The sequence below is a fragment of the Arthrobacter sp. lap29 genome, assembly GCF_032458965.1.
In the GTDB taxonomy this organism is placed as follows: Bacteria; Actinomycetota; Actinomycetes; order Actinomycetales; family Micrococcaceae; genus Specibacter; species Specibacter psychrochitiniphilus.
In genome coordinates, this window is sequence record NZ_JAUCEK010000002.1 from 461,373 (window position 1) to 518,545 (window position 57,173).

Sequence of the window (57,173 nt, forward strand, 5' to 3'; positions counted from 1 at the left end):
TAGGCAACGCAACAGACATCATCTTTGACGGCGTTGTGGGCAAGATGCTCCAACAATTTCCGGCCGGCACCACCAAGGCCCAAGCTGTGGAGCAACTACGGGCCAGCGGACAAGGGCAACTAGCTGACATGCTCAGCGCCATGAACGTTGTCCCAGGACAAGGCATGGACCTAGCCGCACTCGGCGCCATTCTCATGGTTGTCCTCTCCCTCTACGTAGCGGCGTTCTTCTTCAATTGGTCCCAGGGCTACATGACCACGGGCATTGTCCAACGTGCCATGTACCGTCTCCGGCGAGACATCGAGGACAAGCTGGACCGCCTCCCCATGTCACACTTCCAACAAGAATCCCGAGGAGACGTGCTCTCCCGCGTCACCAATGACATTGACAACTTCGCCCAAACCCTCAACCAGACGCTGACCCAGATCCTCATAGCCGTCCTGACGGTCTTTGGGGTACTGGGCATGATGTTCTCCATCTCCCCGATCCTGGCCGGCATCTCCTTACTGACGGTGCCCATCATCGCCATCCTGACCGTGGTGATCGCCAAGCGCTCGCAGGTACAGTTCGCCGCACAGTGGAAAAGTACGGGCGATTTGAACGGCCACGTTGAGGAGATGTTTACCGGCCACGAGATTGTCAAGGCCTTCGGCCAGCAGGAAGCGGCGATTGAAAAGTTCCGGGTTACTAATGACTACCTCTACGAGTCCAGCGCCAAGGCGCAGTTCATTTCCGGAATCATCATGCCCAGCACCAACTTTGTGGCCAACCTGAACTATGTGGTGGTGGCCGTGCTTGGCGGTATTCAGGTTGCTCAGGGAACGCTGACCATTGGCAGTGTTCAGGCATTCATCCAGTACTCACGCCAGTTCAGTCAGCCCATGGCCCAACTTGCCAGCATGATCAACCTCCTACAATCCGGGGTGGCCTCTGCCGAACGCGTCTTTGAGCTGCTGGATGCGAAGGAGCAACGCCCGGACCACAGCCCGGCCGCCAAGCTCGGCAACGCAGCCGGCCGCGTCGTCTTCGAGCATGTCAACTTCGCCTACAACCCGCAGGAGCCCTTGATTAAGGATCTTTCCCTGGTGGCTGAGCCGGGCGAGACTGTGGCAATAGTGGGTCCCACAGGTGCTGGAAAAACCACGCTGGTGAACCTGCTCATGCGTTTCTATGAAATTGATTCAGGCGCTATCACCGTGGACGGGGTCAACACCGCCCACTTGACGCGCGATGACCTGCGCAGCCAATTCGGCATGGTCTTGCAAGACGCGTGGCTGTTTGGCGGAACCATCAGGGACAACCTGGCCTACGGCAAGCTCGACGCCACTGACGCAGAGATCCAGGAAGCTGCCGAGGCCACCCATGTTGACCATTTTGTGCGATCTTTGCCCGATGGCTATGACACGGTGTTGACCGACGATGGCGGTGGGCTCAGTCAGGGTCAACGCCAGCTCATGACCATAGCCCGTGCCTGGATCGCCAATCCGGGAATTTTGATTCTGGACGAGGCCACGAGCTCGGTTGATACCCGCACCGAGGTCATGATCCGCCAAGCCATGAACAGGCTTCGCGCCAACCGGACGAGTTTTGTCATTGCCCACCGGCTCTCCACGATTCGCGACGCGGATCTGATCTTGGTCATGAACCACGGAGAAATCATTGAACAAGGCAGCCATGAACAGCTTTTGGCGGGCCAAGGATTCTACTACGATCTATACATGAGCCAATTTGGTGAACCGTTGGTCGAAGAGGTGAGTCAGACGTGAATTCCATGGATATTTTGATGCACCGGTGGCGCCTGGATACGGAATCGACGGTGCCGCCCTTTGAACAGGTTCGGCTCCGGATTCTGGACCTGGCGTCCTCGGGTGACCTCGCGGTTGGGACCAAGCTCCCCTCGGTGCGGGCACTGGCAACAGATCTGGGTGTAGCAGCGAACACCGTGGCCCGTGCCTACCGAGAACTTGAGCAGGCCGGCATTGTTCTCACGGCTGGACGCAGTGGCACAGCCATCGCCTCCGGCGGGGACAAGATTGCCGCCCAGGTGGCGGAAGCCGCGGAGGCCTTCGCCGCCGTCGTGCGTGAGCTGGGCGTCTCTCACGCCAAGGCGCTGCGTATTGTCACGGCTGCCCTGGAGCGCAGCTAGCCCACCAAAACTCTCGAAGCGGGCGGAAACCGGGCCGGACCCGGGCGCGCGTTCGAACGAACTTTCGATTATACTAATGAGTGAAAGCAACGTGCGCCGGACTCGCGGCCCTGTTGTGAGCGCACTGCGGACGGCCAAGCGTGAGAGGCGGCCGCTGACGGTGTGGCAGCCAGTGATGTGAAGGAAACAATGGCCCAGTCTGTAACCCCAGAAACCCCAGTAACCCCTGTAAGTACTGAAGCCCCTGGCGGCCCAGCTAAGGTAGCTGCGCCCAAGCGGCCGGATCTCTCGCGCCTGATCGTGAAAGGCGCCAGGGAGAACAACCTGCGCAACATTGACGTGGATCTGCCCCGCGACGCCATGATCGTCTTCACGGGCCTTTCCGGTTCGGGTAAATCCTCACTGGCTTTCGACACCATTTTTGCTGAAGGTCAGCGCCGCTACGTTGAGTCACTTTCAGCCTATGCCCGGCAGTTCCTGGGGCAGGTGGATAAACCCGATGTTGACTTCATTGAAGGCCTTTCCCCGGCCGTGTCCATTGACCAAAAGTCCACCTCGAAAAACCCGCGGTCCACCGTGGGCACCATTACCGAGATCTATGACTACATGCGTCTGCTCTGGGCGCGTGTGGGTACCCCGCACTGCCCCGTCTGTGGGGAACCCATTGCGAAGCAGACACCGCAGCAGATTGTTGACCAACTCCTTGAGATGGCAGAAGGCACCCGCTTTCAGGTTCTGGCCCCCGTGGTGCGGGACCGCAAGGGCGAGTTCGTGGAGTTGTTCCGGGAGCTCACCGCCAAGGGATACTCCCGGGCCAAGGTGGACGGTGAGCAAATTCAGCTCAGCGAGCCGCCCAAACTGAAGAAGACCTTCAAACACACCATTGAGGTGGTAGTGGACCGTCTGGTGGTTAAGGATGGCATCCAGCAGCGCCTCACGGACTCTGTGGAAACTGCGCTGGGGCTGGCTGACGGCCGGGTCTTGGTGGAACTTGTGGATCTAGAGGAAGGCGACGCCGGACGGATCCGTTCCTTCTCCGAGAACCTGGCCTGCCCCAACGAACACCCGCTGGCCATCGACGAGATTGAACCACGATCCTTCTCCTTCAACAACCCCTTTGGTGCCTGCAGCGCGTGTAGCGGTATTGGTACCAAGCTGGAGGTGGACGAGGAACTGGTGGTTCCCAACCCGTTCCTGTCCTTGCGCGAAGGCGCCATTGCGCCGTGGTCGCTGGGTACTGCCACCACCGAATACTGGAACAGACTCCTTGAAGGTCTGGCCACGGAGCTGGATTTCAAGATGGAGACCCCGTGGAACAAGCTCGATACCGCCTCACGCACAGCCATCCTGTACGGCAAGGACCACAAGGTGGTGGTTCAGTACAAGAACCGCTTTGGCCGCGAACGCAAATACAGCACCGGCTTTGAAGGTGCCGTCCAGTATATTCAGCGCAAACACATGGAGACCGAATCGGATTCGGCCCGTGACCGCTACGAAGAGTACATGCGCCAAATCCCGTGCCCTGCCTGCGGTGGTGCGCGCCTTAACCCGGCTTCCCTCTCTGTGCTGATCAACGAGAAGAACATTGCCGAAGTCTGCGCCCTGTCCATGCGCGACTGCTTTGACTTCCTCTCCAACCTGGTCTTGACTGGTCGCGAAGCGCAGATCGCCAGCCAGGTGCTGAAGGAAATCCAGGCCCGGCTGAAGTTCCTGCTGGATGTGGGTTTGGAATACCTGAACCTGGAACGCGCCTCAGCCACCCTCTCCGGCGGCGAAGCCCAGCGCATCCGCCTAGCCACCCAGATCGGCTCCGGACTGGTGGGTGTGCTCTACGTTTTGGATGAGCCCTCCATTGGACTGCACCAGCGCGATAACCGCCGCCTCATTGAAACGCTCACCAGGTTGCGCGACCTCGGGAATACGCTCATTGTTGTGGAACACGATGAGGACACCATCAAGGAAGCCGACTGGATCGTGGACATTGGCCCCGGCGCCGGTGAGCACGGTGGCGAAGTGGTGCATTCAGGGTCCCTGCCCGATCTTCTCGCGAACACCCGCTCCCTGACCGGTGACTACCTGTCTGGGCGCAAGTCCATTGCCTTGCCCGCCAAGCGGCGCAAGTATGACAAATCACGGGAACTTGCCGTGGTGGGTGCACGGGAGAACAACCTGCTCAACATTGATGTGAAGTTCCCGCTGGGTGTGCTGACGGCTGTCACCGGTGTCAGTGGCTCCGGCAAGTCAACGCTGGTCAACGAGATCCTGTACAAGGTGCTGGCCACCAAGCTCAACGGCGCCAAGCAGGTTGCCGGGCGGCACCTGCGCATCGATGGCCTGGAACACCTCGATAAGGTGGTCCATGTTGACCAGAGCCCCATCGGGCGCACGCCGCGCTCCAACCCTGCCACTTACACAGGCGTATTTGATAACATTCGCAAGCTTTTCGCTGAGACCAACGAATCCAAGATGCGCGGCTACCAGCCCGGCCGGTTCTCCTTCAACGTCAAAGGCGGGCGCTGCGAGGCCTGCACGGGTGACGGCACGTTGAAGATTGAAATGAACTTCCTGCCGGATGTGTACGTTCCTTGCGAAGTGTGCCACGGCGCCCGCTACAACCGCGAAACTCTCGAGGTGCACTACAAGGGCAAGTCCATTGCCGATGTGCTGAACATGCCCATCGAGGAGGGTGCAGAGTTCTTTGCCGCATTCACGCCCATCGCCCGGCACCTGCGTACCCTGGTCGACGTCGGCCTGGGTTATGTGCGGCTGGGGCAGGCCTCCACTACGCTTTCCGGCGGTGAAGCGCAGCGAGTGAAGCTGGCGGCAGAGTTGCAGAAGCGCTCCAACGGGCGCAGTATTTATGTGCTGGACGAGCCCACCACTGGCCTGCACTTTGAGGACATCCGCAAACTCTTGCTCGTGCTGCAGGGGCTGGTGGACAAGGGCAACACCGTCATTGTCATTGAACACAACTTGGATGTTATTAAAAGCGCTGACTGGATTGTGGATCTGGGCCCCGACGGCGGCACCGGTGGCGGCAAGGTGGTGGCCACGGGCAGCCCTGAAAAGGTTGCCAAGAGTGAGACCAGTTACACGGCAACCTTCCTGCGCGAAGTTCTCTAAGGCGGGCGCCCGCACCTGAAGATATGCCCGCAGGTGCATGGATGCGGCCCTGCGGGGTGGGGTCGTGAGAAACTATGGACGTGAGTACAGTAACCCCTGCCATAAATATGGTCATCCAACGTCAACGCCTGCCCTCGGTGGTCCTCTTTGACCTTGACGGAACCCTTGTGGACCCCGCAGGAGGCATCACCGGCGGCTTGGAATATGCTCTGGCAGCAAAGGGGTTGCCGGTTCCTGGCCCCGACGTGCTCAAGTCGATGATCGGGCCCAAACTTGCTGACGGGCTCATCAATTTTCTGGGTGTTCCTCACGAGCACGTTGACGAGGTCATTGCCGTCTACCGCGGTTGGTACATGGAACACGGTATGGCCATGTCCGTGGTGTATGCGGGCATCGAGAACCTTCTGGCGCAACTAAAAGACGCTGGCGTCTACCTCGCCGTAGCCACGCAAAAACCCGAGCCGCTGGCCAAGGAACTGCTGGCCCTCCACGGACTCGACACATATTTTCACATCATCCGCGGGTCCCATAGTGACGAAAACCTGAGGCCGGGAGACCCCGACTACCGGGCGGGCAAGGCAGAAATCATTGCCGCAGCGCTGGCGGACAGCGCCACTTTCGCTGCGCTGGATGCCATCCCCGGCACAGACTTGAATACCGGCACTGACTTGAATACCAGCGCTGTTGTGGACGCCATCATGGTGGGGGACAGGCACCAGGACGTGCACGGTGCCAGCAGTAACGGCATTAACTGCATTGGCGTCGCCTGGGGGTTTGCCGCTGAAGGCGAGCTGGAAGCGGCAGGAGTTGCCGCCGTCGTACATTCCGCAGAGGAACTAGCCGCCCAACTGTCCGGCACAAATGCAGCCAAGGAGGCCGGCCATGGCGCTGTATGACGCAACCCGTCTTCTGACGCGCGGCACCATCGCCACCCTGTGCCGCCCCACGGTTGAAGGCCTGGACAATGTGCCCAAGGACGGGCCTTTCATTGTGGCACCCAACCACCTCTCCTTCTTCGACTCGGTCATTGTGCAGGCACTGACCCCGCGTCCCGTATCTTTCTTCGCCAAGGCTGAATATTTCACGGGCAAGGGCGTCAAGGGCAAACTCATGAAGTCCTTCTTCGAGTCAGTGAATTCCATCCCTGTGGAACGCGGGGAACAAGCTGCGAGCGTGCAGGCGCTCAAAACACTTCTGGAAATCCTGGGTCGCAATGAAGGTGTGGGCATCTACCCCGAGGGCACCCGCTCACGTGACGGCATTTTGTACCGCGGCCGAACCGGTGTGGGCTGGCTGGCTCTCACCACAGGTGCCCCCGTGGTGCCCGTAGGGATTATCGGCACCGAAAAACTGCAACCCGCCGGCAGCAAAGGCTTCCGGCCCGCACGGTTCACGCTGCGGTTCGGCAAACCGCTGTACTTTGAGAAGACCGGGCCGGACCATTCCCTTCCGGCGCGCCGCCTGGTAACCGACACCATCATGGACGCCATTGCTGAACTGACTAGCCAAGAACGCAGCCCCAAGTACAACCAGAGCCCCAGCATCGAATAGTCCCCAGACGCTCCCACCGCTCGCACGCTCGTGGTGGGGCCCTCGCGTCTGCGGGCCCACCCAGCCTGCTCCCACCGCTCGCACGCTCGTGGTGGGGCCCTCGCGTCTGCGGGCCCACCCAGCCTGCTCCCACCGCTCGCACGCTCGTGGTGGGGCCCTCGCGTCTGTGGGCCCACCCAGCCTGCTCCCACCGCTCGCACGCTCGTGGTGGGGCCCTCGCGTCTGTGGGCCCACCCAGCCTGCTCCCACCGCTCGCGCGTATCTCGCACAGTACTCGCGTGCGCCTAGGATGGACTTGTGGCAAATCCAGCAACTTACCGGCCCGCACCCGGAGAAATCCCCACGGATCCAGGTGTTTACCGCTTCCGTGACGAACACGGGCGCATCATCTATGTAGGCAAGGCGAAAAACCTCCGCTCCCGCCTGAACTCCTACTTCGCCAATCCGGCCACCCTGCTGCCCAAAACCCACGCCATGGTCCACCACGCAGCGAGCGTGCAATGGACCATAGTGGGCAGCGAGTTGGAAGCCCTGCAGCTTGAATACACGTGGATCAAGGAATTCGCCCCCCGCTACAATCTGGCGTTCCGGGACGATAAAACCTATCCCTACCTAGCCGTCTCTATGAGTGAAAAGTTCCCGCGTGTGCAGGTGATGCGTGGGGAACGGCGCAAAGGAACCCGCTACTTCGGGCCCTACACGGCGGGTGCCATCCGCGAAACCATGGATACCTTGTTGCGCGTCTTCCCTGTACGCAGCTGCAGTGTTGGGGTGCTGCGCCGTGCCGAGCGCAGTGGCCGTCCTTGCCTGCTCGGCTACATCGACAAGTGCGCCGCCCCCTGCGTTGGCCGCATCAGCGTTGAAGAGCATAAGGATCTGGCACAGGACTTCTGCGACTTCATGGGCGGAGAAGCCAAACGCTTCATCAGCACGTTGGAGAAGAAGATGGCTGCCGCCGTGGCCGAGCTCGACTATGAACAAGCCGCCCGGTTGCGCGATGACATCATCGCCCTGAAAAAGGTCTTTGAACGCAACGCTGTGGTGCTGACCGAGGACACCAACGCGGATATTTTCGCCGTCGAACAAGATGAGCTGGAAGCCGCGGTCCAAGTCTTCTATGTCCGTGGTGGACGCATCCGCGGACAGCGCGGCTGGGTGGTTGAAAAAGTTGAGGACGCCACTGATGCCCAGCTTTGGGAACATCTCATGCAGCAAGTTTACGGCGCTGAAGATGCCGAACAAGGTGCCATCCCGCGCCAGATCCTGGTGCCTGAGCTGCCCACAAACCATGAGGAGTTGGCCCAGTGGCTCGCTGGGCTGCGCCAAGGCAAGGTCTCCATCAAAGTCCCCCAACGCGGCGAAAAGGCTGCCCTAATGGATACCGTGCAGGCGAATGCGCGCCAGGCCATGATCTTGCACAAGTCCCGCCGCGCCGGCGACCTGACCACCCGGTCACTCGCGCTGCAAGAGCTGCAGGAAGCCCTTGAACTGCCTATGCCGTTGCTACGGATCGAGTGCTATGACATCTCACACGTCCAAGGCACCAATGTTGTGGCCTCCATGGTGGTGGTCGAAGATGGTCTGGCCAAGAAGAGCGAATACCGCAAATTCGCCATCAACGGTGACGCCGCGATCGACGACACCGCCTCAATGTATGACGTCATCACGCGGCGTTTCCGCAACTATCTGGCGGAAAAGGAACTTCGCGCCCAAGCCGTGGGGACGAGCGGTGAAATTGCGGCCGGTCTAGGGCGCCATGATGGTGGCGCGGGGGCTTTAGTTCACGCTGGTGGGCTTGCTCTGGATGTTGTTGCTGACCCAGGCGGTGACATAGACGAGATGGCCGCCCAGACGCCTAAATCCAAGTTCGCCTACCCGCCCAACCTGGTGGTTGTTGACGGCGGTGTGCCCCAAGTCAATGCGGCCTCGCGCGCCCTAGCAGACCTGGGCATCACGGATGTTGCAGTGGTTGGCCTGGCCAAGCGGCTGGAAGAGGTATGGGTTCCCGAGAGTGATTTCCCGGTCATTCTCCCGCGCTCCTCCGAAGGCCTGTACCTGCTGCAACGCATCCGCGACGAGGCCCACCGATTCGCCATCACCTTCCACCGCGCCAAACGCGGCAAAGCCATGACAGCATCAATCCTGGACACCGTGCCGGGACTGGGTGCAGCCAAGCAGAAAACCCTTCTGGCACACTTTGGCTCTTTGAAGAAGGTGCGGGCTGCCTCGTTAGAGGAACTGGGGCAGGCCAAGGGGATTGGACCCGTGCTCGCTCAGGCCATTCACAACACCGTGGCCGCGCAAGAAAAAGAGCAACCACAGGCACCGGCCGTCAACATGACCACGGGCGAAATTCTCGATTAGCCCACATTTCACTTCGTTCAATGCGGGCCCCGCGGCCAGTAGCGCCAACTGTCCTCCCACATTTCACTTCGTTCAATGCGGGCCCCGCGGCCAGTAGGCTGGGATGATACTAGGTGCACGCCAACAACCGACAGGGAAGAGCAATGACCCAACAGCAAGAACCCACTGCCGCCAACGACAGCGAGCTCACCCCCATCAAGCCTGTGGAATCCGAGCTTCTCGTGGTCACCGGCATGTCCGGTGCCGGACGCAGCACAGCAGCCAACGCGCTGGAAGATCAAGGCTGGTTTGTCATTGAAAACCTCCCACCGCAGATGCTCGCCGCCCTGGCAGAGCTTGTCTCACGCATGCCTGCTGCACTTCCCAAGCTCGCCGTGGTGGTTGATGTTCGCGGCAAGGCGCTCTTTGCCGACATCCGGGATTCCCTGAACGCGCTCTCCGCGGCAGGGATCAGCTACCGGGTCCTATTCCTAGACGCCAGTGACGACACGCTGGTGCGCCGATTCGAACAAGGCCGGCGCCCGCACCCGCTCCAAAAGGACGGGCGCATCACCGACGGCATTGCGGCCGAACGGTTGCTCTTGGCCGAAATGAAGGACCAGGCAGAAATGATCCTGGACACCTCCGTCATGAATGTGCACCAGCTGGGCACTGCCGTCACGGAGCTGTTCTCGGAATCAGGTCCCGTGGTTCTGAGCCTGACCATCATGAGCTTCGGCTTCAAGTATGGCCTCCCTGTGGACGCCAACTACGTGGCCGATGTCCGGTTCATTCCCAACCCGCACTGGATACCGCAGCTGCGGCCACTGACCGGGCAGGATGAAGCCGTCAGCAACTTTGTGCTCAACGACAACGGTGCCGAAGACTTCGTGGAGCGGTTTGTGCACATGCTCGAGCCCGTCTTTGATGGCTACCGCCGTGAGAACAAGCACTACGCCACCATTGCTGTGGGCTGTACCGGCGGCAAGCACCGCTCAGTGGCAGTTGCAATTGAGCTCGCCAAACGTCTGAGCCAGCTCCCACGCGTCACCACCAGCATCCGCCACCGTGATCTGGGCAGGGAGTAAGCGTGTACACGGGCATTTTGCCGATCATCCCTTCCGCGAATAAGCTCCCTGCCTCAGATTCAGAGGTCAAAGTTGCTGCGCTGGGTGGCGGGCACGGCTTGGCAGCATCGCTCTCCGCCTTGCGCCTGGTCACGAGTCAAGTCACCGCTGTGGTCACTGTTGCTGACGACGGCGGATCCTCCGGCCGTCTGCGCGAAGAATTGGGTGTCTTGCCGCCAGGGGATCTGCGCATGGCACTGTCCGCCCTGTGCGATGACACGGACTGGGGGAGGACCTGGCGTGATGTCATGCAACATCGCTTTACCTCCCGTGAAGGCGTCAGCGGATCCCTCGATAACCATGCGTTGGGGAACCTGCTCATTGTCACACTCTGGGAATTACTCGGAGACCCCGTAGCAGGGCTGCGCTGGGCAGGGGCGCTGCTAGGGGCCCGGGGTGAAGTGCTGCCCATGGCCAGTGTTCCCCTCACGATTGAAGGCGAGGTGCGCGGCAATGGTGTCCCTGGTGCTCTAATAAGCGGCCAGTCACTGCTCGCCAAAGCCGGTGAAGTGGAAAATGTGCGTCTCGTACCGGAGAACGCCCCAGCCTGCCGTGAGGCTGTCAGCGCAATTCACAACGCAGACTGGGTGATTCTGGGGCCGGGATCCTGGTACACCTCTGTGCTGCCACACCTGCTCCTCCCGGAGATGCGTCAGGCCCTGTGCACCACTCAAGCCAAGCGGCTTATCACCATGAACCTGGACGTCAACGATCAGGAGGCAACCGGCATGAATGCGGCTGATCACCTGCACGTCATTTCCCGGTATGCTCCGGAATTTCGTGTTGACGTGGTGCTGGCTGATCCAGGCTCTATTGGGGACGCCGAAGAGTTCAAGCAAGCAGCCGCAATGATTGGCGCACGGGTGGTGTTCGGTAAGGTGGGAAGTTCAGCGGGCGATGCGGTCCATGACCCGTTGCGGCTTGCAGCGGCCTACCGGGATATCTTTGGTGGTCAGAAATGAACGTGAACAGTGGAGGATGAATCATGGCGCTAACCGCTGCGGTAAAAGAGGAATTGTCCCGGCTTGACGTAAAAAAGTCATCGGTGCGCAAGGCGGAAGTCTCTGCGCTGCTACGCTTCGCCGGCGGCCTGCACATCATCGCCGGCAAGATTGTGATCGAAGCTGAGGTGGACACGGCAGCAACTGCCAGGCGGCTACGCGTTGCCATTGCAGAAATGTATGGTCACCAAAGTGAGATCGTGGTGATCTCAGGAGGTGGCTTGCGCCGCGGAAGCCGCTACGTGGTGCGGGTGGTGCGCGACGGTGAAGCTCTGGCCCGGCAAAGTGGTCTCCTCGACGGAAGGGGACGCCCCGTCCGCGGGCTGCCATCTGCCGTGGTCAATGGCTCCACAGCAGATGCTGAGGCTGTTTGGCGGGGAGCGTTCCTGGCCCATGGCTCTCTGACGGAACCGGGGCGCTCCTCGTCCCTGGAGGTCACTTGCCCCGGACCGGAAGCCGCCCTTGCCCTGGTGGGCGCCGCCCGCCGCCTGGACATTGCCGCGAAGGCCCGCGATGTACGGGGGATTGACCGGGTTGTCATTCGGGACGGCGACACCATCGCTGCACTACTGGTGCGCATGGGCGCCCATGACACTTTTTTGGTCTGGGAAGAACGGCGCATGCGTAAGGAAGTGCGTGCCACAGCAAACCGTTTGGCCAACTTTGACGACGCCAATCTGCGCCGTTCAGCACAGGCCGCTGTTGCAGCCGGTGCCAGGGTGGAACGGGCCTTGGAAATTTTGGGGGAGGACGTCCCTGATCACCTCAAATATGCCGGGGAACTGCGCGTGGCCCACAAACAAGCCAGCCTCGATGAGCTAGGGCGCTTGGCTGATCCGCCGCTGACCAAGGACGCCATTGCGGGACGAATCCGGCGGCTGTTGGCCATGGCCGATAAAAAAGCCAAAGATTTAGGAGTTCCCGGCACTGAGTCCAATGTCACTTTCGACATGCTCGACGGGTGAACGTCCTAGTATGAAAGAGTAGAGGTGAAGTTCGGTCCAGTATGGGCCGCTTTACCGTGCCGGTGCTTTCAGCTGGCAAAAAATATGAAGAATCGCAATGGAGGAACAGTGACTAAGTACACACTTCCGGAACTCAGCTATGACTACGCTGCTCTGGAGCCGAATATTTCCGCCCGCATCATGGAACTGCACCACAGCAAGCACCACGCGGCTTACGTCGCGGGCGCCAACCAGGCACTGGAGCAGCTGGCAGAGGCACGCGAAAGCAACAACTTCGCCAACATCAACAGGTTCTCCAAGGACCTGGCCTTCCACCTCGGTGGTCACACCAACCACTCCATCTTCTGGAACAACCTCTCACCCGAGGGCGGGGACAAGCCCGAAGGCGAGTTGGCCGCAGCGATCGACGACGCCTTTGGCTCCTTCGACGCGTTCCGCGCACACTTCACCGCAGCAGCCATGGGCATCCAGGGCTCCGGCTGGGCGCTGCTGTCCTTTGAAGGCCTCGGTGGAAACATGATCATCGAGCAGCTCTTCGACCAGCAGGGCAACATCCCCGTAGCCACCACGCCGTTGCTGATGCTGGACATGTGGGAGCACGCCTTCTACCTGGACTATGTCAACGTCAAGGCTGACTATGTCAAGGCATTCTGGAACATTGTGAACTGGGCGGATGTGGCCAAGCGCTTTGATGCTGCACGCAAGAACGCAACAGGGCTGATCCTGCCGTAGGCAGTACAAAAACCGTCATGTGTGGCCTGCCCGCAGGGCCCCAAAATGACCAATATATGGACGCCCGCTCCGTAAGATTAACGGAGCGGGTCCCATAGAACGTAATATGTATCACGGTGCACGCTTCACTAGCTGCCCAGTATAAGAATCTCTGCCCAACGTCGTGCGGGAAATAGTGGTTGAAGCTGAACTTCAACCTGTCTACGTGTGCTCAATGGAGCACCAAGGAGAGAGAACAAGTGACTACTCGTATTGGTATCAACGGGTTCGGCCGTATTGGCCGTAACTACTTCCGCGCCGCATTGGCACAGGGTGCAGACATTGAAATTGTTGCAGTAAATGACTTGACCAGCCCCGAAGCCTTGGCTCATCTGCTCAAGTACGACTCCGTAAACGGCCGCCTGTCCGTTTCCGTTGAGGTTGTTGACGGCCACCTCGTTGTTGATGGCAAGACCATCACCGTTTTGGCTGAGCGCGATCCCGCCAACCTTCCTTGGGGCGAGCTTGGCGTTGACATCGTCATCGAATCCACCGGTTTCTTCACCAAGGCCGCTGCCGCACAGAAGCACATTGATGCTGGCGCCAAGAAGGTCCTTATCTCCGCTCCGGCATCCGATGAAGACATCACGATCGTGTTGGGCGTCAACGACGATCTGTACGATCCGGCAACACACCACATCATCTCCAACGCATCCTGCACCACCAACTGCCTGGGCCCGCTGGCCAAGGTCTTGAACGACAACTTTGGCCTGGAGCGCGGTCTCATGACCACGATCCACGCTTACACTGCCGATCAGAACCTGCAGGACGGCCCGCACAGCGATCTCCGCCGTGCCCGAGGTGCTGCCATCAACATGATCCCGACCTCCACCGGTGCTGCCAAGGCTATTGGCCTGGTTCTGCCCGAACTCAAGGGCAAGCTCGATGGATACGCCATCCGCGTACCCGTCCCCACAGGCTCAGCAACTGACCTGACCGCAACTGTGAGCCGCGAGGTCACCGTTGAAGAAGTCAACGCCGCCTACAAGGCTGCTGCTGCTGAGGGCAAGCTTGCCGGCTACCTGACCTACACCGAAGACCCCATCGTGTCCTCTGACATTGTTGGCGACCCGTCCTCCTCGATCTTCGACTCGGGCTTGACCAAGGTCATCGGCAACCAGGTCAAGGTTGTTTCCTGGTACGACAACGAGTGGGGCTACTCCAACCGCCTGGTCGACTTGACCGAGCTCGTCGCCTCCAAGCTCTAAGGATACGAATGACACTCCACACCCTCAGCGAACTCATCGATGAAGGTGTCCGCGGGCGGTACGTACTGGTCAGAAGTGACCTGAACGTGCCGCTCGACGGCTCTAACGTCACAGATGACGGACGCATCAAAGCCTCCCTGCCCGTTATTAACGCCCTTGCTGCGGCCGGTGCACGCGTCTTGGTTTGTGCCCATCTGGGCCGGCCCAAGGGCGCCCCGGAAGCCAAGTACTCACTGGCGCCGGCAGTGGCTCGTCTGAGCGAACTGGCTCCCGGACTCAATGCCACGCTCGCTGCCGACACCACCGGCCCCGCCGCCACGGCAGCTGCTGCCGCATTGGCTGTCGGTTCGGTACTGGTACTGGAGAATGTGCGCTTTGATGCGCGCGAGACGTCCAAGAACGACGGCGAACGGGCGGCTTTCGCTGCCGAGCTCGCCGCGCTGACGGGGACTAATGGCGCCTATATAGACGACGCTTTCGGTGCTGTGCACCGCAAGCATGCAAGTGTTTACGACATCGCCAAGGTTCTCCCGTCCTACCAGGGCGATCTGGTGCGTACGGAATTGGAGGTTCTGCGCAAGCTGACCACCGAATCCGAGCGCCCCTACGTGGTTGTCCTGGGCGGATCCAAGGTCTCCGATAAGTTGGCAGTCATTGACAACCTGATTGGCAAGGCTGACTCCATCCTGGTGGGTGGCGGCATGCTGTTCACCTTCCTTGCCGCCCAAGGGCACAAGGTTGGCGCCTCGTTGCTAGAAGTTGATCAGATCCCTGTGGTTCAGGACTACCTAGCCCGTGCACAAGCCGCGGGAACGTCCTTTGTTTTGCCCACCGATGTTGTGGTAGCTGCCGGGTTCTCCGCAGATGCCGCCCATGAGGTGGTTGCGGCCCACGCCATCGAAGCCAGCAGCTTTGGTGCAGGCGGGCTTGGCCTGGATATTGGTCCGGAATCCGGGGCAGCCTTTGCCGCCGCTATTTCCGGTGCCAAGACAGTCTTCTGGAACGGCCCCATGGGTGTCTTTGAATTCCCTGCGTTTGCCGCAGGAACCAAAGCAGTAGCCGCAGCCTTGGCCAGCAATACCGGCAATGGCGGCTTCAACGTTGTTGGTGGCGGTGATTCAGCTGCAGCCGTGCGTTCATTGGGCTTTGCTGATGACGCGTTTGGCCACATCTCCACCGGTGGCGGCGCAAGCCTGGAGTTCCTTGAAGGTAAGGAACTCCCCGGTTTGATCGCACTGGACCGCTAGGCCCACCCGGGTGGTGGCGGGGACTCCCCGCCGCCACCCTTTTGTAACGCAAGAAACGAGAGAAGCGATGACTACTTCAACAAACGGCAATTTTGACCGGACGCCGCTGATTGCAGGCAACTGGAAGATGAACATGGACCATGTCCAGGGCATCACCCTCCTGCAAAAACTGGCTTGGACCCTCTCCGACGCCCGCCATGATTTTGACCGGGTGGAAGTTGCCGTCTTCCCTCCCTTCACCGACCTGCGCGGCGTGCAAACCCTAGTTCAGGGAGACAAGCTCAAGCTGGTCTACGGCGGACAGGATCTCTCCGATAAAGATTCAGGCGCCTACACCGGTGACATTTCTGGTGCTTTCCTGAACAAGCTCGGTTGCGCCTATGTGCTGGTTGGCCACAGCGAACGCCGCGAAATTCATGGCGAGAGCGATGCCTTGCTCAACGCGAAGGTTCAGGCAGCGTTTCGCAATAACGTGACACCCGTGCTGTGCGCCGGCGAAGGTCTGGAAATCCGCAAGGCAGGCACCCATGTAGCCCACACACTCGAGCAGATCCGCGGCGGTGTTGCAGGTTTGAGTGCAGAACAGGCCGCACAGCTTGTGATTGCGTACGAGCCCGTCTGGGCCATTGGTACAGGAGAGGTTGCAGGACCGGAGGACGCACAGGAAATGTGTGCTGCTATCCGTGCCGAACTGGCAGAGTTGTTCGGTGCCGAAACAGCTGCCAAGACGCGCCTGCTCTATGGCGGTTCGGTCAAGGCCAACAACGTGGGAGCCATCATGGCCGAGCGCGATGTTGACGGTGTCCTGGTGGGCGGTGCCAGCCTCGATGCCGGCGAGTTTGCCAACATTGCCCGCTTTGAAAACCATCTCGTAACCAAATAGTCCCCACGACCTCCCTCCCGCTCGCAAGCTCGCGGCGGGACCCTCGGTCGCGTGGGCCCATCACGACCCTGGTCCGCTCTCAAGCTCGCGGCGGGACCCTCGGTCGCGTGGGCCCATCACGACCCTGGTCCGCTCTCAAGCTCGCGGCGGGACCCTCGGTCGCGTGGGCCCATCAAACCAGTGTCATATGTCGTGTCCATTCGCGTTGAGTGGGTGTACACGGCTAGACTTGGTTGCGGACACAGCCACCGCTGCACGTTGTTGCACGCTTTGGGCTGGTACCGCACACATACTTGAGTTTCACCATCATCATGTTCGAAAGGCCACTCGTGGAAGCACTACAAATCGCCCTGCAGATCCTTTTGGGTGTCACCAGCTTGCTGTTGACCCTGCTGATCTTGCTGCACAAGGGCCGTGGCGGCGGTCTCTCTGACATGTTTGGCGGCGGCATGAGTTCCAACTTGGGCTCATCCGGTGTGGCCGAGCGCAACCTGAACCGCTTCACGGTGGTCCTGGGCATTGTTTGGGGCGTGGTCATCATTGGCTTGGGCCTGATCATGTCCTACGGGAACATCGGCGCCTAACCGATCAGCATCAAAGGCAGAAGGTCCCCACCGGCATCACGCTGGTGGGGACCTTCTCTTTTGTTTCCGCTGTGCGTTTCTCTCCCGCGTGGAGCGATGCAGGGCTAGTTTTCGCGGCGCATGAGGGCGCTGGGAACCTTCGCCGCAGCTGCCTCATCTAGCAACCACAAAGTTTTTACCAAGCCCCGAGCACCGGATGCTGGTACCTGAACTTCGTTGGCACCAGCTAGGCCCAATCCCACCGCTGCAGCCTTGTCCGCCCCGGCAGCAACAATCCAGATTTCCTGGGCAGAGTTGATGGTTTCCAGTGTCAAGGACACGCGCGACGCCGGTGGCTTGGGTGAGTTGGTTACCCCCACCACAGAGACCCCCTTGGTGCGGATTCCAGCCATATCCGGGAAGAGCGAGGCAATGTGCGCATCCGGTCCCAGACCCAGCAACAAAACATCAAAGCGGGGGACTACGGGCTCCTGCTCGGGTGCGTCGTCGTCCTTTAGCCATTCTGTCTTGGCGGCTGCCGCCAGCTCCGCCGCATACTTCTGAACAGCTTCATCAAGACTGGCCACGGTGTCCGAGGCAGCCATGATGTGAACACGTGCCGGATCAACTGGAATCTGATCCAGCAGAGCCTGAGCCGCTTGGCCGCAGTTGCGGTCTGGTGAATTGGTCTCAACAAAACGTTCGTCACCGAACCAGATATTGACCTTGCCCCAATCCACTGCCAACCGTGCCGGTGACTTGGCCACTTCGCGCAACGTGGCTATGCCAACGGATCCACCGGTAAGGACCACGGTGGCTTCACCACGATCACCTTGCACATCCAACAACCGTGTGATCAGCCGGGCGGCCGTGGTGGCTGCCAGAACATCAAATGACGGGTGGGGTGTCACGCGCACATTGGAACTCATGCCTGCATTACCTCTTCTTCTGACAATAGCTTTGTCAAGCCGTCGGTGACCACTTCACCAAATACTTCATCGGGATCCAGCCGGCGCAACTCTTCTGCCAGGCAATCCTGCAAGGAACGCCGGGGCAACGCGATGTGCTGGACGGGCTGGCCAGGCTGAGTGAGCACAGCATCGGTGGTGGCGGGGCGGGTCAGCTCCACTGTCCCCTTCAGACGCTCCAAGACGACTGTACGAATACCTGTTCCGCGAGTATCGTCCTTAACGGTGATGGGCACTTCCAATGCCATGTGTAGCCAGGCCGCCAGCAGTAGAGTACTGGGGGAATCAATGGCACCCTCAACATGGATACGGGTAATGGGGTCCGAGGCATCAAAGCCATCCAATGCTGCGGCCAACTGAATGCGCCAATTGGTCAGGCGCGTCCATGCGAGATCGGTGTCACCTGCCGCATAGGTTTGGGCAATATTGCTCAGGGCCGCCCGGGGGTCCGCAGCATTGGCGGAATCAGTGATCCTCCGGTGCGCAATACGTCCCACGGGGGATTCGCTGGGTTTTGCCGGTGCCTGGTTGGGCCACCACGCCACAATGGGAGCGTCAGGGAGCAGCAGGCCGGAGACGAGGGATTCGTTCTCGGCAGCCAACTCGCCATGCCCGTGCAGCACAATGACCTCGGAAGCGCCGGCGTCTCCACCCACCCGGATTTCAGCATCCAACCGTGTGGCAGCCGCTGCTGATCCGGCAGCGAGTACTATGATCCGGCACGGGTGTTCACGGCTGGCGAGGTTGGCTGCTGCAATAGCATCCTCTTCGTTTCCCAGTTCGGTGATGACCACAAGGGTCAACACCCGTCCAAGGGCCACAACGCCACCTTGCTCACGCAGTTTGACGATCATCTTGGTGATCTTGGAGGTAGTTGTGTCAGGCAGGTCAACTATCACGGCCTACGCCACGTCCTTCCATCTTGTTTCAACAATTCATCGGCAGAGGCAGGGCCCCAACTGCCCGGTTCGTAAGGCTCCGGCTGGGTGCCTTCGGCGGCCCAGAACTCCTCGAAGGGATCCAGGATCTTCCACGAGAGTTCAACTTCCTCATGGCGCGGGAACAAGGGAGGTTCACCGAGCAGCACGTCAAGGATGAGCCGTTCATAAGCTTCAGGGCTGGATTCGGTGAATGCGTGTCCGTAACCAAAGTCCATGGTTACATCGCGAACCTCCATTTGAGTGCCGGGCACCTTGGAACCGAAGCGAATCGTCACACCCTCATCCGGCTGGACACGGATCACCACAGCATTCTGGCCGAAGTCATCCTCCGCATGATCAGTGAACAAAAGGTTGGGTGCGCGCTTGAAGACCACAGCGATTTCCGTCACACGGCGGCCCAGCCGCTTACCTGCACGCAAGTAGAACGGCACACCTGACCAGCGCCTGGTGTTGATGTCGAGTCGGAGCGCGGCGAAGGTCTCGGTCATGGAGTCTGCCGGGATGCCCTCTTCTTCCAGGTAGCCCAAAACGTGCTCACCACCTTGCCAGCCGCCGGAGAACTGGCCGCGGGCAGAATGCTTGGACAGGTCCTTGGGCAACTTGACGGCTGCCAAGACTTTTTCCTTCTCGGCCCGCAGATGATCCGCATCAAAGGAGATGGGCTCTTCCATGGCCGTTAACGCCAGCAACTGAAGCAGGTGGTTCTGGATGACATCGCGGGCAGCACCCACGCCGTCGTAATAGCCTGCACGGCCTCCCGTGCCAATGTCCTCCGCCATGGTGATCTGGACGTGATCCACATAATTTGCGTTCCACAAGGGCTCAAAGAACTGGTTGGCGAAGCGTAGCGCCAAGATATTCTGTACCGTTTCCTTGCCCAAATAGTGGTCAATTCGGAAGACGGAGTCAGCGGGAAATACCGATTCTACAATGTTGTTCAGGTCCCGCGCCGAGGAAAGGTTGTGCCCAAACGGCTTTTCAATGACCACCCGGCGCCACGAGGTATCTGCGCTCTGTGCCAGCCGGTGTTCTGAGAGGCGGCGGCAGACAAGCTCAAATGCCTTCGGCGGGATTGAGAGGTAGAAGGCATGGTTACCGCGCGTGCCACGTGTCCGGTCCAGTTCGGCCAAGGTGTCCTTGAGCCGTTCAAAGGCATCATGGTCATCGAATTCGCCCTGCACGAATCGGATACCTTCGCTCAGCTGGTTCCACACCGCTTCATCAAAGGGCGTACGGCAATGTGCTTCCACTGAGGCCTTGACCTCAGCGGCGAAATCTTCGTCATCCCAGCGGCGGCGGGCAAAGCCCACCAAAGCAAAACTGGGCGGCAACAGGCCGCGGTTGGCGAGGTCATACACGGCTGGCATGAGTTTCTTGCGCGACAAGTCCCCGGTCACTCCAAAGAGCACCAGAGACGATGGGCCCGCAACCCGGGACAGCCGGCGATCGCGGCTGTCCCGGAGCGGGTTTTCATTGTGGTTTGAGGCAGAGGTGGACATCTGTTGGAGAGTAGCCTTATGCGTCTAAGTGGCGGCCAGCAAGTGTGGCTACCGCAGTCTTGAGTTGTGCAACGCCAGCAGCCACATCCAGCAGGTGTAGACGAAGCACGGGGCGTCCGTGATCTGCCAGCACGGCTGCATCACCAGCGGCTTGGGCAGAAATGAGCTCCCCAAAGCTAAACGGTCGTTCAGGAATAGCCAAATCGGTGGTCGCAGCACCCGTGACCTGCAAGAACACGCCAACGGCTGGGCCGCCCTTGTGGAACTGGCCGGTGGAGTGCAAGAAGCGCGGGCCCCAGCCAAAAGTGACAGGGCGTGAGGTCAGCGCGGCGAGGTCATTGCGTACGGATTCCAAGGGGGCGTAAGCCAGCCGGTCCAGGTACACCTGAACGCTGAGGTAGCCGTCTGCGCCGAGCGTGTCTGCCAAAACAGTCAGTGCCTGGGGGAGAGTTGCCGCCCCGGCCAGCCATCCGGCGTCGTTGTTTGCGCTGCGAACCTCAACGGCACCATCGGTGAACAGTGCCGCGGTGGCCTCAGGGGTAGCGTCCAGCAAACCACGGGCGGCCTCCTTGGCAGCCTCAACATCAGGCTGGTCAAAAGGATTGATGCCCAGCAGGCGCCCCGCAACAGCAGTGGCGAATTCCCACACCATCATCTGAGCACCTAGATCACCGGCAATACTGACCTCGTTCTCACGAAGTTCGGTCTCGGAATCCCCACCCACCAGCCGGACCACAAGAACATCGGCGGCACCGCTGGTGACCTCGGGGGAGTTCGGATCTGCCACCACGGGCAGCACACCCGTGCCCTGTTTGCCGGTGGACTCGGCGATGAGCTGCTCGGCCCAATCGGCGAAGCCCACAATGCCCGAGCCCTCATCCACGATCACAATCTTGTTGCGCAGCGGCGAGGTACCGCCCAGAGCCGCTCCAAGACGCAGACCGACGTTATCGACGTCGTCATCGCGCAGCATTTCGCCAGCTTCCTCAGCAGAGTTCAGCAGAGCTGAAATGTCAGCCCCGGCCAGGCCCGAAGGCACCAGGCCAAAAGCGGTCAGGCCCGAGTAGCGTCCGCCCACATTGGGATCTGCGTTGAAAACCTTGCGGTAACCGGCTTCGCGTGCAGCCCCATCCAGGGGAGAACCCGGATCGGTCACAATGATGATGCGGGACTTGGCGTCAATGCCGGCGGCCGTGAACTCCTGTTCGAAGATGCGGCGCTGGGAATCTGTTTCCAGCGTTGATCCCGATTTGGAGGAGACCACAATGGCTGTGGTAGCCAGGCGGTCGCTGACAGCTGCCCGGACCTGGTCAGGATCGGTGCTGTCCAGGACGGTGAGTTCCACGCCTGCTGTGGCCGTAATGACCTCAGGAGCCAGTGAAGATCCGCCCATGCCGCACAGCACAAAGTGGTTAATGCCCTCCGCACGCAATTCCTCACGCAAGGCAGTGATCTCTTCGAGCAGAGGTGCGCTAACCTCAGGCGCTTCTACCCAGCCAAGACGAATTGCAGACTCAGCCTCGGCTTCGGGACCCCACAACGTGGCATCCTTAGCGAATATCCGTGAGGCAACTTGGTCTGCCACCAGTGTCAGCAGCTGGCTGGCTCCAGCGTCCTTTGCGGCGCCTGTGGCCGCGAATGCCAATGATGTCATGGCGGTTAGCCTTCCGAACCGGCAGCGTCAAGGGCGTCCTGAACATGGTTCAAGAGTTCCTTCCAGCTGGCAACGAACTTGTCCAGACCTTCAGTTTCAAGCAAGGCTACAACCTCGTTGTAGGAGATGCCCAGGCGCTCGAGCTGGTTCAGCAGCGCGTTGGCATCTTCGTAGGTGCCGGTGATGGTGTCACCTGTGACAACGCCGTGATCGAACGTGGCGTCCAGGGTCTTCTCCGGCATGGTGTTGACCACGTTGGTGGCTACCAGTTCGGTGACATACAAGGTGTCGGGGTAGGCCGGGTTCTTCACACCGGTGGAGGCCCAGAGGGGGCGCTGGGGCAGTGCGCCGGCGTCGGCCAGCAAGGCCCAACGCTCGGAGGAGAAGATCTCCTCGAAGACCTGGTACGCCAGGCGGGCGTTGGCGAGGCCAGCCTTACCCTTGAGGGCAGCTGCTTCTTCGGTGCCCAGGGCGTCCAGGCGGCCGTCGATTTCCAGGTCTACGCGGGATACGAAGAAGGACGCCACCGAATGGATATCAGCCAACTTGTGACCGTTGGCCTTGGCCAGTTCAAGCCCACTCAAGAATGCGTTGACAACGGCCCGGTAGCGCTCCAGTGAGAAGATCAACGTGACGTTGACGCTAATGCCTTCACCCAAGGTTGCCGTAATTGCTTCCAAGCCTTCCAATGTTGCGGGGATCTTGATGTAAACGTTGCTCTTGTTGACCTTGGCGTAGAGGCGCTTGGCCTCGGCGAAGGTGCCCTCGGTATCCCACGCTTTGCGGGGGTCAACCTCGATCGAGACACGGCCATCAACACCCTTGGTTGCGCTGGCAATGGGGGCGAACAGATCGCAACCGTCGGCAACATCGGAGGTGGTGATCTCAAAGACAGCGTCTTCGGCGCCAATACCGGCTGCCGAGAACTTCTTCAGCTCTGCCTGGTAGTCATTGCTCTTGGTGATGGCGGCTTCAAAAATGCTGGGGTTGGTGGTCACACCAACAACGTTCTTCTCCTCGATGAGCTTGGCCAAGCTACCGCTGTTGAGGCGGTCGCGGGACAGGTCATCTAGCCAGATGGAGACGCCAGCGGCGGAGAGTGCGGCAGTGGGAGTTGAATTCGTCATTTTGCTACTTCCTTGAGGTGAAGGCCCTGCATCTATCAGCACTGCAGGCGAGATAATCTATTCCCGCTGCCGCCGGTGCGAACCGACGGCAGCGGGCAAAATGGTGTGATGCGGTGTGGGGAGCTGCAAGAACAGCGCCCCACACCGCAGGGAACGGCTTCGCCGCTTAGGCGCTGGCCGCAGCGATGGAGTCCTTGGCAGCAGCCGTGACTGCTTCCGTAGTGATGCCGAACTTCTCAAACAAAACCTTGTAATCAGCGGAGGCGCCGAAGTGTTCCAGAGAGATGGAGCGGCCAGCATCGCCAACAAATTCACGCCAGCCAAGAGCAAGGCCGGCTTCAACAGAGACACGAGCCTTGACACCGGCAGGCAGAACTGAATCCCGGTATTCGGGGCTCTGAGCCTTGAACCACTCCACACATGGCATGGAGACAACGCGGGCAGCAATGCCCTGCGCAGCCAAAGCCTCACGGGCCTCAACGGCCAGCTGGACCTCGGAACCCGTAGCGATCAAGATGACCGCAGGGGTAACCACGGCGCCGTTGGACACTGCTTCGGCCAGGACGTAGCCGCCCTTGGCCACTAGATCCGCAGAGGCGAAATCGGTGGCAGTGGCTGCTCCCGTGCCGCGCACGTAGGTGGGGATGTTCTGGCGAGTCAACACAATACCGGCAGGGTTCTCCGTGGTCTCCAAGATCTTCTTCCAGGAGGCCGAGACCTCGTTGGAGTCACCGGGGCGCACCACATCCAGGCCCGGGATGGCGCGCAAGCTCGAGAGCTGCTCCACAGGCTGGTGGGTGGGGCCGTCCTCGCCCAGGCCAATGGAATCGTGCGTCCAGACATAAATGGACGGTACCCCCATGAGGGCTGAGAGGCGGATGGCCGGGCGCTGGTAGTCGCTGAAGATCAAGAACGTACCGGAGAAGGCACGGGTGGGCCCGCTCAGGTGGATGCCGTTCACAATAGAGGCGGCAGCGTGCTCACGGATACCAAAGTGCAAAACACGGCCGTAGGGGCCACCGGACCAGGTCTCGGTCTGCTTGGAGGCGGGCACAAAAGAGCCGGTGCCTTCAATGGTGGTGTTGTTCGAACCTGCCAGGTCACAGGAACCACCCCAGAGCTCGGGGAGGACACCGCCAATGGCGTTCAAGACCTTGCCGGAGGCTGCACGGGTTGAAACATCCTTGCCGCCTTCAAAGACCGGCAGGTTTTCTTCCCAGCCGGCCGGCAGTTCCTTCTTTTCAATGCGTTCGAGCAGGGCAGCATTCTCCGGGTTTGCCTCGGCCCAGGCAGTGAAGCTGGTGTTCCACTCTTCGTGGGTGGCAGCGCCCCGCTCGAGCAACTGGCGGGTGTGATCCAAGACGGCGGGTTCCACAGCGAAGTGCTGTTCGGGATCAAAGCCCAGAGCTTCCTTGACGGCAGCAACTTCGGCTGCGCCCAGAGCGGAGCCGTGGATGGCTCCCGTGTTCTGCTTCTTGGGGGCCGGGTAGCCGATGATGGTGCGCAGTGAGATCAGTGAGGGCTTGGTTGTCTCTGCCTTCGCTGCTGCCAGGGCGCCATGCAATTCTGCAACGTCTTCTACGTATTCACCGGTCTTGGTCCAGTCCACCCGCTGGACATGCCAGCCGTAGGCCTCGTAGCGCTTGAGTACATCTTCGGAGTAGGCGATGTTGGTGTCATCTTCAATGGAGATGTGGTTGGAATCGTACACAACAACCATGTTGCCCAGTTCCTGGTGGCCGGCAAGGCTGGACGCTTCGCTCGTGACGCCTTCTTGGAGATCACCATCAGAGGCAATAACCCACACAGTGTGGTCGAAGGGGCTGGTGCCGGGGGCTGCTTCGGGATCGAGCATGCCGCGCATACGGCGCTGCGAGTAGGCGAAGCCCACTGCTGATGCCAGGCCCTGGCCCAACGGTCCGGTGGTGATTTCCACGCCGGCCGTGTGCTTGTATTCGGGGTGCCCGGGGGTCAAGGAACCCCAGGTACGCAGGGCTTCTAAGTCAGAGAGCTCCAGACCGTAACCGGAGAGGAACAGCTGTACATACAGTGTCAGCGAGGTGTGACCGGGGGAAAGAATGAAGCGGTCGCGGCCAATCCAATCGGGGTTCTTGGGATCAATCCGCATGACCTTTTGGAAGAGCAAGTATGCTGCAGGGGCCAAAGACATGGCCGTTCCGGGGTGGCCGTTGCCGACCTTCTCTACGGCGTCAGCGGCCAAAATGCGTGCGGTGTCCACTGCGCGCTGGTCGGTGGCGGTCCATGTGAACGTTGGCAAATCCAGATTTGACACTGACAGGTCCCTCTCGTTAGGGGCATAAATAGGGCAGGTACGGTCCAAGCCGTCCGGTCGGTCAACCGAAGTTTTCCGGCCCTCTCTGGCAGGTCCGCCCTGCGTCATCGCATTAAAGTAATTCCCAGCTTAGTCCTATGGGTGGTTCAGACCACTATAAATTCCAAGCCGTCAGGATTTTCTAAAGCTACACGATATAGCGGCGGGGGGTGTGATTCATTTTCACATGTTGCGAGAACGCGGCGTAAACTTGGACATTCGCTATTTTCACGCTGCACCCGCTCAAGCGGCTATGATTGAGCAAAGGTTAAACGCGCCCGCGGCTTCTACGCGCGCAGGCACGGTGCCACCGTTGATAAGTCGGTGCACTAACTGCCGGTCAGGATTCGCCGGCACAGATACAACAATGAAAACATGGTGACATTTCTCGTGAGTGCGACACATACCCCAACAACGCAGGCTTCGGCCAAAGTTGCGGTGAGCTTTTCGGACAAGGCCAAGGGGTATGTGGCGCTGACCAAGCCCCGGGTTGTGGAGCTTCTTCTGGTCACAACCCTGCCCACCATGTTTTATGCGCAGGGCTTTTCCGGCCAGGGCGGGGTTCCCGGCCTGTGGCTTATGGTCGCCACCATGGTGGGCGGTGCACTGGCTGCCGGTGCTGCCGGTGCCTTCAACTGCTACATTGACCGCGACATTGACAAGGTGATGAACCGAACCTCCAAGCGCCCCCTCGTGACGGGTGTCATCACCCCGCGTGAAGCGCTCATTTTCTCCTGGATTTTGACGGTTGTTGCTGTGGCGATGTTGTGGAGCGTCAACCCGCTCACCGGTATGTTGGGGATCGGTGCCATCTTCGTGTACGTGGTGGTCTACTCCCTCATCCTCAAGCGCCGCACCTCCCAGAATATTGTTTGGGGTGGGGCTGCCGGATGCTTCCCCGTCCTTATTGCGTGGGCGGCCGTGACTAACTCCGTGCAGTGGCCGGCCATCATCTTGTTCATGGTCATTTTCCTCTGGACCCCGCCGCATTACTGGCCCTTGTCTATGCGGTACAGCGACGATTACAACGCCGTCAACGTGCCCATGCTCGGTGCCGTGGCGGGGTCACGCACGGTGGCCGTCCAGGTAGTTCTCTACACCTGGGCCATGGTGGCGTGTTCGCTGCTCATGATTCCACTCGGTGGCGCAGGAATTGTCTACACCGTTGCGGCTCTGGGAGCCGGCGCCTGGTTCTTGTACGAGGCCCACACCCTCTACAGCAACTCGAAGAAGGACCTCGTCACCAAGAAGAATGCCATGAAGGTTTTTCACGTTTCTATCAGCTACTTGACGCTGCTGTTCCTGTCCCTGGCAGTAGATCCCTTTGTTGGTTCCGCACTCATGCGCTAAGTGACACTGGTCCTTTTACGCACGTCTTCACACGCACGTACATATAACGGCCGGCGCCTCCCACTAGGGAGGCTCCGGCCGTTATTGCTTAAGCACTGCCGCGCACGGGAACTGGTCGGATCACACGCACGCGGTGAGCGTGGCTCGCGCCCAACACCGCTCGAGAGTCCTGCCGCTACAACCCAGGCCTGGCAGGGTAGTGGCGGCCTAGGTGACCTAAGCGGTCAAGGCGTGTGACTGTGCCGAAGGGAGCACAAAAGAGGCCGGCCACCTCAAGGAGAAGGTGCCGGCCGCCGTCGTGCATGGCTGGTTAAGAAGGTGCAGGGGTGGCGCAGTGAGGCCTAGGCCGCCACAGAATTCTTGCCTCGGCGCAGTGCCACGTCCACCATGTTGGTGGCAACGCTGAGCATGAGGGAGGCGCCCAACATGTGGACAATCACGAGCAGGATCGGGATGCCTGTGAAGTACTGCCAGTAGCCAATGAAGCCTTGGAAAAGTACCGAGACGAACAACAGCAGGGCCGCATTGCGCACAACACTGTCCTTGCCGTTGCGCCACAGAAGGATGACCAGCACAAGGGCAGTTGCCACGAGAACATAGACGGGGACAGCGTGCAGGCGCGTGACAAAGTAGCCGTTGAGTTCCATGCGCGGTGACGTGGAATCGCCCGAGTGCGGACCGGAGCCGGTGACCAGGGTGCCCAGGATTACGGCAAGGTAGCTGGCGATGGCGGCAATAACGCTGAGCTGACGGACCAGCGGCCGGGCGCGCGCAATGGTAGTAGGCCCCGTAACACCGGTTCGCCCGTAGCATCTGTTGACAAGCAGCATGGAGACCACAACGAGCGCGGCCGAGACCAGGAAGTGCAGGCTCACCACGTAGGGATTCAGGCCTGTCAGCACGGTGATACCACCAATGATGGCCTGGGCGGGGATGACGGCCAGCAGGCCAAACGCCAGCCAAAACAGGTCCTTGCGCTCCTTGCGCAGATTCCACAGCATGATCAGCAGGACCAGCCCCACAGCGGCCAGGGCGAAAGTCAGCGTGCGGTTCACGAACTCGATGAGGCCGTGAATGCCCATTTCCGCCGTATTGGTCAAGGAATCAGCCGTGCATTTGGGCCAGGTGGGGCAGCCCAGGCCGGAGCCTGTGACTCGGACAACGCCGCCCGAGACAATCAGGATGCCTTGGCCAATCAGGGATGCCACGCTTAGCCGCTTGATGGCGGGCGTGACTGTGCTCGGCAGCTTTTGGGTAAAGTTGCGCAGGGCTGTTACGGTGCTGCTTTGACTCACTTCAGTGACGCCTTTCAATTCCATTTGAACCATTTGACGGCGGCAATGGCGGCTGCCACACCCCATGCCAACAAAACAAGGAGCCCCCACAGATCGAGGCGGCTTTCAATCAGTGCCGCACGCATTAAATTGCCCAGGGCTCCTGAGGGCAGCCACTGCACAATTCCATCAAGAGAGCTGGAGAACTTTGCCGCGGGCAGTACAATCCCGCCAAGGGCGGCAAACAATATCCACCCGAGGTTGGTGATGGCCAGAGTCGCCTCGGGGCGCACGGTGCCGGCGATCAGTAGACCCAAGGCAGTGAACGCGGCTGCGCCTAGGATCAACAGGGGGATGCCCAGCAGCACACCTATCAGGGGCGGACGCCAGCCCATGAATGCGGCGACCGCTGAAATGAGAACCACCTGCAGGGCCAGCGAAACGAGCACGGCAATGACTTTGCCGGCAATGAGCCCGCCCTTGCCCAGCGGTGTTGTGGACATGAACCGCAGCACACCGTAGCGCCGATCAAAGCCCGTGGCGATGCCCTGGCCGGTGAAGGCTGTGGACAAGGCGCAGAGCGCAAGGATGCCGGGTGCGGCGATGGCAACGCGAGGGTGGCCCATGCCATCGAGCAGGGGAGTGAACACCAAGGCTAAGAGCCCGAGCAGGGGCATCACCACCATGAGGACCAGCTGTTCGCCGTTGCGCAGCATGGTGCCGGCCTCGTACCTGCCCTGGTTCAGGATTCGCCTAGCTAGTGTGGCGGGTTGTGCCGGAGCGGCATTGTGGAAAAGCGTGCTCATGAAATTCCCATGGTCTGCGGGTTGGTTTCGGAGAAGGCGGGGGCCTGTGGCATGGATCCCTCGGAGATGGCCAAAAAGACGTCTTCAAGGGATTGGGAGGCCAGGTGTACGGAGGTCGGCATGACGTCCAGACGCTGACACCAAGAACCAAAACGGGCCAGATCTGATGGCTCCAACTGGCCGGAGAGGACATAGCTGCCGGGACGGGTCTCGGTGCATTCCAGTTGCGGCCGTAGCAGTGCAGTCACATCCAGGCGTGGTGACGCCTCAAAGGTCATGGCGCGGTGTCTCAGTGATTCCGTGGAGGTTTGAAGTAGTTCCTGGACGGTTCCGCTGGCTACTGATTCACCCTTGTCTACGATGTAAACGTAGTCGGCGAGGCGTTGCGCATCATCAAGGAGGTGCGTGGTGAGAATAATGGCTTTACCTGCATCGCGCAGCTCGCGGATCAGCTCAAAGACCATGATGCGTGAGGCAGGGTCAAGGCCCGCGCTGGGCTCATCCAAAAACAAGACCTCAGGGTTCCCCAGGAGGCTGGCGGCGAGAGCCACGCGTTGCTTCTGGCCGCCGGACAGGCGGCGGATGGAGGTGTCGGCAAACTCACTAATCCCGAGCCGGTCCACCAGTGCATCAACTGGGAGCGGGGTCGCGTAGAGGCCAGCCACATGATGCAGCAAGGCGACGGGCCGGGCGGCAGGTGGCAGTCCGCCGTCTTGGAGCATCACACCAACTCTGGCGCGTAGTCCGGCGTCGGCCGTTTCAGGGTCCTGGCCTAGGAGGGAAATCTGGCCTCCGGTCCGTGTTTGCAGGCCCTGTGCACATTCAATCGTGGTGGTTTTTCCGGCACCATTTGCGCCGAGTAATGCCGTTACCTGACCAAAGTGGGCCGTGAGGCTAATATTGGAAACTACGCGCTTCATCCGGCCATCTAATGCGGGTACGGGCCCAACGTCTTTGATAAGCCCGCGGATGATCAGGGCAGGGTTTAGTGTCTTTCTCACGCGGCCATTGTACGCGAAGCAATTGGGAGCTTTGCCGGGAGCGTTGATTTTCCGCACCGTGGAACCCGCCGTGGGTAGGCTCACCTTAGTGGCAGTGACTCCTCAATTACGGCATACTTGTCTTATCTAATGGTGTGCGAAATATCGACTGCGTGGAGGTGTCAATGAATCAGCCAGTAACGCGTGGGCTTGCGCCCGGCGCCGAACCTGATGAACGTACCCGAGACCGTGTCATGACTGCCGTCCTGGAACAAGGTCCTGTCAGCGCAGCCCAATTGGGTGCCGTCTTGGGACTGACGCCCGCAGCCGTTCGCCGGCACCTGGATACCTTGACTCGTGAAGGACTCATAGAGGTCAAGCTGGTCAGCAACGCAAAAAGCGGTGCCGGCCGTCCTGCCCGCCGCTATGTTGTCTCACGGCGTGGCCAGACAGAGATCGGTGAGGATTATCTGCAGATTGCCGCACAGGCACTCAATGAGATCTCCGAGCTTCGGGGTGACGCAGGTGTAGTGGATTTTGCTCAACGTCGCTTTGCCCGCATGGAGGCGAAGTACCAACCGCTCGTAGATGCTGCTGGCATGGACGTAGCCGCACGCTCCAAGGCCTTGGCGGCGGCGCTGAACGCGGATCGCTTCGTTGCCACCTCAAACTCGCTCAACAGCGGAAGCGCCATGGCAGCGGAGCAGTTGTGCCAGGGGCATTGCCCCATTCAGGAACTTGCCAGTTCCTTTCCTCAATTTTGCGATGCCGAGACCGAGGTTTTCTCCCGGTTGATTGGCGTCGACGTGCGCAGGCTCTCCACTATGGCAAGTGGGGGGCACGTGTGCACTACACATGTGCCAACGGGGCGGGCAGTGGTCCGCAAACTAGCGGTCATACCTGCCGGCATGAAAAGCCCCGTGGACTCAATTTCCAAACATCAGCAAGAAAGGCCGTGATGACGGATCAATTAGCGCAGGATGTAAGCGCTCATGGTGACGTGGTGGATGCCACCAACCACGACATCCTCGAAAGAAACCCCGAACTGGATGGTTTGGGAAATTACGCGTTCGGCTGGTCCGACAAAAACGAGGCCAGCGATAACGCACGCCGCGGCCTCAGCGAAGAAGTCGTTCGTGATATCTCGGCCAAGAAGGGCGAACCAGCATGGATGCTGGATATGCGCCTGAAGGGTTTGAAGTACTTTGATCGCAAGCCCATGCCCACCTGGGGTGCAGACCTCTCCGGCATTGACTTCGATAACATCAAGTACTTTGTGCGCTCCACGGAGAAGCAGGCTGGCAGCTGGGAAGAGCTCCCCGAGGACATCCGGAACACCTACGAGAAGCTGGGTATCCCGGAAGCCGAGCGCAACCGCTTGGTGGGTGGCGTCACCGCCCAGTACGAGTCCGAGGTTGTGTACCACCAGATCCGCGAGGACCTAGAGGAGCAGGGCGTCATCTTCACCGACACCGACACTGCCCTGCGGGAACACCCGGAGATTTTCCAGGAGTACTTTGGCACCATGATCCCTGTGGGCGATAACAAGTTCGCCTCATTGAACACGGCAGTCTGGTCCGGCGGTTCCTTCGTTTACGTCCCCAAGGGCGTTCGCGTGGAAATCCCGCTGCAGGCGTACTTCCGTATCAACACCGAGAACATGGGCCAGTTTGAGCGCACGCTCATCATTGCCGATGAAGACAGCTACGTGCACTACATCGAAGGCTGCACGGCACCGATCTACACCTCGGATTCCCTGCACTCGGCCGTTGTCGAGATCGTGGTCAAGAAGAACGCCCGCGTTCGCTACACCACCATCCAGAACTGGTCCAACAACGTGTACAACCTGGTCACCAAGCGGGCCATTGCACACGAAGGCGCCACCATGGAATGGGTTGATGGCAACATCGGCTCTAAGGTCACCATGAAGTACCCGGCTGTTTACTTGGTGGGCGAGCATGCCAAGGGCGAGACGCTCTCGGTTGCGTTTGCCGGCGAAGGCCAGCACCAGGACACCGGCTCCAAGATGGTTCACATTGCGCCTAACACGCAGTCCTCCATCATCTCCAAGTCGGTCGCCCGTGGCGGTGGCCGCGCAGCTTACCGTGGCCTGGTCCAGATCCGCGAGGGTGCACACCACTCGGCCAACACGGTTCGCTGTGATGCCCTGCTGGTTGATAACTACTCCCGCTCGGACACCTACCCCTATGTTGACGTTCGTGAAGACGAAGTCTCCATGGGTCACGAAGCCACCGTGTCCAAGGTCAGCGAAGAGCAGTTGTTCTACCTGCAGTCCCGCGGCATGCCCGAGGACGAGGCCATGGCCATGATTGTGCGCGGCTTCATCGAGCCGATCGCCAAGGAACTCCCCATGGAATACGCGCTTGAACTGAACCGCCTGATCGAACTGCAGATGGAAGGGGCCGTCGGTTAAATGACCGAGCTCACAGAAGAAAAGACAACCGGCGAAGTATGGACGCAGGGCTTCATCAAGGGCATGACCGAAGAAGGCGAAAGCCTCTCCGAGATCAACCCTGAAAGTGGCCCCCTGGGCGGCGCCGCTGCCAAGGCCCACAGCCACGGTGGCGACAGTCATGGCGGAGGAGTCGGCGTTCCCGATTCCTCTCGCGCAGGCCGCCTGACCTCCTACAAGCTGGCCGACTTCCCCGTCATCACGGGTCGAGAAGAAGAATGGCGCTTCACCCCGCTCAAGCGCATGCGCGGACTTGATCGTGTTGGCGTCAAGGGCCAAGAACTTAACGGTCCCGCCCCGCTGGTAGAAGTCAACAAGCCAGACGGCGTCACGGTTGAGACCGTGGGCCGCGAGGACTCACGCATCGGTTCCGCAGGCATCCCCGAGGACCGCGTTGCCGCGGCCGCGTGGGAAAACTTTGCCGAAGCTACCGTTGTCACCTTGCCTGCTGAATTTGTTGGCAATTCCGAGAACGTCACCACCTTGACCCTGACGGGCCAGGGCGAGATTCCCGCAGCCTCACATATTGTGGTTCACGCCAAGAAGTTCGCCACGGGTGTTGTTGTCCTTGACCACCGCGGCACCGCAGTGCTCTCGGAGAACGTGGAGATCCTTGTCGAAGATGGTGCCAACTTGACTGTTGTCAGCATCCAGGATTGGAACGACGACGCCGTGCACGCCAGCGCTCAGCACATCAAGGTGGGCCGCGATGCGAAAGTCAAGCACGTGGTCATCAACCTCGGCGGCAATTTGCTGCGCACCACCCCAGCCGCGCGCTACAGCGGCACCGGTGCCGAGGTAGAAATGTACGGCCTCTACTTCGCTGATGCGGGTCAGCACTTGGAACAGCGCCTCTTTGTGGATCACTCCACCAAGAACTGCAAGTCACGCGTTACCTATAAGGGTGCCCTGCAGGGCGAGAATGCTCACGCCGTATGGATTGGCGACGTGCTGATCCGCAAGCAGGCTGAAGGTACTGACACCTATGAGATGAACCGTAACCTGATTCTGACCAAGGGCGCCCGTGCGGATTCCGTGCCCAACCTGGAAATCGAGACAGGCATGATCGAGGGTGCCGGACACGCAAGTGCCACGGGACGCTTTGATGATGAGCAGCTGTTCTACCTGCAGGCTCGTGGCATTGACGAGGAATCGGCCCGCCGTCTGGTGGTCCGTGGCTTCCTGAACGAGGTCATCCAACAGATCAAGGTGCCGGCTCTTGAAGAGCGCCTGCGCGAGACCGTTGAACGTGAACTTGAGGCGACCGCACTGTGAGTGATTCCTCCGCGCCCGCCGGCGTCATTGTCTGCAAGGACAGTGATGTAGAGGTGAAGTCCGCCTTCTTAGTTGAGGTGGACGATTACCCCATCGCCATTGTGCGTGACTCCTATGGGGAGCTTCATGCCATCGGGGACACCTGCTCACACGCAGAGATATCCCTCAGCGAAGGCGACGTGGAGGAGCGCACCATTGAATGCTGGGCGCATGGCAGCTCTTTCGACCTAACATCAGGTCAACCGCTGACCTTGCCCGCATTCGAGCCCGTGCCTGTCTTTTCATTGACCGTTCATGGTGACGACGTCTATGTGGACGTCACCAACATTCTTAATGGTGTCAGCACGCAGTAGCGTCGCTCGCCCACAGATACAAAAATTCTTAGGAGAAAATAGAGTATGTCTACTCTGGAAATCAAGGACCTGCACGTCAGTATTGAGACCGAGCAGGGCGTCAAGGCCATCCTCAAGGGTGTCAGCCTGACCATCAACACCGGTGAAACACATGCCATCATGGGCCCCAACGGCTCAGGCAAGTCCACCCTTGCGGCAACCATTGCCGGGCACCCCCGCTACACCGTTGACAGCGGCTCCATCACCCTCGACGGCGAAGATGTTCTTCAGATGAGTGTTGACCAGCGTGCCCGTGCCGGACTGTTCCTGGCCATGCAGTACCCCGTGGAAATCCCCGGCGTCACCATGACCAACTTCCTACGCACCGCCAAGACGGCAATCGACGGCGAAGCTCCCAAGCTGCGCACCTGGACCAAGGACGTCAAGGCTGCCATGGCGAAACTGCGCATCGAGCCTGAGTTCGCCGAGCGCAACGTCAATGAAGGCTTCTCCGGTGGCGAGAAGAAGCGTCACGAAATTCTCCAGCTCGAACTCTTGCACCCCAAGTTCGCAATCCTTGATGAGACCGACTCAGGCCTTGACGTTGATGCGCTGAAGATTGTCTCCGAGGGTGTCAACCGCTCCATCGAAACCGGCGGTTTGGGCACTGTGCTCATCACTCACTACACCCGGATCCTGCGCTACATCAAGCCGGACTTCGTTCACGTTTTCGTTGACGGTGCCATCGCCGAGCAGGGCGGCCCCGAGCTTGCCGACCGCTTGGAAGAAGAAGGCTACGACCGCTACCAGGTTGCAGAGACGGCTTCGGCTTAATCGCCGGCTACTCCACCGACCGTTAGGATGGAATCATGACTGACATCAGCGAAACAAGCGCAGCCCCGGTTGCTGGCCAAACCGCTCTCGAGGACATCGAGGAGGCGCTCATGGACGTTATTGACCCCGAACTGGGTGTCAATATTGTGGATCTGGGCCTGCTCTATGGCCTGCGTTACGGCGACGATGGTGCCGTGCTGTTGGACATGACGCTCACCACGGCGGCGTGCCCCTTGCAGGACGTCATCGAGGAGCAGGTGGAGAACTCCCTCAGCCCCATCGTTGACGAATGGCGCATCAACTGGGTGTGGATGCCGCCGTGGGGTCCGGAACGGATCACAGACGACGGTCGCGACCAGATGCGTGCCCTGGGCTTCAACATCTAGTCACCACATAAGACGCGCGCTACAGTTCCCTCGCGGGCAGTAAGATTTCTTCGGTCGCTAAGCGACCTTTGAAATCCATCCCCGCTCCGGGAATCGTAGCGCGCGTCTGCAGTTAATGCGGCTATACCTTCGGCACTGAGAACGTATCGCAGGCTGCCATATCGGTACTTTGGTAGCCCTTGTACAGCCACTTTTGGCGCTGCTCGCTGGAGCCGTGGGTCCATGATTCCGGATTGGTTCGCCCGGTGGCGGCCTTCTGAATCCGGTCATCCCCAACAGAGGACGCTGCCGAAAGAGCATCGTTGAGATCGTTTTGAGTCAGCGGCTTCAAGAAGGGTTGGTTGCTGCCAGGGGCGGGTTGGGATGAGGCATAACGCATCCAGATGCCGGCGTAGCAATCTGCTTGCAGTTCGGTGCGGACTGCTGCGGATTGTGAGCCCTTGGGGCCCTGTTGGGCCTTGCCAATGGTGCCTGTCAGGTTCTGTATGTGGTGACCAAATTCGTGGGCAACCACATACTCCTGAGCAAGCGGCCCGCCCGAGGAGCCGAATTGGGTTTCCAACTGGGCAAAGAAGTCCGGGTCAAAGTAGGCGTTGTTGTCGCCGGGGCAGTAGAACGGACCCACGGCTGAGCTGGCCGCGCCGCACGCAGTGCTGACGCTTCCGCTGAAGATCACTGTCTTGGGAAGGGAATAGCCCACCCCATACTGGTCCAGGTAACCGGGCCAGAAGCTATTGAGCGAATTGGCTGTGCCAAGAATCCTGCAGTCAAGGCGCTCATTGGCGTCCTGACCTGTTCGGCAACTCTCCAATGCGGACCCATTGGACGCTTCGATGGCTGGCTGGTTGCCTGTATCACCTATCAACGCCGTGAGCAGATCAGGGTTTATTCCCAGCAGCGCACCGATCAACACCACAATGCCACCGCCTAGACCCAAGCCCACCTTTGCGCCTCGGCCCTTACCTGCGGTGCTGCCGCGGCCGCGCCTATCTTCACCTTGCGAGGGGTCTAGCCGCGCACCTTCGTTGAAAGTCATGGACCCAGAATACCGGCTCCACTCTGACTTTCTGTAGCAGCTCCGCGGGCATCTCTGCTGGACCAACGCGGAGGCTGGCGTTAGTTGCGGCAAAAAAGGTAGAGTCTAAAGTGGTGATGGATCCCGCCGGAGCGCAGCTGCAGCTCGAACCGCCGTCTGGCTGATGGTTCCTACCTTAGATAAAGGTAGGTGGGCTATGCCCAATGTCGGCACCCTTGTTATTCTTCGTCATGGAGAAAGCACCCTCAATGCACAGGGTCGCTTTACGGGCCTACTTGATCCCGTATTGACACCGCGTGGCCGTGAGGAAGTCCGCCATGCTGGGGAAACCCTCACCGACTTAGGATTTATCCCTCAAATAATTTTCTCTTCCACCATGAGCCGTGCTGTGGAGAGTGCCAATCTTGTTAACGCTCTGCTCACGGCAGGCACCGTGCCTGTGTTGAGGGCGTGGGAGCTCAACGAACGTAACTACGGATCCTTGACCGGGCGGAGCAGAACAGAATTACTGCGTAAGTTCGGCCCCGAGGTCCTCCACCAGTGGCGCAGGTCAATGCATCAGGCGCCTCCGCCCATGACGGGCTGGCAACTAGAGTCCATCAGGGCCAGCCCGGCATTGGCTACTATGCCAGCAAGCACCATTTTGAAAACAGAGTCCCTAGATGCTGTGGTCACACGCGTCCGGGGCCTCTGGAGCAAAATCCTGAGGCCTGCGTTGGTGTCCGGTTCCAACGTTTTGGTGATTGGGCACGGCAATTCACTGCGCGCCCTGTGCATGCTCATCGATTCCCTGAGTGAGGATGAAGTTGAGCGGCTAAATCTACCTACAGGGCAACCCTTGCACTACAGCTTTCAGCCCGGTTGCGTGCCATGCCCTCGGGGTGGGATTTATCTTAACCCCGGCGCAGCAGCCCACGCAGCGAGCGTACTGGCCATGGACGGAGGCACGTGAAAACAGGATTCTTACAATCCTTGCCAACCCCCACCGCGCACGGGAGTAATCACCATGACTGAGTTATCTTTCACCGACGTCCACGCACTGCAGATCCTCGATTCACGCGGCTACCCAACACTGCGCGTCACCCTCACATCTAAGGATGGAACCATTGCCACGGCCTCGGCACCTTCCGGGGCATCCACCGGCGCCCATGAGGCTCTGGAACTGCGCGACGGCGGCCAAGCCTACTCCGGGCGCGGGGTTAGTAAAGCCGTGGACGGTATCAATGCTGAGATTCGCCAGCTGTTGCTTTCCCAGTCCTGGAGTGCCCAACGGGGTATGGATGAGGCTCTGTGCGATTTGGATGGGACGGCGGAGAAGTCCCGGTTAGGAGCTAACGCCGTGGTTGCGGTCTCCATGGCCAGCGCACGGGCCTTTGCAGCTCACTCCCGCCATCCACTGCACGCATGGATTGCACACACTTTGGGAAAGGCGGAACGCCTCCCTGTCCCTCATTTTAACGTCCTCAACGGGGGAGCCCATGCCGCCAACCCGCTGGCTTTCCAAGAATTCATGATCGCCCCCACCGGTGCCCCCACGTTGGCTGAGGGTATCCGGTGGGGCACGGAAATCTACCATGCACTAAGTGCAACACTGCGGCGCAAGGGCCTCTCCACGGGGCTGGGGGATGAGGGTGGTTATGCCCCTGAAATATCGCGGCCTGAAGAAGCCCTGGATTTGATCACGGCCGCCATAGTCGATGCAGGCTACACTCTGGGTCTCGAGGGTGTCTCAATCGCCCTGGATCCGGCTGCAAACTACTTCTACCATGACGGCACGTACGCGTTCAACGGGCGCAGCTTCACACCTACACAAATGACTGGGTACTACCAGAAGCTGATCACGGACTACCCTATTCGCAGCCTAGAAGACCCGCTTGCTGAGGATGATCCACACGGGTGGCCGGAACTAACCGCGGCTCTGGGGCAGCGGGTGCAAGTTGTTGGAGATGACCTGTTCGTCACCAATCCTGACAGGGTCCGCGAGGGTATCAGCACCGTCGCAGCTAACGCCGTCTTAATCAAACCCAACCAAATCGGCACCGTGACCGAAACCCTTGACACGCTCAGCGTTGCCGATCGGGGCGGCTTTTCCGCCATGGTTTCACACCGGTCCGGGGAGACAGAGGATACCTTTGTGGCAGATCTGGCCGTAGGCGCCGGCTGTGGACAACTCAAATCCGGGGCGCCGGCCCGGGGGGAGCGAGTAGCCAAATACAACCGGCTCCTGGAAATCGCTGATGCAAGCCCTACGATGCCCTACGGGCTCGTCCTGACGGAAAGTGGAAGGACTCGAGATGCGTGATCACCAAAAGAAGGTTGAAGAATTGGCAGCGGCTGCGTCCAGAACTGCGTTGAAGGGGCCCATTCTCGTGGGTGTGGTGCCAGGGCAGCCACTGATCGTGATCCGGCAAGCTGCGGATCTGGCGTACAGTCTAGGCGTAGAACTCGTGTTTGCTTACGTGGATGTCACCCGGTATTTGGTCCAGGACAATGACGGAACAGGTAGTAGATCGGCGCCGATCGATCCGGATGGGGTAGATGAACCGGACGACGTCGAAGGTACGGCCAGCTCAATCCGGGAAGTAATCGCCATGGAGCTGGGATCTGACGAGGTGAAATGGACCTTTGTGAGTCTTGCTGGGGAGCCTGCCCGGTCTCTGGGGCGTCTCGCCGCGGACGTCTTTGCCTGCCTCATTGTTGTGGGAACGCGTGAGCGCGGGGTGGGTGCACGTTTGGAGCAACTTCTCGTAGGATCGGTTGCTGTGCATCTAACCCACCGTCAGCTCCGTCCTGTGTTGGTGATTCCGCTGGATCCGCACGCCGCAAGGGATGCTTCTCAATGGCACTAGCAAGATCGGAAAACATGGAACCAGAGTCACTCCCGGGGATGGATAGCCTCCCAGTTGACAGCGATGTTGACACTCCTGGTCCGCGGCACCGTTCAATTCATCTTCACCCGGGATTCGTAGTGCTTGTCATGCTGGGGGGATGTTTCGGTGCTTTGGCCAGATACGGTCTCAGCATTACTCTTCCTGTCCCTGGCGGTTGGCCGCTGCCGACCTTGTTGATTAATGTATGCGGTGCTTTTGCCTTGGGTGCGTTGCTTGAGGGACTGTCCCGGCGCGGTCCAGACCTAGGCTGGTCACGGTTTGTGCGGCTCTTGGTGGGAACAGGGTTCATGGGCGCTTTTACCACTTACAGCACCCTGGCCGTAGACGCCATGCACCTTTTCGACGCCGACAGACCGGTGGCAGCACTGACATACGTGGCCCTCAGTATTGTCGGTGGTGTTGCGGCTGCGCTGTTCGGTATCTGGGTGGGCGCAAAGTATCATCGCTTCGTTGCTGCTAGAAACCGTAGGGTCTTGGCCATTACCGGAAAGGAAAGCAAATGACAGTGCTTTTGCTTGCCCTGGCTGGGGGTGTTGGCGCCGGTCTTAGGTTTATTGTTGACGGGCTGGTCAGGGCTCGGGCTCGCACCGCTTTGCCAGTGGGAACCATACTGATCAACGTCAGTGGATCGCTGTGTCTGGGATTGTTGACTGGTCTGGTTGCTGGACATTACACCGATTCGAGCTGGGGACTAGTTCTGGGGGTTGGCCTGCTGGGCGGCTACACAACGTTCAGCACAGCCAGCTTTGAAACGGTCAGGCTTATCCAGTCCAGACGGACGTGGTTTGCGGTGGTCAATTCCTTGGGAACTGTGATGGCCTGTGTGCTCGCCGCGACGGCGGGATTTGCACTGACGCTCTTATAAGGGATCGTGTCCCTGGTATGAGGCGCTGGCGTCCTAACACTCATCAGCTGGCATTTTCTTTTCATGAGCGTCGCCTTTGAGTGCACAACACAAAACAGCATGACGAAAGTTCAGCTCTTTGACCGTGCCCGCAGTATTGATGAGGCCTCCCGTTTTAGTTCTTGGGCATAGGTGCCATGCTGGCCAGTGAGGATACCCGAACCACGTGGACAAGGATCGCGGAGAACCTTTTAGTCTCAGACGGCTAGGAGGTCTCCAGCTGCCACCTGATCTATTCCCGCAGTGCCTAGCTCGAGCCTGCGCCAATAAGGCCGAGTATTATGCCAGGGTTCCCACAATCCACGGTGGCAAAACACCTGTCAGCAAGCGATGGCGATCACGCCCCGGACGGGGTGAGCAGCTTTTGGGTCCCCAGTGCAGGCAGTACAGCGCGGTCTTTCGCTGCCCTGAGCCCGTTGAGAATCACCACTACTTCGGCCAGTTCGTGAACTAGTACTACGCCGGCCAGGCCCAGCACTCCAAAGAGAGCCAAAGGGAACAGAATAATGATGAGGGATAGGGCTAGTGCAATGTTGGCCGTCATGATGCGCCGTCCGCGGCGGGCATGGGCCAGCGCTTGGGGGATCAGCCGCAGATCTGTCCCCGTGAAGGCTACCGCAGCGGTTTCGATCGCAGCAGCCGAGCCGGTGGCGCCCATAGCAATCCCCACATCAGCGGCTGCCAAGGCGGGGGCATCGTTGATGCCGTCACCGATCATTGCTGTCCGGTAGCGGGTGGAGTAGGCCTCCAGAGCGTAGGCCTTATCTGCCGGGAGCTGTTCGGCCAGATACTCACTAATACCCGCCTGGCTGGCTAACGCCTGAGCGGTCCGGGTATTATCACCTGTCAGCATCACGGTACTGACCCCTTGGGCGTTGAGCTCGGCAATGGCGGTAGCGGCTTCAGGCTTGAGTTCGTCGCGGATGCCGATCAGCCCCGCCGGGGATCCGGCGATTTCCACAACAATGACTGTCATGCCCTCGGATTCGAGCCGCCTGCACGCCGCGGCCAACGCCCCGGGCGCCACCCAGCGAGGGCTGCCAATTCTGGCCGGGACCCCCTCAAGATTTCCGCGGATCCCTTCTCCGGGGGTCTCAAAAATGTCAGTGGCTGGCGGAGGTGTGGGTGTTTCGGCAAGAATGGCTGCTGCCAGTGGGTGGGTGCTGTGCATTTCTAGCGCGGATGCCACGGCGAGAACTCTGCTGCGATCAGTACCAGGTACCGTCTCCACCGCAACAACTTCGGGCATGTTGCGTGTCAGAGTGCCTGTTTTATCGAACGCCACCAGCTTCACGGCACCGAGCTGTTCAAAAGCCTCGCCGGATTTTATCACCACCCCAAAACGGCTGGCCGCACCAATGGCTGAAATTACTGTCACCGGCACGGCAATGGCCAGAGCGCACGGGGATGCCGCGACTAGGACAACCAAGGCACGTTCAATCCAGATACTCGGTTCGCCCAACAGGGAGCCAAGCAGTGCCACCAACCCGGCCACAATCAAGACCACGGGGATCATGGGGCGGGCAATGCGGTCCGCGATCCGGGCACGCTCGCCCTTCCGGGCTTGTGCATTTTCCACGAGCCGCACAATTGTTGTTAGGGAATTCTCATACCCGTCCGCACTCGCTTCCAGTTCCAGGCTGCCACTGCCATTGATTGCTCCGGCAGGCACTGCTTCTCCAGGTGCAACCTCTACAGGAATTGACTCGCCCGTGATGGCGGACGTGTCCAGGCTGGATCTTCCGGAGGTGACCACTGCATCAGTTGCCACCCGCTCTCCTGGGCGAACAACCAGTCGATCCAACACGCGGATCTCGCGGGCGGGAATGACCACCTGCCCCGAACTGCGTGAAATGGTTGCCGTTTCGGGGACTAGGGACAGCAGAGAACGTAGCCCGTGGCGGGCACTATCCAGAGCTCGGTCTTCCAAGGCTTCAGCGATGGAGAAGAGGAACGCCCGCGCAGCAGCCGCCGCATTGCCCCGGGGATAAATGTAGAGGCGCCCAATACTAGGCTGCCTGCCAGAACAACAGTATTAGCGGGCTTGTTTCCCGCCCACTCCAAGCCATAGCCCATGCCAAGCAGGAGCCCGGCGGAGATCGGGACTAGAAGGTGAACGTCCTGCCACCAAGGCGTGAATGCCTCAGGGGCTTCCCCGGTGTCGCGGGGCAACTCCTGTGATCCCAGAAGAGCTGCTGATGCGGTGGCGGCCTTAGGGTGCGCACTTCCCGAAGCAACGTTGCGCACTGTGGCATTCCCCCGAGTGTCAGGTTCCTCAGATCCGCAACATTCCCGGCTCATGCCTGAACCCTCATGCCTGAACCTCGGTGCCGCAACACAGCGGAACAACGCAATTCACTTCAAGACATCCCTGCCCGTCGTCTATTGCCAACACCACATCCACCAGAGCAACCAATGCCCGAGTGAGGTGCTCATCAGCAATCTCATACCTTGTTTGCCGTCCCTCCGGCACAGCAGCAACAAGGCCGCACCCGCGCAAGCAACTCAAGTGATTCGAGACATTGGAGCGGGTCAGGCCCAAATCCACGGCAAGCTGCCCCGGATATCCTGGGCCTTCGATCAGGCTCGTCAGGATACGTGAGCGGGTTGGATCCGACATGGCGCGGCCCAAACGGTTCATGATATCAACACGGGAAGCAATAGTCAGCATACGCTGACTATACAGCAGAAGCTGACATATACCTTTGGCGAGGTGCGCTAAGACGCGTGATGGAATCTCATGTGCCCAAAAATGATGGCGTGGTTATTGACAAAAATTTCAACCGCCAGATGAAAATTCTCACGCTCAAGAAGGGAATAGGGCCTAGGGTTCCTGCGGGCCCGGGCCGGAAGTCAAACTATCTGCCGATAGGGGCCAACGGGCTCCAAAACAAGTACTTTTGCAGTGATACATTGAAAATTCAGTCCCTCCACGCGAATGACTCGGAATGCCTGCCCACGCCTTGAACGTCTTTAGTTCCATTCCGTTGGTTATCAACTCGTCACGGGCATATCAAATGAAAGCAGCAGAAATGAACAAGAAGTTTGTGGCCATCATGGGTTCCGGTCCGGGCGTAAGCGCCGGCGTGGCCAGGAAGTTTGGTGCCAACGGCTTCACGGTGATCCTGCTGGCGAGGAACCTGCAGTCACTACAGCTTCGCGTTTCGGAGCTCAAGAATGCAGGTATCGAAGCCCACGGCATCGTGGCTGATGCCAGCGACGCGCAGAGTCTGAAAACGGCGTTCGCCCGCATCCACGCCGAACACGGAATCTTGGATGCCTTGGTCTACAACGCCGGAGCCAACACCATTGCCAACCCCACCGTTCTTGACCCCTCGGATTTGGCCCGGGATTTTTCGATCAATGTGGTGGGGGCGCTGAGCTGCGCCCAGCTGGTGGCTCCGTCCATGATTGAACGTGGAACAGGGTCCATCCTTTTCACGGGAGGATTGCTAGCTCTAAATCCTGTTGCATCCAGGGCATCGGCCTCCATGAGCAAGGCCGGGCTCCGCAACCTGACCTTCACCTTGGGCGATGAGCTCGCCACGCAGGGTATCAGGGTTGGAACGGTGACCATAGGTGGCGCCGTTCAGCCAGGGACCTTCTTCGATCCCGATTTGATTGCCGAAGCCTACTGGGACTTGCACACCGGAAGGTCAACAGGAGAGATTCTGTATGTGAAGCCCTGAGTTAGCCAGCTAGAGTGTGCGTTCTTGCGGGCTGTTCGGGTGCGGATGCAGCCTTCCTCCGCCGGGCGGCGGCTAGCCGGGTGGCTACTAGGCCATGGCGCGGGCTAAACAGGTAGACCAGCGTAAAAGCCGCGCCCTGGACCAACACCACCATTCCGCCGGAGGCTGCATCCAGGTAGTAGCTCGCGTAGAGTCCGACGACGGCGCACGCGGCTGAGATGGTCGGCGCAAGAACCAGCATCCTCCCGAATCGGTCCGTGAGCAAGTAGGCGGTGGCGCCCGGAATGATCAACATGGCAACTACCAGCACCACGCCCACGGCTTGCAACGCCACTACTGAGGTTAGCGCCAGTAGCCCCAGCAGGAAGGCTCCGAGCAGGCGCGGGTTGAGCCCAATTGCGTGGGCGTGGGTTGGGTCAAAAGCAAAGAGGGTGAAGTCGCGGTGTTTGAGGATAAGGATAACCAAGGTGATGGTACCGAGCACCAGTACCTGAAAAAGATCCTCGTGGCTCAGACCCAGAAGGTTGCCAAAAATAATGTGGGTGAGATCGCTCTGGCTGGGCGTGACCGAGATCAGGACCAGGCCCAGAGCGAAGAGCGTGGTGAAAACTATGCCGATTGCAGCGTCCTCCTTGACCCTGCTCGTGTCCCTCACGGCCCCGATAAGTCCAACGGCCAGGAACCCGAACAACACCGCACCGACAGCGAAGGGCACCCCGGCTATGTAAGCCAAGACAACTCCGGGAAGGACCGCGTGCGAGACGGCATCGCCCATGAGGGACCAGCCGATGAGAACTAGCCAGCAGGACAGTACGGCGCAGACCACGGCGGCGATTACCGTAACGGCCAGGGCACGTTGCATAAAGACAAAGTCGAAAGGATCCAGTAGGAACTCGAAAATACTCACAGAGCCATCTCGTTTCGGTTCATGACGTCTAAGCCAAAGGCAAGGGCAAGGTTTTCCGGCTGCAGGACCACCGCGGGGTCCCCGTGCATTAGGACGCGTCGCATGATCAACACCGCCTCGTCAGCCAGTTCCGGCAGTGCGTGGAGATCGTGGGTTGAGAGCAGAATGGCGGCCCCATCAGCAGCTAGTTCCTTCAATAGGGCGCAGATGGTGGCTTCTGAGCGCTTGTCGACTCCAGCAAAAGGCTCGTCCAGTAATAGGGTGGTGGCGCCTTGAGCAATGCCCCGTGCCACGAAGGCTCGCTTTCGCTGCCCGCCCGAGAGCTGTCCAATCTGCCGCTGCGCGAAGTCGGAGAGCTCCACGCGGTCCAAGGCCTCTGCCACGGCCAGTTTGTCCTTCTTGTGCGGCCGCCGGGTCATGCCCATATGACCATAGCGGCCCATCATGACTACCTCATGCACAGAGAGCGGGAACTGCCAGTCCACGTCTTCACTTTGGGGGACGTAGCTGATAGCTCCGCTGCGTCTGGCCGCAGCTGGTGAGCCGCCGTCGATGGTGACCGTGCCGGCGTCGGGCTTCACCAGCCCCATAATGGCCTTGAAGAGAGTGGACTTTCCGGAGCCGTTCATGCCCACCAGTCCACAGATTCGGCCCTTGTTCAGACGCAGCGTGGCGCCATCCAGCGCCGGTACGTCTCCGTAGTTGACGGTGACAGAGTCAACATCAATGGCAGCACTCATGGCAACACACCGTTGCTGACACCGGTCAGACCCTCGGTGATGACCTTCGCGTCGTGTCGGATCAAGTCCAAATAGGTGGGTACGGGCCCGTCAGGTTCGGAGAGGGAATCGACGTAGAGCGTGCCACCAAAAACGGCATCGGTGGCCTCGACAACTCGCTCCATGGGCGCGGCGGAGACCGTTGATTCACAAAAGACCGCAGGAACATTGTTGCGGCGCACAAAGTCAATGGCCCCGGTGATTTGCTGTGGCGTGGCTTGCTGTTCTGCGTTGACGGCCCAGATGTACCTTTCACTCAGGCCGGCATCGCGAGCCAAGTAGGAGAAGGCGCCCTCGCAGCTCACCAAGGCCCGCTGGCTGGTGGGCAGTGCCGAGAGATCCCTGATGAGCTGGTCCTGGACGTCTTGCAATTTGTCCTTGTAGGCAGCGCCGTTGGCTTGGTAGTAGGTGCCGTTGGCTGGGTCCAGCTTTGTGAAGGCCTTGACCATGTTCTCCACGTAGACCTGGACGTTGGATGGTGACATCCAGGCATGTGGATTGGGCAGGTCCTTGTACTTGTCCTCGGCAATTTCCATGATCTCTATGCCATCGGAAACCACGGCATGGGGCGCGTCGAGGTCCTGAACGAATTTTTCAAACCATGCCTCCAGGCCCAAGCCGTTATCCAAGATCAGATCTGCCTTGGCTGCCCTGCGGATGTCTCCCGGCGTGGGCTCGTAGCCATGGATTTCCGCCCCCACCTTAGTGATGGATTCCACCGTGAGTTTGTTTCCCGCCACGTTCGCGGCAATGTCGGCCAGGACTGTGAAAGTGGTCAGGACCACCGGGCGGTTCTCGCCATCAACACCCACGTTACTTGATGTGGGGGCACAGGAAGTCAGTGCCAATGCGCACGTGAGGGCCCCGGCTGCCAAGGAAAGCCGCAGGGGGTGCGGAGATCTGAAGTAATTTACTCTCATGCCTAAAGCCTAAGTTAGGCATGCCGAAATAACTAATACAGTATGCCTAAATACTTTGGATCGAGGTATTCCTAGTCACAGTGGACACAAGCCGGTCAAGAGATTTGGCTAACTCGCGGGGACCCGTCCCATCGCACTGAACGCGCTGGGCTGTAAACTTCTGATGGATTTCCCATAGCCCAGGGGAGTCCTTCGACTGGATACGTTCGGTTAGTCAAAAAAATACTACACAAGGAGTTTCGGCATGGCCGGTGGCCTCGTAGCACTTCTGGATGACGTAGCGGCCCTTGTGAAGGTCACGGCCGCTTCCCTTGATGACATTGCCTTGGGAGCTGGTAAGGCCAGCGTTAAGTCACTTGGCGTGGTTGTTGATGATGCTGCGGTCACCCCGCAGTATGTTGAAGGATTATCGCCAAAACGGGAGCTTCCCATTATCTGGAAGATCGCGGTTGGATCCATCCGGAACAAGCTGCTGATTATCTTGCCGGTGGCCTTGCTTCTTTCACAGTTTGCCCCGTGGGCCTTGACACCGATCTTGATGATCGGCGGCGCGTACTTGGTGTTCGAAGGTGCCGAGAAAATTCTTGAAGCCATGGGAGCGATCAAGCCTCATGGCCTAGGTGCAAACGGCGCGGTACGTGAAGAAAAGGCCATTATTGGGGCTGCCGTGCGAACCGATCTGGTGCTCTCCGCGGAAATCATGGTCATCTCATTGAACGAGGTTGCCCACGAGAGCTTCCTGAACCGAACCTTGATTCTCATCTTGATCGCCTTCCTCATGACGGTGGTGGTTTATGGTGTGGTTGGCCTGATTGTGAAGATGGATGACATTGGCCTGCACTTGGCCAAGAAGAGTTCAGCCGTTGCGCAAAAGGTAGGCCGTGGACTGGTCAAGGGGATGCCGATTGTGATGTCCATACTGAGCAAGGTGGGCATTGTTGCCATGCTGTGGGTAGGCGGACACCTGATTTTAGTAGGTATGGATGACTTGGGCTGGCATGCACCCTACGGGTTCGTTCACCACGTGGAGATGCTGGTCCATGATGCCACCGGCTCCGCCGGCGCAGTTCTGGGTTGGCTCGTTAATACGGCGTTCTCCTGCCTCGCCGGCTTCATCATTGGCTCGGTAATTACGGCTGCCGTACAAGGAATTAACAGGCTTCGAAGCAAGCACTAAGTGGCGACGTTGCCTCGATGAGATTCTTCATCAACAATCTTTACCAACGGGACCACTTCGGCTGGCTGATTTTACCTTCATCTAGAACCGTCACGGTACCTGCTCTGACCAACACCTCGGCATGGTGGTGGGAGAGGATGACGGCAAGCAGCGCCGGTACGGTCTTCGGGGGCGAATACCGCAGCAACCCACTTTCATAAAGGTGGAACACAGGCACTTGGACTCTTCAGATGCCCCAGTGGCAGGGCAGCCTTGTGCGACGGTGACTACGTAACCAGCAGTGTTGCACTCGAAATCGACGTTGAATTCGAGTGCCCAGTCTATGGTGGTTGTAGGGAAGTGGGGGATAGTGAATGATTCCAAGTCGCTGGATGTCCAGCAAAATCACGGCCGGGGTGGTTGTTCTCTCTGTGCTAGCTGGCTGTGCCCCGTCACAGGAGGATGAACTAGCGGCAGCGAACTTCCATAACGTAGGAACACTGGATGAATCCAGCGTTTGGCTCTCGGGGGAACCGAACCGTGATGGTGATTATGAAATCGCAGTCACCGGTAAATTTCACGATTATTGCAATGGCGCTGTCCTCGCCCCCGTCGGCATTCAGATCTGCAATGGTGGAGAGCTAGACGGCGGGGCCCTGTTCATGATCGGGGCCCCAGCTAGTGCAACGGGCGGAACTCTGACCATGATGAATGGAGTGGTCATAGAGCTATCGATATTTGATCTACCCCAAAATGATGATCTCAAAATAGCCGCGGGCAGCGCCCCGGCACGTAGTGCTGCAGGATTTTATAGTGTTCGGTTCACTACATCTAGCGGGGAAATCTTGAATCGTGAGGGTAAGTCACAATGATCAGAGTAAGGCAATCACCGACAGGCCGTGCAGACACCGTCTTGGCAGATCGCACCGTATAGATTGATGCGCCGGCGGGCGGAGAAATTCGTATCAATTTTCATGCGTAGCCCCATTGGTGATCGGTGATTTAGGGGGCGGACAAAACAGGCGGTGCTGACCCGGATGAACACCGGTGTGACAATCATCCGTAGCTTCGGAGAGCCTGGCTACGAGATAGTGAGCGTAGGGGAAGATATTGACCGTGGCGATTCTCTGGGTCCCACGCTGATTCCTTACTGTCCGCTGCTGTCCATCCCGGAGGCCACGGAGCCCACAAATTGTACTGATCTGTAACAATCCCGAAGAAACGCGTAGGAACGTTCTGCTAAATCCGTGCCACGGCGTTATAGCCGTAAAAATTTCTGCTACCGGAGGTGTTACTGGCGTAAGGGGAATCCCTCACGCAGTTACTTCTGAGATGAACGAAGCCAGCATGCCCATCTTCTGCGGGGATTCATGGCCTGCCCACCCCCGTAAAATTTGATACGCAGATAACTTGGCCCTATGACATCATGCTTGGCAGGGGAACAGATTCAGCGCTGACGTTCCTCACGCATTACAACATGTGGCGAGACATCGACTCTTCTATCCGCCATGGAAAAGCCTCACCCGAACGGGCACTGCATGCAGCCACTCAAGCCAACGCAAAGATCCTCGGAATTGAGAAGATAACTGGTTCTTTAGAGGTGGTTAAATCACCGAGGGAGCTGGCGGGAAAAATGGTTCCGGTTGGCTGGGATTATTTGGTTCGGGCACAGGTGGGGCAGGTGCGGTGGGGTCATTGGGTTCCAAGGGTTCCACTGGTTTGGTTGGATCGAGTGGAAAATCCGGCTGCGGGCTCCCCGGGAACGGGTCAGGTACTTGGGGTTGTGGTTCAGTGGACTGATGCTGGTTCATGGGGTTCCTTCTTCTCAATGGTTGACGTTCTTGGAAATTATGAGGATGAAACTTTTATGAGAAACTTGCTTGCTCAAAACTGATCCGTTTTTCATGCTAACGACCTACTGAGAGGACGTCCATGGCCCGGGGTGGAAAATACCGGAGTATGGATGGCACTCCATATGACACCGCGCCAAAGCACCCGAACATGCCCTAGAGAGCCAGAGATTTCGCGAGCACTTTAGTTCAGTCTCGTCGGCTCATTGATATTGTTCGGCCCGGAGTCTAGCCTTAAGGCACAGGTAGCAGCCACTCTCTAGGTAAAATAGGGGCGTCCGCGTACCGGAGTAAAAACACTGAATTTGGGAGTGTGACGCTGTGGGACTGATAGTTGGATTGTTGATTATTTGGCTTATCTTGGCAGTCTTGGGATTCGCGGTTAAGGGTCTTTTTTGGCTGGCAATAATTGGGCTAGTGCTCTTTGTAGCAACAGGAGCAATCGGCTGGATCCGGCGCCGGGGATCCATCAAAAGCTGAACTAGCCAAGACCCGCCCAGAGCTGCCGGATCGGGTGGTGGAGGACTAATCGGGTGGTGCAGGACTAGACGCTTACCTGACCGTGGTTATCTCTGCCCCAGAGCCGCCTCCGGTCACCGCCAGTTCCGGCTCACAAATCTGCCACTACAATCTTCTTCATGGCAAGCATTCTTTGATAGGCCCCTGGGCGCTGCATCAACTCGCCCATATTTTGAGGCACAATTTGCCAACTTACGCCGAAGCGGTCGCTCAGCCAACCGCACTGCTCTGCCTCGGGCACCGCGCTCAGTGCTTCCCACAAGGTGTCGATCTCCTCTTGGTCTGCGCAATCGACCTCGAGCGAGATCCCTGGCGAGAACGTGAAGTGATGATCTGCGCCACCATCCATTGCTGAGAACCACTGACCAGCTAAAGCGAACTCAGCAAACACGATGGCGCCGTTGCCTCCTTCGTGCGGAACCACCACCCCGGTCCTCGCCCCAGGAAAGAGGCCGGTGTACAGATCCATGGCTAGCTGCGCCTGAGCAGCGTCCCCTGCAAAAAGGAACTGTGGGGTTACCAGCGGACGTGGTTCCGGGGTGGGCTCGGTCATCATCACTTGCCAATTCACCCCGTAGCGATCTTCCACCCAGCCGTAGAGTTTGCTATGCGGATATTCGCCTAACTCCATGCGCACCTCGCCACCATCTACAAGCGCCGCCCACATGGACGTGATGTTTGCGCGCGTGGCCGCTTCGCCACCGTGGGCGGCGGGATCCATGCTGAGTATGAAGGAAATAGCTGGTGTGGGCCGGAATTCTCCTCCCGCATTGATCAGCCGGATTCTGTATCCGCTGAGCGTGACATCGACAACCAGCGGCTGCCCGGCCAGTGCCTGTTGAAAGTCCGGCAGGTTCGTCTCGGGGTATGAGGCGCTCACTTCCATGGATGTGTCCGGAAAGGTGGCTGCGTAGAAGTTACCTACCTCGTCCGCGTTACCTTGGCACCAAATATTGGGCACAATTTTCTGCATAATTCCTCCTGGTGCATCTGCACAGCATGGCACGGCGGAACGCCCCGTTCAATAGGGATAGCTGAGCCTGGTTGGGCGCATCAGATGTGACGCCATCAGGCAGCGTGGAGGAGGACTTCCCTTCCAGACGTGTCACCGGAGGCTCACTCGTTAGATTCGATCAGCCAGCTCACTTCTGCCCAGCGCAGGCCTTCATCATCCCAGGATTCAGCATGCCCCAGTTGGGCGATGTCAGCAAAGGTAGCGGTGATTCCGTGGGCCTCAAGGATGCTAAGTAGCTCGTCGGTGGCCTTGCGGACAGCCGCTTCTACGCTTTCATGGTCTTCGGACTTGATTTGGCTGCGGGCTGTAAACATTTCCGTCATGGCATCATTGTCCACCAAGAATTTGATGTGAGGAAGCCCCGGGGGAGACGATGCGCGGCCGGTGAGGAGATGATGGATTGGAATCTTTTGCGCGGAACCTCCCTCGGAAAAATGCGCGGCAACCGGCTCTGCACGCTGGGCAGAGAGTTCAGCAGAAATTTCTGGCAGTGGGCGCATTGCCTCAATGCCAGAGCCTGTGCGCAAGAGCTCAATGAAACCAGAGGCACTCACGCGCCCATCTGTGGTTCCAACCGAACTATGGGCCCGGCTGTCGCGGGGTTCGTGGCCCTCGGCTTTGTTGACTGTGTGGGTGGCAAGAAACTGCTGCAGGCCCGTTCTGTGGGCATGGTATTGGAATTGGAGGACAAGTCATAGCTTGAACGGCGCTAGAGAAGAGTACGGCGCAGGGGTGCCATATTTACAGGAAGCCATCAGGTGCCTATGGTGGACGTGCCGGGGCGGAAGTTCTACGCTGGTGAGCAGTCCGGCTCATTTGTGGTGAGCCAAAAGTATGGTGGGGCTGGTCAGAATAAAGGTGGATTTATGAAAATTGCAGTGACTGGTGGCAGCGGAAAACTAGGCCGGCACGTGGTTCGCGGGCTTCTCGGCGGTGGGCACGAGGTGCTGAATCTGGATCGGGTGGGTGAGCGTGGGCCAAACTTCCTCATGGTTGACCTGCGCAACTACGGCCAGGTGCTGGACGCGCTCCTAGGAGTTGATGACAGGCATAGCGGGTTCGACGCCGTGGTGCACCTTGGCGCTATCCCGGCACCGGGGCTGCTCCCGGATGCTGCGACGTTCGAGAACAACATGCTCTCCACCTACAACGTGTTTCAGGCGGCACGGCGGGCCGGAGTCAAGCGGATTGTGTACGCCTCTAGTGAGACTGTGCTGGGGCTACCCTTTGACATCGATCCGCCCTACCTGCCCGTTGACGAGGAATATCCGGCCCGTCCGGAGAGCACGTATTCGCTTGTGAAACATCTGGAGGAGCAGCTGGCCCGTGAGCTGGTGCGGTGGGATCCGGAGTTGAGTATCTCGGCGTTGCGGTTTTCCAATGTCATGGATGAGTCGGACTATGAGGCATTCCCAAATTTTGCCGCCGATCCGATGGCACGCAAATGGAATTTGTGGGGCTACATTGACGGGCGGGACGGGGCGCAGGCTGTGGCCCTGGCACTTGATCGGGAGAAACCCGGTTTCGAGGCGTTCATCATTGCCAACGCCGACACCGTTATGCTCCGGCCCAGTGCCGAGCTCGCCGCGGAAGTGTTCCCGAACGTGCCGCTTCGCCGTGAGCTTGTGGGACGGGAAACCCTGTTATCGATCGAAAAGGCGAGGCGCCTGTTGGGCTACGAACCGCGCTACAGCTGGCACACCAGCCTGCCCCGGCGCTTTGACCGCCAGGAAGAATAGGGACTGATCCGCTAGATTCACAGGTTCCACCATCTTGTGCTCGCTCATGGGCGCGTGGTGTAGCGCTGGGGATCGTCTGGGCCAGCATCGGAGGCCACCCGGTTGGCGGGGCGTTTGGGTGGACTCGGTGCTGAGCTCAGCCTGCGGGGGCCGCTCCAGAGGGCAGCCGGGGCATCGATCGTCCTGGCCAGCCGGTAGGCGAGGTCCTCATAGTTGAGCCGCCAGCCTCGAAAATGTGGCCACGCCTGTTCCGCGGATTGCTCCACAGGATAGCCAGCCGCGCTGAGCATGCTGACAGCTTCTTTGAATTCTTCAAAGGTCAGCTGGGTTTCTCCGTCTGGGTCCACGTCGTCGTTTACCGGTAGGGAAATGGCGGCCGCTATTTGCTGTAGACAAGAAAAACCCATGCGCAGCAGCAGCCGCGCTCTGACGGTGGGGGCGATGCTGGGGCTCAAGGAAAGCTGGAGTGCCGCACTGTCCATGACACTAAGCAGGGCTATCAGCCAGTTTGAGTCCGGGAGTGGGGACCTGAACCAGCACAATGTCAGGTAGGTGCTGTGGGACTCTGCAACATCGGCCGCCCACCGCTCCCATGAGCGGTAGAGATCTTCAAGTTCCTTGGTGCTGCCTTGCCCAGAAAGCCCGAATCTTGTGCGCAGAAGCAATTCCGGGCCCCACGCCGGGGTTCCCGCGCGGGAGCGAAGTAAGGTCACCTCGGATTCCCTGCGGTTGACGGCTGCATAAAGGGTTGGCAGATACCCGATCTGCAGGGCCACTACAGCAAGCCCTGTGAAGGCAGCCATATAAACCACCGTTGTGCTGCCGGGGCCGGCAGGCGGGGAGTAACCAAGCGTGAACAATCCCGAGCCGGATTCGCTCAGCGCCCGGGCCAGATCGCCATGGACAAAGGGGACAAGCATGAGTGCAAAGGCAAAATAGAACAGCACCATCCAGACGGCAAGCCGAATAAACAGTGTCAGAGGCGCCTGCCAGGCCAGCAGCCTGTCAAGGGTCTGGTATTTCTTCACAGGCCGCCGTAGCAGAGAAAAGAGCGCAGTTGATAACTGGGCGGCTGAATCGGAAATGCGGTCATTGTGCGGGCGTGTGACGATCAGGGTGCCGATGAGGCTCTTCCACGTTAGGGCAAGGAGAGCGAAACCGGCGAGAAGGGCCGCCCACCAGAGAATTCCAACCACGGGGCTCTCGCCTACCTTCCAACTGATGCGCGTCACTGCCTGCACCTAAGACTAAGGGCGTGCACCGCCGGGCACACCCCTTCGCACCAAAAAAGAAGGCGTGGAAGCTCCTTGCCGGCAGGGCAACAATCCGGCGCGAGCAGGCCGTCGGGGTTTGGGTGCCGCCGAGCCGTGGGACGGCATCGGAACCCTGGCTAACACCATCGAGCCCACCTTAGTTCAAGGCGATGGTCCCGCCCAGCGCCTGCGTTAGGTGGTGGGAGCAGCCTCTGGGCGGGGTGAACCGGCGCCCAGCCATGACTGAACCACGGCCATGACAACTTCGGCGGATCGCTCGGCGGCATCGTCCACGTGGACCAGGAAGTCCGCGTCAGAGGCAGGTCCGCACAAGTCCGAGACGCCGCGCACCGCAAGGAACGGGGCGTTGAAGGAGTAAGCGGTCTGGGCGATGGCGGAGGATTCCATGTCAGTGGCCAGCACGCCGTCGAACGTTTCCTTGATAATCACTGAACGCTCGTGGCCCACGAAGGTGTAGCTGGAGACCATTAACCCTTGGTGAATGCTCTGCACCAAACCGCCTTGACTGGGTTGGACGGCGCTGAGCTGCCGGAGCGCCCCGGGCACGGGGTAAGAGACTGGCATGCCAGGGACTTGGCCCAGCAAGTAGCCAAAGGCGCGGGCATCGGCGTCGGCATTGATAGTGTCAGTGGCGATCACCACGTCGCCTACCCGAACGTACTCACCCAAGCCGCCGGCGGTGCCTGCGCTGATGAGAAGGGGGGCAGGGGCGCCGGCGGTGTTCTTGTGGGCCAGCAGCAGGGCCGAGGTGGCGGCACAGGCTGCGTTGACTAGGCCAACCCCACCCCGGACAACCAGCGCGTCTCGGCCAGCAAGTGTGACCCGGTGGTGGATCGCGTTGCCCACCTGCACTGTTTCCCCATGGGAGGTAGCGCGTGCCAGGAACGGGGCCACTTCCTCGTCCATAGCTGCAATGATGATGAAGTCCACCGGGCTCATGCGCTGACCTGCGACCACTGGTCACGCTTGGCCAGGAATTCACGGGCCGCCGCCTGGGCACCCTCGAGGGAATGATTGGCTCCCCAGCCGCACTGAATTTCGTTGGCGGCAGGGACCTCGGTGGCTGCCACGACGTCGCTCAGGGTAGCCTCGATCAACTCCATCACGGCTGGCAGATCGGGTTCACCCTGCAAAATCAGATAGTAGCCGGTCTGGCAACCCATGGGAGAGAAATCAAGCACGGCAAAGGAGTGGTTCCGGGAGTGTTCGGCAAACAGATGTTCCAGTGAATGGATTGCCGGCATCTCCAAATGGGCCACATTGGGCTGGGTGAAGCGCACGTCATATTTGGTAATGACATCGCCGTGCGCCAGCTCCTTGCGGTCGGCCACGCGCACGTAGGGGGCCGCTACCGTGCGGTGGTCGAGGTTGAAGGACTCTACGTTCATATGTGGGGTGGGCATGATGTGCTTTCCTTACGGAAGGTAGTGGAAACGGCCAGCTTCAATCCTAGCCCTGCAGACCCACACCAATTGTGAAGCAGGTGATATTCGGGGCAGGCGCATAGGCCAACCCTAAAGTTGTAGGCGGGGAACGGAAAGCATAGAACGGGCTAGATCGTTACCAGAATCGTGTGCCAGCCCACTGCAGGTACCGCTAACTATGCGCCCACTGCGCCGGCAATCCCTCACCACGTGCACTGGAGGGTTGGGGAAGTGGAAGAAAGCCCGTGAGGCTGCCACCGCAATGAGCGCACCAGCGTGGGAGCCCAGAACTCCGGGATCGGTGAACGGTCTGCAGCTGTGTATTTACGTTGTCGCAGTGAGCAATCACGAGGTGATGGCCCATGCTGACTTTCGCTGTGCGCACTGGCAGCTGCCAGCAAGGCGTAGCTCGTTCAGCGGCGCCATGGTGGCACCTTCGCAGGCGCCGGGCGAAACTCGCCAACTAGCCTGCGCAGAGTTGGACCCGAAAGTGGAGCAGAAGTTAAGTTGCGCAGAAATTAGCTGCCAACTATTCCTTTTCCCCCGCTGTCAGTGCACTGGCACACTGAGGTAATGGAGTCTCAACAGCCCTTCGAGGGCCAGTCCGTGAGCATCAGGGGGTAGGAGCCTGCGGATGCGCCAGAAACTCTGGCTTTCTTCATCTTGGCGGTGACCGTGACTGCCGCCGCAGATTACATGCCGAAACAAATACAGGCGTGGGCTCAGCCTGAGCGGGATGTCCTGCAGATTTGGCACGCTGCGATGGCGGCACGGAACAGTATTGTTGCCAGGATCGGCGGTGAAATTGCCGGGTTCTCGGATGTGACCGTGGACGGTTACCTGAACATGATGTTTGTTTCCCCGCGCCACCAGCGCCGTGGAGTGGCTCAGCAACTTCTGGCGTGCGTAAAAGCTCAGTCACGCAGCAATGGAACACACACTCTTTATGTGAACGTGAGCAATACGGCCCGGCCCTTCTTCGAACGCTTTAGCTTCAGAGTGGAAGCAGAACTACACACGGTCCTCCGAGGGGTGGAGCTGAGCAACTACAAGATGCGAAAGGTACTGCGGAACCCATGAGCTCACCAGCGGGTGGGGCTTTGACGATTAGGTGGAGCATGGGTGCGTCGGGAATGTGCGGGGTTGCCTTTGACGGCAATGGACCAAGCGCCAATCCCGAAAGCCAAAGCTGCCACACCGTTAAAGAGCACTTTGTCCGTGCCTGCCCCTGTCAGTACGGCGATCAGCCCCAACACAATAAATGCAACGGCCACGGCGGCCACGCAAGAGGAGAGAATCATTGCCCACCGGGGAAGTTTCCGAAGTTTCTGCACGGTGACCGACTCCTTGAAGCTAGAGAGCATTAACGAGTGATCAACATCCTGCGCCATGTACTTGACGCTCTTCAGGACTCACTCGACGTTGCCGCGAGCAACGCCCGGGTATAGCTGTGCTGAGGATTGGTGAACACCGACTCTGTGGCGCCGGATTCAACAACTTCCCCTGCCTTCATGACTAGGACATCATCACTCATATGCCGGATCACGGCCAGGTCATGAGAGATCAGCAAGTAGCTCAACCCGAGGCTTTGCTGCAGTTCATCAAGGAGGTCAAGGACCTGCGCCTGGATGGATACATCCAATGCCGAGACCGGTTCATCACAGATCAACACTTTGGGCTTCGGCGCCAAGGCGCGGGCAATAGCCAGGCGTTGGCGCTGCCCGCCGGAGAGCGTGGCCGGGTTCCGGGGTGCCAGGTCCGGGTGCAGCCCCACCATTTCCAGCAATTGTGAGATTTCGCCAGAGTAGCTGCGGGGATTGCGTGTGGCCCCGAAACTCAGGGAGTCTGCCAGCAGAGAAGCTGTCGAGAGGCGGGGGTCAAAAGAGGAGAGCGGATCTTGGTAAATGGCGC

At 59.4% G+C, this 57,173-nt stretch carries 55 protein-coding genes, 1 pseudogene and 1 riboswitch (2 of these 57 cut by a window edge); of the genes and pseudogenes, 33 read left to right on the top strand and 23 right to left on the bottom strand.

What is annotated here, in order from left to right; translation table 11 throughout:
- The 14 genes from RY113_RS05205 to secG all read left to right on the top strand — a co-directional run.
- A protein-coding gene (locus RY113_RS05205; RefSeq protein ID WP_315913762.1) for an ABC transporter ATP-binding protein crosses the window boundary here: on the top strand, window positions 1–1,766 show its 3' portion. It extends 172 nt beyond the left edge of the window; only the last 1,766 of its 1,938 coding nucleotides appear in the window; the start codon falls outside the window, past its left edge; the stop codon is at window positions 1,764–1,766.
- 5 nt (window positions 1,767–1,771) lie between these two features.
- On the top strand, window positions 1,772–2,146 hold the full coding sequence (locus RY113_RS05210; RefSeq protein WP_315913825.1) for a GntR family transcriptional regulator: 375 nt from the start codon (window positions 1,772–1,774) through the stop codon (window positions 2,144–2,146).
- 189 nt (window positions 2,147–2,335) lie between these two features.
- On the top strand, window positions 2,336–5,269 hold the full coding sequence (uvrA, locus tag RY113_RS05215) for an excinuclease ABC subunit UvrA (RefSeq protein WP_315913763.1): 2,934 nt from the start codon (window positions 2,336–2,338) through the stop codon (window positions 5,267–5,269).
- Window positions 5,270–5,349: 80 nt separating this feature from the next.
- Window positions 5,350–6,165 carry an HAD hydrolase-like protein gene (locus tag RY113_RS05220; RefSeq protein ID WP_315913764.1) on the top strand — a complete coding sequence of 272 codons (816 nt, stop codon included), beginning with the start codon at window positions 5,350–5,352 and terminating at the stop codon, window positions 6,163–6,165.
- Window positions 6,152–6,820, top strand: coding sequence for a 1-acyl-sn-glycerol-3-phosphate acyltransferase (locus RY113_RS05225; RefSeq protein WP_110106956.1), 669 nt, complete (start codon window positions 6,152–6,154; stop codon window positions 6,818–6,820). The genes RY113_RS05220 and RY113_RS05225 overlap by 14 nt, the downstream gene beginning before the upstream one ends.
- Window positions 6,821–7,117: 297 nt before the next feature.
- Window positions 7,118–9,184 (top strand): excinuclease ABC subunit UvrC, encoded by a 2,067-nt coding sequence (gene uvrC / locus RY113_RS05230; RefSeq protein WP_315913765.1) that lies wholly within the window; start codon window positions 7,118–7,120, stop codon window positions 9,182–9,184.
- Window positions 9,185–9,327: 143 nt separating this feature from the next.
- A complete protein-coding gene (rapZ, locus tag RY113_RS05235) occupies window positions 9,328–10,251 on the top strand; it encodes an RNase adapter RapZ (protein WP_110106954.1) in 924 nt (307 codons plus the stop codon).
- A 2-nt stretch (window positions 10,252–10,253) separates the two neighbouring features.
- Complete coding sequence (gene yvcK / locus RY113_RS05240) at window positions 10,254–11,252, top strand: uridine diphosphate-N-acetylglucosamine-binding protein YvcK (protein WP_110106953.1); 999 nt, start codon at window positions 10,254–10,256, stop codon at window positions 11,250–11,252.
- Window positions 11,253–11,275: 23 nt separating this feature from the next.
- The gene (whiA, locus tag RY113_RS05245; protein ID WP_110106952.1) at window positions 11,276–12,256 is read left to right on the top strand and encodes a DNA-binding protein WhiA; all 981 of its coding nucleotides are present in this window, start codon (window positions 11,276–11,278) and stop codon (window positions 12,254–12,256) included.
- A gap of 108 nt (window positions 12,257–12,364) precedes the next feature.
- The gene (locus RY113_RS05250; RefSeq protein ID WP_110106951.1) at window positions 12,365–12,988 is read left to right on the top strand and encodes a superoxide dismutase; all 624 of its coding nucleotides are present in this window, start codon (window positions 12,365–12,367) and stop codon (window positions 12,986–12,988) included.
- 239 nt (window positions 12,989–13,227) lie between these two features.
- Window positions 13,228–14,235 (top strand): type I glyceraldehyde-3-phosphate dehydrogenase, encoded by a 1,008-nt coding sequence (gene gap / locus RY113_RS05255; protein ID WP_315913766.1) that lies wholly within the window; start codon window positions 13,228–13,230, stop codon window positions 14,233–14,235.
- A gap of 8 nt (window positions 14,236–14,243) precedes the next feature.
- Window positions 14,244–15,482, top strand: coding sequence for a phosphoglycerate kinase (locus RY113_RS05260; RefSeq protein ID WP_315913767.1), 1,239 nt, complete (start codon window positions 14,244–14,246; stop codon window positions 15,480–15,482).
- Between the two features lie 67 nt (window positions 15,483–15,549).
- Window positions 15,550–16,365, top strand: a complete 816-nt coding sequence (gene tpiA / locus RY113_RS05265; RefSeq protein WP_315913768.1) for a triose-phosphate isomerase — start codon at window positions 15,550–15,552, stop codon at window positions 16,363–16,365.
- Between the two features lie 311 nt (window positions 16,366–16,676).
- The gene (gene secG, locus RY113_RS05270; protein ID WP_218868251.1) at window positions 16,677–16,949 is read left to right on the top strand and encodes a preprotein translocase subunit SecG; all 273 of its coding nucleotides are present in this window, start codon (window positions 16,677–16,679) and stop codon (window positions 16,947–16,949) included.
- A 104-nt stretch (window positions 16,950–17,053) separates the two neighbouring features.
- Here secG and pgl read toward each other — a convergent pair whose 3' ends face one another.
- From pgl to tkt, 6 genes are all read right to left on the bottom strand, one after another.
- On the bottom strand, window positions 17,054–17,857 hold the full coding sequence (gene pgl, locus RY113_RS05275) for a 6-phosphogluconolactonase (protein WP_110106947.1): 804 nt from the start codon (window positions 17,855–17,857) through the stop codon (window positions 17,054–17,056).
- Window positions 17,854–18,795: a glucose-6-phosphate dehydrogenase assembly protein OpcA gene (locus tag RY113_RS05280; RefSeq protein WP_315913769.1), complete on the bottom strand. Its 942-nt coding sequence runs from the start codon at window positions 18,793–18,795 to the stop codon at window positions 17,854–17,856. The genes pgl and RY113_RS05280 overlap by 4 nt, the downstream gene beginning before the upstream one ends.
- Complete coding sequence (gene zwf / locus RY113_RS05285; protein WP_315913770.1) at window positions 18,792–20,336, bottom strand: glucose-6-phosphate dehydrogenase; 1,545 nt, start codon at window positions 20,334–20,336, stop codon at window positions 18,792–18,794. Before zwf ends, RY113_RS05280 begins: the two co-directional genes overlap by 4 nt.
- 16 nt (window positions 20,337–20,352) lie before the next feature.
- Window positions 20,353–21,990 carry a glucose-6-phosphate isomerase gene (locus RY113_RS05290; protein ID WP_315913771.1) on the bottom strand — a complete coding sequence of 546 codons (1,638 nt, stop codon included), beginning with the start codon at window positions 21,988–21,990 and terminating at the stop codon, window positions 20,353–20,355.
- A 5-nt stretch (window positions 21,991–21,995) separates the two neighbouring features.
- Window positions 21,996–23,117: a transaldolase gene (tal, locus tag RY113_RS05295; protein ID WP_315913772.1), complete on the bottom strand. Its 1,122-nt coding sequence runs from the start codon at window positions 23,115–23,117 to the stop codon at window positions 21,996–21,998.
- 166 nt (window positions 23,118–23,283) lie between these two features.
- Complete coding sequence (gene tkt, locus RY113_RS05300) at window positions 23,284–25,410, bottom strand: transketolase (protein WP_315913773.1); 2,127 nt, start codon at window positions 25,408–25,410, stop codon at window positions 23,284–23,286.
- Between the two features lie 417 nt (window positions 25,411–25,827).
- On the opposite strand from tkt, the gene RY113_RS05305 reads away from it, so the two are divergent.
- Complete coding sequence (locus tag RY113_RS05305; RefSeq protein ID WP_110106998.1) at window positions 25,828–26,799, top strand: heme o synthase; 972 nt, start codon at window positions 25,828–25,830, stop codon at window positions 26,797–26,799.
- Window positions 26,800–27,140: 341 nt separating this feature from the next.
- Here RY113_RS05305 and RY113_RS05310 read toward each other — a convergent pair whose 3' ends face one another.
- Genes RY113_RS05310 through RY113_RS05320 form a run of 3 tightly spaced genes read right to left on the bottom strand, consistent with a single transcriptional unit; the run spans window position 27,141 to window position 29,880 of the window.
- Entirely contained in the window at window positions 27,141–28,094 is a 954-nt protein-coding gene (locus tag RY113_RS05310; protein WP_315913774.1) for a COX15/CtaA family protein, read from the bottom strand.
- A 14-nt stretch (window positions 28,095–28,108) separates the two neighbouring features.
- Entirely contained in the window at window positions 28,109–28,879 is a 771-nt protein-coding gene (locus RY113_RS05315) for an ABC transporter permease (RefSeq protein ID WP_110106940.1), read from the bottom strand.
- Entirely contained in the window at window positions 28,876–29,880 is a 1,005-nt protein-coding gene (locus RY113_RS05320) for an ABC transporter ATP-binding protein (RefSeq protein WP_315913775.1), read from the bottom strand. Before RY113_RS05320 ends, RY113_RS05315 begins: the two co-directional genes overlap by 4 nt.
- Before the next feature lie 164 nt (window positions 29,881–30,044).
- Between RY113_RS05320 and RY113_RS05325 the strand changes: the two genes are divergently transcribed.
- Genes RY113_RS05325 through RY113_RS05350 form a run of 6 tightly spaced genes read left to right on the top strand, consistent with a single transcriptional unit; the run spans window position 30,045 to window position 35,159 of the window.
- A complete protein-coding gene (locus RY113_RS05325) occupies window positions 30,045–30,818 on the top strand; it encodes a helix-turn-helix domain-containing protein (protein WP_315913776.1) in 774 nt (257 codons plus the stop codon).
- Complete coding sequence (gene sufB, locus RY113_RS05330) at window positions 30,818–32,293, top strand: Fe-S cluster assembly protein SufB (protein ID WP_110106938.1); 1,476 nt, start codon at window positions 30,818–30,820, stop codon at window positions 32,291–32,293. Before RY113_RS05325 ends, sufB begins: the two co-directional genes overlap by 1 nt.
- Window positions 32,294–33,607 (top strand): Fe-S cluster assembly protein SufD, encoded by a 1,314-nt coding sequence (gene sufD, locus RY113_RS05335; RefSeq protein WP_110106937.1) that lies wholly within the window; start codon window positions 32,294–32,296, stop codon window positions 33,605–33,607.
- The gene (locus tag RY113_RS05340) at window positions 33,604–33,960 is read left to right on the top strand and encodes a non-heme iron oxygenase ferredoxin subunit (RefSeq protein ID WP_110106936.1); all 357 of its coding nucleotides are present in this window, start codon (window positions 33,604–33,606) and stop codon (window positions 33,958–33,960) included. Before sufD ends, RY113_RS05340 begins: the two co-directional genes overlap by 4 nt.
- 45 nt (window positions 33,961–34,005) lie before the next feature.
- Window positions 34,006–34,773 carry a Fe-S cluster assembly ATPase SufC gene (gene sufC, locus RY113_RS05345; RefSeq protein ID WP_110106935.1) on the top strand — a complete coding sequence of 256 codons (768 nt, stop codon included), beginning with the start codon at window positions 34,006–34,008 and terminating at the stop codon, window positions 34,771–34,773.
- Window positions 34,774–34,808: 35 nt separating this feature from the next.
- The gene (locus RY113_RS05350) at window positions 34,809–35,159 is read left to right on the top strand and encodes a metal-sulfur cluster assembly factor (RefSeq protein WP_110106934.1); all 351 of its coding nucleotides are present in this window, start codon (window positions 34,809–34,811) and stop codon (window positions 35,157–35,159) included.
- A 121-nt stretch (window positions 35,160–35,280) separates the two neighbouring features.
- Here the strand turns inward: RY113_RS05350 and RY113_RS05355 are convergent, their stop codons facing one another.
- Window positions 35,281–36,195 (bottom strand): neutral zinc metallopeptidase, encoded by a 915-nt coding sequence (locus tag RY113_RS05355; RefSeq protein WP_110106933.1) that lies wholly within the window; start codon window positions 36,193–36,195, stop codon window positions 35,281–35,283.
- Between the two features lie 103 nt (window positions 36,196–36,298).
- Window positions 36,299–36,375, top strand: a riboswitch (Fluoride riboswitch).
- Window positions 36,376–36,391: 16 nt separating this feature from the next.
- Here RY113_RS05355 and RY113_RS05360 point away from each other — a divergent pair.
- Genes RY113_RS05360 through crcB form a run of 5 tightly spaced genes read left to right on the top strand, consistent with a single transcriptional unit; the run spans window position 36,392 to window position 39,951 of the window.
- The gene (locus RY113_RS05360; RefSeq protein ID WP_315913777.1) at window positions 36,392–37,147 is read left to right on the top strand and encodes a 2,3-diphosphoglycerate-dependent phosphoglycerate mutase; all 756 of its coding nucleotides are present in this window, start codon (window positions 36,392–36,394) and stop codon (window positions 37,145–37,147) included.
- Window positions 37,148–37,201: 54 nt separating this feature from the next.
- Window positions 37,202–38,497 carry a phosphopyruvate hydratase gene (eno, locus tag RY113_RS05365; protein ID WP_315913778.1) on the top strand — a complete coding sequence of 432 codons (1,296 nt, stop codon included), beginning with the start codon at window positions 37,202–37,204 and terminating at the stop codon, window positions 38,495–38,497.
- A complete protein-coding gene (locus RY113_RS05370) occupies window positions 38,490–39,044 on the top strand; it encodes a universal stress protein (protein ID WP_315913779.1) in 555 nt (184 codons plus the stop codon). Before eno ends, RY113_RS05370 begins: the two co-directional genes overlap by 8 nt.
- Window positions 39,045–39,082: 38 nt before the next feature.
- Entirely contained in the window at window positions 39,083–39,589 is a 507-nt protein-coding gene (locus RY113_RS05375; protein WP_179442413.1) for a CrcB family protein, read from the top strand.
- Window positions 39,586–39,951: a fluoride efflux transporter CrcB gene (crcB, locus tag RY113_RS05380; RefSeq protein ID WP_315913780.1), complete on the top strand. Its 366-nt coding sequence runs from the start codon at window positions 39,586–39,588 to the stop codon at window positions 39,949–39,951. The genes RY113_RS05375 and crcB overlap by 4 nt, the downstream gene beginning before the upstream one ends.
- Before the next feature lie 376 nt (window positions 39,952–40,327).
- Here the strand turns inward: crcB and RY113_RS05385 are convergent.
- Window positions 40,328–42,291, bottom strand: a pseudogene (locus RY113_RS05385) (heavy metal translocating P-type ATPase).
- A 10-nt stretch (window positions 42,292–42,301) separates the two neighbouring features.
- Window positions 42,302–42,661 (bottom strand): helix-turn-helix transcriptional regulator, encoded by a 360-nt coding sequence (locus RY113_RS05390; RefSeq protein WP_110106927.1) that lies wholly within the window; start codon window positions 42,659–42,661, stop codon window positions 42,302–42,304.
- 361 nt (window positions 42,662–43,022) lie between these two features.
- On the opposite strand from RY113_RS05390, the gene RY113_RS05395 reads away from it, so the two are divergent.
- A complete protein-coding gene (locus RY113_RS05395) occupies window positions 43,023–43,679 on the top strand; it encodes an SDR family NAD(P)-dependent oxidoreductase (RefSeq protein WP_315913781.1) in 657 nt (218 codons plus the stop codon).
- 1 nt (window position 43,680) lies between these two features.
- Here the strand turns inward: RY113_RS05395 and RY113_RS05400 are convergent, their stop codons facing one another.
- The 3 genes from RY113_RS05400 to RY113_RS05410 are packed head-to-tail and all read right to left on the bottom strand — an operon-like array spanning window position 43,681 to window position 46,285.
- Entirely contained in the window at window positions 43,681–44,541 is an 861-nt protein-coding gene (locus RY113_RS05400; protein WP_211315147.1) for a metal ABC transporter permease, read from the bottom strand.
- A gap of 41 nt (window positions 44,542–44,582) precedes the next feature.
- Window positions 44,583–45,326 (bottom strand): metal ABC transporter ATP-binding protein, encoded by a 744-nt coding sequence (locus tag RY113_RS05405; protein ID WP_315913782.1) that lies wholly within the window; start codon window positions 45,324–45,326, stop codon window positions 44,583–44,585.
- Window positions 45,323–46,285 carry a metal ABC transporter substrate-binding protein gene (locus RY113_RS05410; RefSeq protein ID WP_315913783.1) on the bottom strand — a complete coding sequence of 321 codons (963 nt, stop codon included), beginning with the start codon at window positions 46,283–46,285 and terminating at the stop codon, window positions 45,323–45,325. Before RY113_RS05410 ends, RY113_RS05405 begins: the two co-directional genes overlap by 4 nt.
- 244 nt (window positions 46,286–46,529) lie before the next feature.
- On the opposite strand from RY113_RS05410, the gene RY113_RS05415 reads away from it, so the two are divergent.
- Window positions 46,530–47,462, top strand: a complete 933-nt coding sequence (locus RY113_RS05415) for a DUF808 domain-containing protein (RefSeq protein ID WP_110106921.1) — start codon at window positions 46,530–46,532, stop codon at window positions 47,460–47,462.
- 40 nt (window positions 47,463–47,502) lie between these two features.
- Here the strand turns inward: RY113_RS05415 and RY113_RS05420 are convergent, their stop codons facing one another.
- Window positions 47,503–47,679 carry a hypothetical protein gene (locus RY113_RS05420; RefSeq protein WP_170120990.1) on the bottom strand — a complete coding sequence of 59 codons (177 nt, stop codon included), beginning with the start codon at window positions 47,677–47,679 and terminating at the stop codon, window positions 47,503–47,505.
- Window positions 47,680–47,833: 154 nt separating this feature from the next.
- On the opposite strand from RY113_RS05420, the gene RY113_RS05425 reads away from it, so the two are divergent.
- Together RY113_RS05425 and RY113_RS05430 are read left to right on the top strand one after the other, a co-directional pair.
- Window positions 47,834–48,313 (top strand): hypothetical protein, encoded by a 480-nt coding sequence (locus RY113_RS05425; protein ID WP_315913784.1) that lies wholly within the window; start codon window positions 47,834–47,836, stop codon window positions 48,311–48,313.
- Between the two features lie 177 nt (window positions 48,314–48,490).
- Window positions 48,491–48,649 (top strand): hypothetical protein, encoded by a 159-nt coding sequence (locus tag RY113_RS05430; protein WP_315913785.1) that lies wholly within the window; start codon window positions 48,491–48,493, stop codon window positions 48,647–48,649.
- Window positions 48,650–49,901: 1,252 nt separating this feature from the next.
- Here RY113_RS05430 and RY113_RS05435 read toward each other — a convergent pair.
- Both RY113_RS05435 and RY113_RS05440 read right to left on the bottom strand, forming a co-directional pair.
- On the bottom strand, window positions 49,902–50,783 hold the full coding sequence (locus RY113_RS05435) for a VOC family protein (protein ID WP_315913786.1): 882 nt from the start codon (window positions 50,781–50,783) through the stop codon (window positions 49,902–49,904).
- A 143-nt stretch (window positions 50,784–50,926) separates the two neighbouring features.
- Window positions 50,927–51,379, bottom strand: coding sequence for a hypothetical protein (locus tag RY113_RS05440; protein ID WP_110106917.1), 453 nt, complete (start codon window positions 51,377–51,379; stop codon window positions 50,927–50,929).
- A 312-nt stretch (window positions 51,380–51,691) separates the two neighbouring features.
- On the opposite strand from RY113_RS05440, the gene RY113_RS05445 reads away from it, so the two are divergent.
- Window positions 51,692–52,564, top strand: coding sequence for an NAD(P)-dependent oxidoreductase (locus RY113_RS05445; RefSeq protein ID WP_315913787.1), 873 nt, complete (start codon window positions 51,692–51,694; stop codon window positions 52,562–52,564).
- A gap of 44 nt (window positions 52,565–52,608) precedes the next feature.
- Here the strand turns inward: RY113_RS05445 and RY113_RS05450 are convergent, their stop codons facing one another.
- Complete coding sequence (locus RY113_RS05450; protein ID WP_315913788.1) at window positions 52,609–53,796, bottom strand: hypothetical protein; 1,188 nt, start codon at window positions 53,794–53,796, stop codon at window positions 52,609–52,611.
- 64 nt (window positions 53,797–53,860) lie between these two features.
- On the opposite strand from RY113_RS05450, the gene RY113_RS05455 reads away from it, so the two are divergent.
- Window positions 53,861–54,013, top strand: coding sequence for a hypothetical protein (locus tag RY113_RS05455; protein WP_170120988.1), 153 nt, complete (start codon window positions 53,861–53,863; stop codon window positions 54,011–54,013).
- Here the strand turns inward: RY113_RS05455 and mtnN are convergent.
- Window positions 54,010–54,777 (bottom strand): 5'-methylthioadenosine/S-adenosylhomocysteine nucleosidase, encoded by a 768-nt coding sequence (gene mtnN / locus RY113_RS05460; RefSeq protein WP_110106916.1) that lies wholly within the window; start codon window positions 54,775–54,777, stop codon window positions 54,010–54,012. The genes RY113_RS05455 and mtnN overlap by 4 nt on opposite strands.
- Window positions 54,774–55,241: an S-ribosylhomocysteine lyase gene (locus RY113_RS05465; protein WP_110106915.1), complete on the bottom strand. Its 468-nt coding sequence runs from the start codon at window positions 55,239–55,241 to the stop codon at window positions 54,774–54,776. The genes mtnN and RY113_RS05465 overlap by 4 nt, the downstream gene beginning before the upstream one ends.
- A gap of 696 nt (window positions 55,242–55,937) precedes the next feature.
- Between RY113_RS05465 and RY113_RS05470 the strand changes: the two genes are divergently transcribed.
- Window positions 55,938–56,342 carry a GNAT family N-acetyltransferase gene (locus tag RY113_RS05470; RefSeq protein WP_315913789.1) on the top strand — a complete coding sequence of 135 codons (405 nt, stop codon included), beginning with the start codon at window positions 55,938–55,940 and terminating at the stop codon, window positions 56,340–56,342.
- Window positions 56,343–56,344: 2 nt separating this feature from the next.
- On the opposite strand, the gene RY113_RS05475 is transcribed toward RY113_RS05470, so the two are convergent.
- Together RY113_RS05475 and RY113_RS05480 are read right to left on the bottom strand one after the other, a co-directional pair.
- Window positions 56,345–56,653: a hypothetical protein gene (locus tag RY113_RS05475; protein WP_315913790.1), complete on the bottom strand. Its 309-nt coding sequence runs from the start codon at window positions 56,651–56,653 to the stop codon at window positions 56,345–56,347.
- 14 nt (window positions 56,654–56,667) lie between these two features.
- A protein-coding gene (locus RY113_RS05480; RefSeq protein WP_315913791.1) for an ABC transporter ATP-binding protein crosses the window boundary here: on the bottom strand, window positions 56,668–57,173 show its end. 1,144 nt of this gene lie beyond the right edge of the window; the window shows 506 of its 1,650 coding nt (coding positions 1,145–1,650); its start codon lies beyond the right edge, outside the window; the stop codon is at window positions 56,668–56,670.

Excerpts from the sequence above, each read along its gene's own strand:
- RY113_RS05410 (WP_315913783.1), bottom strand. The coding sequence starts at position 46,285 with ATGAGAGTAAATTACTTCAGATCTCCGCACCCCCTGCGGCTTTCCTTG.
- eno (WP_315913778.1), top strand. The coding sequence starts at position 37,202 with ATGACTGAGTTATCTTTCACCGACGTCCACGCACTGCAGATCCTCGAT.
- zwf (WP_315913770.1), bottom strand. The coding sequence starts at position 20,336 with ATGTCCACCTCTGCCTCAAACCACAATGAAAACCCGCTCCGGGACAGC.
- tpiA (WP_315913768.1), top strand. The coding sequence starts at position 15,550 with ATGACTACTTCAACAAACGGCAATTTTGACCGGACGCCGCTGATTGCA.
- RY113_RS05445 (WP_315913787.1), top strand. The coding sequence starts at position 51,692 with ATGAAAATTGCAGTGACTGGTGGCAGCGGAAAACTAGGCCGGCACGTG.
- RY113_RS05425 (WP_315913784.1), top strand. The coding sequence starts at position 47,834 with ATGTCCAGCAAAATCACGGCCGGGGTGGTTGTTCTCTCTGTGCTAGCT.
- RY113_RS05390 (WP_110106927.1), bottom strand. The coding sequence starts at position 42,661 with ATGCTGACTATTGCTTCCCGTGTTGATATCATGAACCGTTTGGGCCGC.
- tal (WP_315913772.1), bottom strand. The coding sequence starts at position 23,117 with ATGACGAATTCAACTCCCACTGCCGCACTCTCCGCCGCTGGCGTCTCC.
- secG (WP_218868251.1), top strand. The coding sequence starts at position 16,677 with ATGTTCGAAAGGCCACTCGTGGAAGCACTACAAATCGCCCTGCAGATC.
- RY113_RS05435 (WP_315913786.1), bottom strand. The coding sequence starts at position 50,783 with ATGCAGAAAATTGTGCCCAATATTTGGTGCCAAGGTAACGCGGACGAG.
- RY113_RS05415 (WP_110106921.1), top strand. The coding sequence starts at position 46,530 with ATGGCCGGTGGCCTCGTAGCACTTCTGGATGACGTAGCGGCCCTTGTG.
- RY113_RS05405 (WP_315913782.1), bottom strand. The coding sequence starts at position 45,326 with ATGAGTGCTGCCATTGATGTTGACTCTGTCACCGTCAACTACGGAGAC.
- RY113_RS05355 (WP_110106933.1), bottom strand. The coding sequence starts at position 36,195 with ATGACTTTCAACGAAGGTGCGCGGCTAGACCCCTCGCAAGGTGAAGAT.
- RY113_RS05395 (WP_315913781.1), top strand. The coding sequence starts at position 43,023 with ATGAACAAGAAGTTTGTGGCCATCATGGGTTCCGGTCCGGGCGTAAGC.
- RY113_RS05315 (WP_110106940.1), bottom strand. The coding sequence starts at position 28,879 with ATGAGCACGCTTTTCCACAATGCCGCTCCGGCACAACCCGCCACACTA.
- RY113_RS05375 (WP_179442413.1), top strand. The coding sequence starts at position 39,083 with ATGGATAGCCTCCCAGTTGACAGCGATGTTGACACTCCTGGTCCGCGG.
- RY113_RS05370 (WP_315913779.1), top strand. The coding sequence starts at position 38,490 with ATGCGTGATCACCAAAAGAAGGTTGAAGAATTGGCAGCGGCTGCGTCC.
- sufC (WP_110106935.1), top strand. The coding sequence starts at position 34,006 with ATGTCTACTCTGGAAATCAAGGACCTGCACGTCAGTATTGAGACCGAG.
- RY113_RS05210 (WP_315913825.1), top strand. The coding sequence starts at position 1,772 with ATGGATATTTTGATGCACCGGTGGCGCCTGGATACGGAATCGACGGTG.
- rapZ (WP_110106954.1), top strand. The coding sequence starts at position 9,328 with ATGACCCAACAGCAAGAACCCACTGCCGCCAACGACAGCGAGCTCACC.
- RY113_RS05475 (WP_315913790.1), bottom strand. The coding sequence starts at position 56,653 with ATGGCGCAGGATGTTGATCACTCGTTAATGCTCTCTAGCTTCAAGGAG.
- RY113_RS05350 (WP_110106934.1), top strand. The coding sequence starts at position 34,809 with ATGACTGACATCAGCGAAACAAGCGCAGCCCCGGTTGCTGGCCAAACC.
- sufB (WP_110106938.1), top strand. The coding sequence starts at position 30,818 with ATGACGGATCAATTAGCGCAGGATGTAAGCGCTCATGGTGACGTGGTG.
- RY113_RS05260 (WP_315913767.1), top strand. The coding sequence starts at position 14,244 with ATGACACTCCACACCCTCAGCGAACTCATCGATGAAGGTGTCCGCGGG.
- whiA (WP_110106952.1), top strand. The coding sequence starts at position 11,276 with ATGGCGCTAACCGCTGCGGTAAAAGAGGAATTGTCCCGGCTTGACGTA.
- uvrA (WP_315913763.1), top strand. The coding sequence starts at position 2,336 with ATGGCCCAGTCTGTAACCCCAGAAACCCCAGTAACCCCTGTAAGTACT.
- sufD (WP_110106937.1), top strand. The coding sequence starts at position 32,294 with ATGACCGAGCTCACAGAAGAAAAGACAACCGGCGAAGTATGGACGCAG.
- RY113_RS05325 (WP_315913776.1), top strand. The coding sequence starts at position 30,045 with ATGAATCAGCCAGTAACGCGTGGGCTTGCGCCCGGCGCCGAACCTGAT.
- RY113_RS05360 (WP_315913777.1), top strand. The coding sequence starts at position 36,392 with ATGCCCAATGTCGGCACCCTTGTTATTCTTCGTCATGGAGAAAGCACC.
- RY113_RS05465 (WP_110106915.1), bottom strand. The coding sequence starts at position 55,241 with ATGCCCACCCCACATATGAACGTAGAGTCCTTCAACCTCGACCACCGC.
- crcB (WP_315913780.1), top strand. The coding sequence starts at position 39,586 with ATGACAGTGCTTTTGCTTGCCCTGGCTGGGGGTGTTGGCGCCGGTCTT.
- mtnN (WP_110106916.1), bottom strand. The coding sequence starts at position 54,777 with ATGAGCCCGGTGGACTTCATCATCATTGCAGCTATGGACGAGGAAGTG.
- RY113_RS05400 (WP_211315147.1), bottom strand. The coding sequence starts at position 44,541 with ATGCAACGTGCCCTGGCCGTTACGGTAATCGCCGCCGTGGTCTGCGCC.
- RY113_RS05290 (WP_315913771.1), bottom strand. The coding sequence starts at position 21,990 with ATGACATCATTGGCATTCGCGGCCACAGGCGCCGCAAAGGACGCTGGA.
- pgl (WP_110106947.1), bottom strand. The coding sequence starts at position 17,857 with ATGAGTTCCAATGTGCGCGTGACACCCCACCCGTCATTTGATGTTCTG.
- RY113_RS05225 (WP_110106956.1), top strand. The coding sequence starts at position 6,152 with ATGGCGCTGTATGACGCAACCCGTCTTCTGACGCGCGGCACCATCGCC.